This is a genomic window from Stenotrophomonas sp. TEPEL, assembly GCF_004348785.1.
GTDB lineage: Bacteria > Pseudomonadota > Gammaproteobacteria > Xanthomonadales > Xanthomonadaceae > Stenotrophomonas > Stenotrophomonas indicatrix.
Map to the genome: position 1 here is coordinate 3,299,491 of NZ_QQXJ01000001.1, position 53,565 is coordinate 3,353,055.

Consider the following 53,565-nt stretch of genomic DNA (forward strand, 5'->3'; position numbering starts at 1 on the left):
CCGCTGGCCGGCAACCTCTGCCGATTTGGGTCCACCGGATGCCGGCCAGCGGCCGGCACTACCAGAGAGCCCGCCGGGCATGGCCCGGCGCTACCTCAATGCTCGTGCGCTGCCGGGGCGGCGGCGCCACCTTCCAACTGGTCGAGGAAGTCCACCGCGCGGCGCAGGTGCGGGATCACGATCGAGCCGCCGACCACCAGGCCCACCGAGAAGGTCTCGAAGAACTCTTCACGGGTGACGCCGGCGTCCTTGCACTGGGCCACGTGGTAGCTGATGCAGTCGTCGCAGCGCAGCACCATCGAGGCCACCAGGCCCAGCAGCTCCTTGGTCTTCACGTCCAGCGCGCCGGCCTGGTAGGTCTGCGTATCCAGCGCGAAGAAGCGGCGCACCACCTGGTTCGGCTCGCCCAGGATGCGCTCGTTCATGCGCTTGCGGAAGTCGGTGAACTCGGCGATCCGGTCCTTGCTGCCGTCGTCGGCCGCGCTCATGCCTGGCCCTGCCCGGCCAGCAGCGGCTCGAGCTTGCCTTCACGATGCAGGGTCATCATGTCGTCGTAGCCGCCCACATGGACGTCGCCCACGAAGATCTGCGGAACGCTGGTACGGCGGGTCCTGGCCATCATCTTCTCGCGCTCGACCGGGTCCAGGTCGATGCGGACCTCGGTCCATTGCTGGCCCTTGCTCTTGAGGAAGTTCTTGGCGGCCACGCAGTAGGGGCAGACGGCGGTGGAATAGATGGTGATGGCGGGGGTAGCGCCGGCGGACTGGGCTGTCACGGGAAACTCCACGATGGATCGACGGTCCATATATGGTACCGGTGCGCTGGAATTTCCACGCCACGCCCGCAACACTGTGGATTGATTAACGAATGGTTGCCCCCTGCCCTGCCACGCTGGGCCGACCCTGCCCGAGGACCGACCGCTTGCGACCCCTGCTGCTCACCGCTGCCCTGACCCTGGCCCTGGCCGCCCCGCTGGCGCAGGCCCAGGAGAAGCTGCCGGACATCGGCTCCTCGGCGGGCGAACTGCTGACCCCGGCCCGGCAGGCCGAGTACGGCGCGATGATGCTGCGCGAGCTGCGCAACTACGGCTACCTGCTGGACGATCCCCTGGTCAACGACTGGCTGCAGACCATGGGCACGCGCCTGGGCTCCAACAGCGACCAGCCACGCCAGTCCTACACGTTCTTCGTGATGAAGGATCGCCAGATCAATGCCTTCGCCACCCTCGGCGGCTACATCGGCGTCAATGCCGGCCTGGTATTGACGGCCGAGCGCGAGGACGAGGTGGCGGCGGTGCTGTCCCACGAAATCGCCCACGTCACCCAGCAGCACGTGCTGCGCGGGGTCGAGCGCGCCCAGCGCGACCAGATCCCGATCCTGCTGGGCATGCTGGCGGCGGTGGTTGCCGCCCAGGCCAGCAACAGTTCGTCCTCGGGCAACGCGACCATGGCCGCGATCAGCTCGGGCATGGGCCTGATGCAGCAACGGCAGATCGACTACACCCGCTCCAACGAATCGGAGGCCGACCGGCTGGGCATCCGCACGCTGTCGCGCAGCGGCTACGACGTGGATGCGATGGCCGGCTTCTTCGAGCGCATGTCCTCGGCGATGCGCGGCAACGATGGCGGCTACAGCGTTCCCGACTTCCTGCGCACCCACCCGGTCAACACCACCCGCATCAGCGAGGCCAAGGCCCGCGCCGAACAGATGAAGAAGGACACGGTGCTGCTGACCACGCGCACGCCCAGCGGCGAGCGCAAGGAACGGGTGGATCCGGCCGACCCGACCCTGGGCGATCCGCTGCTGCGCGGCATCAACCCGCTGCTGCCCGGCAGCGTGCTGCGGGTTCCGATCGGCCAGCTCAGCCGCGGCGCCAGTGGCGATTTCAACTGGGCCCGTGAGCGCCTGCGCGTGCTCAGCGCCGACAGTCCGGCCGACCTGCAACGCGAGTACACCGATCTTGCGCGCAGGCAGAAGGACGGCCTGGATGATGCCCAGCGCTATGGCCAGGCGCTGGCCACGATGCGCGGTGGCCGCAGCGGCGCCAGCCAGGCCCGGCAGACCCTCACCGACCTGCTGAAGACCCACCCGGACAGCCTGTGGGTCGCCCTGGCCCTGGCCGAAGCGGAATCGCGCACCGGCCAATCCGCCCAGGCCAATGCGCGCTTCGAGCAGCTGCTGCACGAACACCCCAACAGCCGGCCGGTGGCCCTGACCTACGCCGAGATCCTGAACGAGCAGGGAGGCCAGGCCGCGGGCCAGCGCGCGCAGGCGATGCTGCGTCCGCTGCTGTCGCAAAGCGGTAACGATCCGGTCTTCCAGCAGCGCTACGCCCGCGCCAGTGAACTGGCCGGCGACAGCGTCCGCGCCAGCGAGGCCTATGCCGAGGCGGCGTTCCTGGGCGGACGCCCGGAACAGGCCCTGATGCAGCTGCAGGCACTCAAGCGCAACCCTGCCTTGGACTACGTCGGCCGGGCCCGGGTGGATGCGAGGATCGAGTCGATCACGCCCACCGTGCTCGAGCTGCGCCGGCAGGGCGTGCAGGACCCGGATCTGGACCGCCGCTGAGTGCGGCATGACCGGCAGATGGCAGCAATGCCAGATGCCGGCCAGGCAGTCACAAACATGTCATCAAACCGTAGTCTACTGGCACCACTCCAGTAACTGAGCCCTACGGTGCCCTCGTGCAGAAACGCATCCTGATCGTCGATGACGAGCCCGCGATCCGCGAAATGGTCGCCTTCGCCCTTCGCAAGGGCGATTACGAACCTGTCCACGCCGGTGACGCCCGCGAGGCCCAGACCGCCATCGCCGACCGCGTCCCCGACCTGATCCTGCTCGACTGGATGCTGCCCGGCACCAGCGGCCTGGACCTGGCCCGGCGCTGGCGCAAGGAAACCCTCACCCGCGAAGTGCCGATCATCATGCTGACCGCGCGCGGCGAAGAGAACGACCGCGTCGGCGGCCTCGAAGCCGGTGTCGACGACTACGTGGTCAAGCCGTTCTCGGCGCGCGAACTGTTGGCGCGTATCCGCGCGGTCATGCGCCGCGCCCGCGACGATGACGAGGACGGCAGCGTGGCGGTGGGTGCGATCCGCATCGACGGTGCCGCCCATCGCGTGTTCGCCAACGACCAGCCGGTGCCGATCGGCCCGACCGAGTACCGCCTGCTGCACTTCTTCATGACCCACCCAGAGCGCGTGTATACCCGCGCGCAGCTGCTGGACCACGTGTGGGGCGGCAGCGTGTATGTGGAAGAACGCACCATCGACGTGCATATCCGCCGCCTGCGCAAGACGCTGGAACCGTTCAACGCCGAGAACATGGTGCAGACCGTGCGCGGCGCCGGTTACCGCTTCTCCACCGCAACCTGAGACTCGTCTTGCCGGCACCGTGCACCCCGCGGTGCCGGCGCCGGCAACTCTGCTATAACTTCCGGTTCACCTGCGTGAACCGCCGCAACCCACGACGAGACCGCAATGCCCCGCCACATCCGCTCTGCCTGGTTGAAGACACTGGCCACCGTGGCCACCGTGTTGCTGTCGGCCGGTCTGGTCGGTTGGTTCACTGGCCACCTGTGGCTGTGCATCGCGCTGGCGGCACTGGCGACGCTGGTCTGGCACTACTGGCGGCTGCGCCGCGTGCTGCGCCGGCTGACCGCGCGCCAGCGCTGGGACACCGCCGCCGAAGGCACCGGCGTCTGGAACGAGCTGGACCGCCTGCTGTACCGCAACCAGGTTGAAATGCGCGTGCGCAAGCGGCGCCTGCTGGACATGCTGCGCAGCTATCGCGCCGCCGCCGCCGCGCTGCCCGATGCAGTGGTGGTGCTGGACCGCAACAGCCAGCGCGTGCAGTGGTTCAACGAAGCGGCCACGGCGCTGCTAGGCCTGCACCATCCGGGCGATCTGGGTGAGGCCCTGGTCGAACGCCTGCAGCCGATGCCGCTGGCGCACTGGCTGGCCGGTGGCCGCAACGCCGAACCGATCCTGGACGTGCCCTCGCCGGTCGATCCTGCGATCCGCCTGAACCTCCGCCTGATTCCCTATTCGTCCGACTACTGGCTGTTGATCGCCCGTGACGTCAGCAAGCTGCTGCGCCTGGAACAGGTACGCCGCGACTTCGTGGCCAACGTTTCACATGAGCTGCGCACACCGCTCACCGTGGTCCACGGCTACCTGGACATGATGGACCCGGAGGATTTCCCGGGGACCGGACCGATGCTGGAAGAAATGCGCAAGCAGAGCCAGCGCATGGCCCAGCTGGTGGAGGACCTGCTGACCCTGTCGCGGCTGGAATCGCAGGAGCACAGCGAGGCCGAGACGGTGGCCATGCAGCCCATGCTGGCCACCCTGCGCCGCGAAGCCGAAGCGCACAGTCAGGGCCGCCACCAGATCAGCGTCGACGACCTGGCCGGCGTGGACCTGCAGGGCTCGACCAAGGAACTGCACAGCGCGTTCTCCAACCTGGTCACCAACGCGGTGCGCTATACCCCGGCCGGTGGCCGCATCGCGGTGGAGTTCCGCCGCGAGGGCGACGGCGTGGTGCTGGCGGTACGCGACACCGGCTACGGCATTCCGGCCACCCACCTGCCGCGCCTGACCGAACGCTTCTACCGTGTCTCCAGCAGCCGCTCGCGCGAAAGCGGCGGCACCGGCCTGGGCCTGTCGATCGTCAAGCACATCCTCGGTCTGCACCATGCACGCCTGGAAATCGACAGCGAGGTCGGCAAGGGCTCGGTGTTCGCCTGCCATTTCGATGCCGACCACGTGCGACCGCGTGAGTCCGCCCCCCTGACCTCCTTCGAAGAATGACGCCATGAGCAGCCTCGGATCCCTCCCCCTCCCCGTGAGCACGGACAGCGATCCGTTGCGCGACCCGGCGCTGTACATCAACCGCGAACTGTCGCAGCTGGATTTCAACTTCCGCGTGCTGGCGCAGGCGATGGATCCGCAGGTGCCGCTGCTGGAGCGCCTGCGCTTCATGTGCATCTCCTGCACCAACCTGGATGAATTCTTCGAGATCCGCGCCGCCGCGGTCCGCCATGCACAGGAGTTCGGCCTGCCGCCGGCGCCGGACGGCATGAGTCCGCAGGCCATTCTCAATGCCATCCACGAACGCGCCGCCGAGCTGGTGGACCAGCAGTACCGTTGCTGGAACCAGACGCTGCGCCCGGCGCTGATGGAGGCCGGCATCGGCGTGCTGGGCCGCAACTCCTGGACCCACCGCCAGAAGCGCTGGCTGCGTGCCTACTTCCGCAACGAGATCATGCCGGTGCTGTCGCCGCTGGGCCTGGATCCGGTGCATCCGTTCCCGAAGATCCTCAACAAGTCGCTGAACATCGTGGTGGTGCTGAAGGGCACCGATGCGTTCGGCCGCAGCGGCCACCTGGCCATCGTGCGCGCACCGCGTTCGCTGCCGCGGATCATCCAGCTGCCGGAAAAACTCGGCGGTCCGCAGAATTTCGTGTTCCTGTCCTCGGTGCTGTCCACCTTCGTGGACGAGCTGTTCCCGGGGCTGGAAGTGCTGGGCGCCTATCAGTTCCGTGTCACCCGCAACTCCGAGCTGGTGGTGGATGAAGAGGAAGTGGAAAACCTGGCGCTGGCCCTGCGCGATGAGCTGGTGGACCGCGGCTACCGGCCTGCCGTGCGGCTGGAGATCGCCCACGACATGCCGCGCGACATCGTACGCACCCTGCTGCAGAACTTCGGCCTGACCGAGAACGCGGTGTACCGCATCGACGGACCGGTCAACCTCAACCGCATCATCCAGCTGTACGACCTGATCGCGCAGCCGGACCTGAAATATCCGCCGATGACCCCGCGCACCCTGCGCGACAGCGACGGCATCTTCGAGACCGTGGCCCGCCAGGACCTGCTGCTGCACCACCCCTTCGACGCGTTCGCGGCGGTGCTGGACCTGATCCGCCAAGCCGCGCTTGATCCGAACGTGCTGGCGATCAAGCAGACCCTGTATCGCACCGGCAAGGATTCATTGATCGTCGATGCACTGATCCAGGCGGCGCGCGCCGGCAAGGACGTGACCGTGGTGGTCGAGCTGCGCGCGCGCTTTGATGAAGAAGCCAACCTGGGCCTGGCCGATCGGCTGCAGGAAGCCGGCGTGCAGGTGGTGTACGGCGTGGTCGGCTACAAGACCCACGCCAAGATGCTGCTGATCGTGCGCCGCGAAGGCCGCAAGCTGCGCCGCTACGTGCACCTGGGCACCGGCAACTACCACAGCGGTACCGCGCGCGCGTACACCGACCTGAGCCTGATCACCGCCGATGCGGACATCGGCAACGACGTGCACCTGCTGTTCCAGCAGCTGTCCGGGCTGGCGTCGAAGATGAAGCTCAAGCGCCTGCTGCAGTCGCCCTTCACCCTGCACACCGGGATCCTGGCGAAGATCGAGCGCGAGACGCGCATCGCCGCGGCCGGGCGACCGGCGCGGATCATCGCCAAGATGAACGCCCTCAACGAAGCGCAGGTGATCCGCGCGCTGTACGCCGCCTCGCAGGCGGGTGTGCAGATCGACCTGATCATCCGTGGCGCCTGCACCCTGCGCCCGGGCGTACCGGGCGTGTCGGACAACATCCGCGTGCGCTCGATCGTCGGCCGTTTCCTGGAACACAGCCGGGTCTACTGGTTCGGCAACGACGGCGCACCGGAGCTGTACTGCGCCAGCGCCGACTGGCTGGAACGCAACCTGCTGCGCCGGGTGGAAACCTGCTTCCCCATCCTCGACCCGGCGCTGGCCAAGCGGGTGTACCGCGAAGTGCTGCAGAACTACCTGGACGACAACCTCAACGCCTGGGAGCTGGATGCCGAAGGCATCTACCACAAGCGCGCACCGGCCCATGACGAAGCCCCCCATTCGGCGCAGATGGCGTTGATGCAGGGCCTCTGACCCGGTAGGTGGCCAGGTAGGTGCCAACCTTGGTTGGCACGTTTGGATCCATCCACGCCTGGCGTGGGTCCACCGTGTCGACCAAGGTCGACACCTACCAACAGCAGGCAAGGTCGACACCCACCAGAAGCAGGCCATGCCATTCCGACAGATCGCGNAAANCTGTCGAAGGCGGGGTGGGTCCGGTTGCGGGGGTGTCCGCGGCATGGATGCCGCGGCCAAGCCTACAGGGACGTATTCACGGCGTCCCCCGCAACCGGACCCACCCCGCCTTCGACAGATTTTCGCGATCTGTCGGAATGGCATGGCCTGCTTCTGGTGGGTGTCGACCTTGCCTGCTGTTGGTAGGTGTCGACCTCGCGGCATGGATGCCGCGGCCAAGCCTACAGGGACGTATTCACGGCGTCCCCCGCAACCGGACCCACCCCGCCATCCCACAGGAAGTCAGCTGTTGCTGTTGCTGTTGCTGTTGCTGTTGCCGTTGAGGTTGCCGGCCAGCGGCCGGCACTACCGCTTCAGCGGGTGCAGGGCGCAGCCCTGCCGCACTCCCCCACAAAATGTGAAGGCCACGCGGTGACGAGCACACCGCCCCTTCGGCTAACATTCGCCCATGCCGCATACCACCACGACTCCGCCCGCATTGCAGGATGGCGACCTGCTGGCCGCCATCGACCTTGGCTCCAATAGTTTCCACATGGTCATCGCGCGTTACACGCTTGGCCAGCTGCGGGTGATCGACCGCCTGCGCGAAACCGTGCGCATGGCCGACGGCCTGGACGGCAAGGGCGGACTCTCCGCCGCAGCGCGACAGCGCGCGCTGGAGTGCCTGGCCCGGTTCGGCCAGCGCATCCGCAACGTCCCGCCGCATCGCGTGCGTGCACTGGCCACCAACACCGTGCGCCAGCTGCGTTCGCCGCAGGCGTTCCTGATGCCGGCCGAAACCGCGCTCGGGCACGCCATCGAAGTGGTCAGTGGCCGCGAGGAAGCGCGCCTGATCTACTTGGGCGTGGCCCATGCGCAACCGCCCAAGCCCGACCAGCATCGCCTGGTGATCGACATCGGCGGCGGCTCTACCGAGTTCATCATCGGCAAGGGCATGCAGACCCTGGAGCGCGAAAGCCTGCAGGCCGGTTGCATCGCCAGCACCAGGCGCTTTTTCCCGGGCGGCAAACTCAGCAAGAAGCGCTGGAAGGACGCACTAGCCGAGATTGGCCGGGAGTTCCAGCCCTTCGCCAGCAAGTACCGCGCGCTCGGCTGGCAGGAGGCACTGGGGTCGTCGGGTACCCACAAGGCCATCAGCGAGATCTGCGCGACGATGAAGCTGAGCAAGGGTGCGATCACCGCCGAGGCGTTGCCGCAGCTGCGCGATGAGCTGCTGAAGGCCAAGAAGATCGACGACATCGTGCTGCCTGGCCTGTCCAGCGATCGCCGGCCGATCATCGCCGGCGGCATCCTGGTGCTGGAAGCCGCCTTCCAGGCGCTGGGCCTGCAGAAGCTGCTGGTCAGCAAGGCCGCGATGCGAGAGGGCATCCTCTATGACATCCTCGGCCGTGCCGGCGACAACGACCCGCGCGATGAATCGGTGGCCGCCCTCACCCATCGCTATGGCATCGACACGGTGCAGGCCGGCCGCGTGCAGGACACCGCACTGTCCTTGCTGGAGCAGGTGCAGGAGCGCTGGAAGCTGGATGCCGATGACGCACGCATGCTTGGCTGGGCCGCACGCCTGCATGAGCTGGGGCTGATGATCGCCCACAGCGGTTACCACGTGCATGGCAGCTACGTGCTGGAAAACTCGGATATCGCCGGCTTCTCGCGGCAGGAACAGCAGATGCTGGCGACGCTGGTGCGCAATCACCGCCGCGGCATCAGCAAGACCGCCTTCGATGCCATTCCCGAACGCCTGCTGCTGACCGCACGGCGCCTGGCTGCCCTGCTGCGCCTGGCGGTCCTGCTCAACCGCGCGCATGAGGATGCACCGCTGCCGGTGCTGGAACTGACTGCCGACGACAGCCGCCTGTCACTGATCGTGCCGCAGGACTTCATCGATGCGCGCCCGCTGCTGCGCGCCGACCTGATCGGCGAGACCGAGGGCATCGCCGGACTGGGCATCCAGTTCCGCCCGTTCGTGGTCTGAGCAGGGCGCCGGGACGCCGTCTGATCGCCAGCCGGCGCCCGATTACATTTCGTTACAGTTCGCGCAATCGACCGCCAATTCCTGCTGCAACGCAGCAGCTGGCGGTGGCCGTGCCTGCGGCGCCTTCACGTAAATGCCTGCTTTTGTTCATATTTTGTGAACTACGTAACGTGGTAGCGACACAAACCGACATACGTTCTTTACACAGCATTAACCAACGAGACTACTATCGGGTCATCGGCTCGGTCCTGGACCTGTCGATTCCTTCGACGCCCACTTTGGCGTCCTTTGCACGACCCGAGAGAGAGAGCTCGTCATGACTTCACGCACCACCGCACTGGGGCAGGCCATCCGCTACGCCCTGGCAACCACTGCCACCCTGGCCGCCCTGCCGGCTTTCGCACAGAGCGGCAGCACTGCCTCGCCGACCAACCTGGACCGCATCGAGATCACCGGTTCGCGTATCCGCCAGGTGGACGTCGAAACCGCCCAGCCGGTGCTGGCGCTGAGCCGGATGGACATCGAGCGCCAGGGCTTCAGCTCGGTCTCGGACATCCTGCAGAACGTCACCGCGATGGGCACCCCGACCATCAGCCGCGCCAACGTGCTGACCGCCGGCGAAAATGCCGGTGGCACCTATGTGGACATGCGCGGCCTGGGCACCCAGCGCACGCTGGTACTGATCAACGGCAAGCGCCTGGGCATCAGCACCTCCGGCTACCAGGACCTGTCGGTCCTGCCGGTGTCGGCGATCGAGCGCGTGGAGATCCTGAAGGACGGCGCCTCGGCCATCTATGGTTCCGACGCCATGGCCGGCGTGGTCAACATCATCACCCGCAGCAATGTCAGCGGCGTGACCGCCAATGTCTACCACGGCCAGTTCAGCGAGGGTGACGGCGCCCGCGACCGCGTCGACGTGGTTGCCGGCTGGTCCAATGACCGCTTCTCGGCCACCCTGGCATTGGAGCACTCCGAGGAAAAGGCCGTCTGGGCACGTGACCGCGGCTTCAGCCGTTACAGCAACACCGACCGTCATCCGACCGAAGGTTGGACCACGACCAGCCAGTGGGGCCAGTTCACCGGCCTGCGTGGTCCCGGCTGTACGGCCGCGGCCGGTTGCGGCTACTCGCTCAACCGTGGCGCCGACCCGACCAAGCCGGGCAACTACCACCTGACCGATCCGGCCGCGTTCACCGGCGACACCAGCAACACCAACGAGCAGATGCACCTGAGCTATCCGATCAAGCGCGACTCGGTGTTCTTCTCCGGCGAGGCCAACATCACCGACAACGTCCGCTTCAAGACCGAACTCGGCTACAACAAGCGCTCCTCGACCCGCGTCACCGCTGGCTACCCGCTGGCGTCCAACACGCTGGGCGCGACGGGTGCCGCAGGCAACATGTCCATCGACAGCTACTTCAACCCGTTCGGCAACAAGAACGGCTATGCGACGCCGACGTCGGTGGCCTGGAACCGCCGTACCTGGGAGCTGCCGCGCGAGAGCACCAGCGAGCTGAAGACCTACCGCGCCGTCGCCGCCTTCGAGGGCACCTTCGACCTGGGCGAGCGCTACTTCGACTGGGAAGTGGGCTACCAGTACAGCAAGAACGAGCTTACCCAGCACACGACCGGCAACCTGCACAAGCAGCGCGTCATCGATGCAGTGGGCCCGTCGTACTTCAACAACGCCACCGGCAAGGTCGAGTGCGGCAGCGCTGCTGCACCCAAGGCCAACTGCATGGTGTGGAACCCGCTGGTTCCCTACGGCGTGCAGAGCCCGTACGGCCTGGACGGCAACCAGGCGCTGCAGGACTGGCTGTTCCCCGCCGAGAACGCGACGGGTGAAACCACGACCAAGAACTGGTTCGCCAACCTGAGTGGCAGCCTGCTCACCCTGCCGGCAGGCGACCTGGGCTTCGCATTCGGCCTGGAAAACCGCGAAGAGAACGGCAAGTTCATCCCCGATGCACTGGCCCAGACCGGCGCGACCACCAACCTGGCCGCTGGCCCGACCGGCGGCTCGTACAAGGTGAAGGAAGCCTACCTGGAGTTGAACGTGCCGGTGCTGGCCGACCTGCCGGGCGCACGTGAGCTGAGCTTCAACGCAGCTACCCGCTACTCCGACTACAACACCTTCGGCGATACCCTCAACAGCAAGTTCGGCTTCAAGTGGAAGCCGATCGACCAGCTGCTGGTACGTGGCACCTGGGCCGAGGGCTTCCGCTCGCCGACCATCAACGATCTGTACGGCGGCGGCTCGCAGACCTTCCCGACCTTCAGCGATCCCTGCGACAGCGTGTACGGTTCGGCCCGATCCAACAGCGCCGTGCGTGCACGCTGCGCCCAGGACATCGCCAACATCGATACGTACCGCCAGCTGGACAGCACCAACAGGCCGACCAGCGGTTCGAGCGCGGCCAGCCCGGTGGCGTTCACCTCCGGCTCCAACCCGGACCTGCTGCCGGAAACCTCGACCAGCCGCACGCTGGGCGTGGTGTGGAGCCCCACCTTCATCAGCAACTTCAACGTGTCGCTGGACTGGTGGAAGATCCGCATCGACAACACCATCGTGTCCGACAGCTCGAACCAGATCCTGATCGACTGCTACGAGCAGAACATCGAGTCGCGTTGCGCGCGCTTCTCGCGTGATCCGGTCACCGGCATCGTCACCGGCCTGAAGTTCGGCAACCGCAATGCGGGCTTCGCCGAGACCGAAGGCTACGACATGGACGTCAGCTACCGTCTGGATACCGACTACGGCAAGCTGAGCACCTCGTGGTCGACCACCTACGTCAGCTCGAACATCTACCGTTCGTCCAATGACGTTGCCACCGTGCCGACCACCACCAACGGCATCGCGGTCAATACCGGCATCGGCTTCCGCGTCCGTTCCAACGCCACCATCGGTTGGGACTTCGAGAACTTCGGTGTGAGCTGGACCGCCCGCTACTACTCCGGTGTCAAGGAGCAGTGCCTGAGCCTGCCGAACCATCCGGACGAGTGCTCCGATCCGGGCGTGTACGCGCCTTGGTACAAGGGCGCCCGCAACTACAACGAACGTGGTTCGGTGACCTTCAACGACGTGCAGGTGCGCTACAAGCTGCCGTGGAACGCCACCGTCTCGGTGGGTGCCAACAACGTGTTCAACCGTCTCGGCCCGGTGATGTACACCAAGCCGAACTCGGTGTACTCCTACTCGGGCAGCTTCGACATCGGCCGCTTCGTGTACATGCAGTACAAGCAGAGCTTCTGATCCACGCGCTGTCGCACCACCACCACGGCCCTTCGGGGCCGTGGTTTTTTTGTGCCGCTGAACTGCGCAGGCACCGCCTTGCCCGGTCGTCATCGCGTTGTCGCAAAGCGGTCATGTCGGCTACATCGCCAGGCCCGAGCATGCGTAAAACCGGAGGCCCGCCATGCGCTATGCCATCGTCACCGAAACCTACCCGCCGGAGATCAACGGCGTCGCACTGACCGTGCAGGGCCTGGAGCAGGGATTGCGCGCCGCCGGCCACGAGGTCGACCTGATCCGTCCGCGACAGGTCAGCGAAGCACCGGATGCGGCGCCGGGCACCCTGCTGGTACCGGGCGCGGCCTTGCCGCGCTACCCCGGCCTGCGCTTCGGCCTGCCGGCACCAATCCGGCTGGGCCGACACTGGCGACAGCAGCGCCCAGATGCGGCCTACGTGGCGACCGAAGGTCCGCTGGGCTGGTCGGCACTGCGCACCGCGCGCCGCCTCGGCATTCCGGTCGCCACCGGATTCCACACCCGCTTCGACGAGTACCTGCCCGACTATGGCGTGGCGTGGCTGCAGTCGGCGGCAATGCGCTGGATGCGCCGTTTCCACAACCAGGCCGACGCGACCCTGGTGCCCACCCGCGAACTGCAGGAATTCCTGAGCGACCAGGGCTTCGAGCGCGTGCGCCTGCTCGCCCGTGCGGTCGACAGCCAGCAGTTCGACCCGGCGCGCCGCGACCCGGCACTGCGCGAGGAATGGGGTATCGACGGCACGGGCCTGGCGGCGATCTACGTTGGCCGCATCGCCGCAGAAAAGAACCTCGGCCTGGCGGTGAAGGCCTTCCGCAAGCTGCAGCAGGTGCGCCCGAAAGCGCGTTTCGTCTGGGTCGGCGATGGCCCGGCGCGCGAGAGACTGGCGCATGAGAATCCCGATTTCATCTTCTGCGGCATCCAGCGCGGCGATGACCTGGCCCGACACTTCGCCAGTGGCGATCTGTTCCTGTTCCCCAGCCGTAGCGAGACCTTCGGCAACGTGACCCTGGAAAGCATGGCGAGCGGCCTGGCCACGGTTGCTTTCGACTACGGCGCGGCCCGCGAGTACCTGCGCAACGGCGAGAACGGTGCCGCAGTGGAGGACGACGAGCAGTTCGTGCAGGCAGCGGTGCAACTGGCTGCCGATGATGCCCAGCGCCGCGCGTTGGGTGGCAATGCGGCACGGGCGATGAAGCGGCTGCACCCACAGCAGGTGGTGGCGGAGTTCGAAAGCCTGCTGGCGGAACTGGCCAGCGCGCGGAGGAGCGGGCATGCGCACCACGCCGCTTGAGCTGCTGGCCGGTCGCGAAGCCCGGTTGTGCCGCCGCGCCAACCACTACTGCCGACGTCGCCGCGTGCGGCGCGTCTTTTCGATCATCAGCCGGCTCGGCGATGGCGTGTTCTGGTACGTGCTGATGGGCGCGCTGGTGCTCATCGATGGCTTCGACGGCCTGCGCGCGTCAGTGCACATGGCCGCCACCGGCTTGGCCGCGCTGCTGCTGTACAAGGGCCTGAAACGCTGGACCCGGCGGCCACGGCCGTACGCGGCCGACCTGCGTATCCGTGCCTGGGTGGCGCCGCTGGATGAGTTCAGTTTCCCGTCCGGCCATACCCTGCACGCAGTGTCGTTCACCATCGTCGCACTGGCCTACTACCCTTGGCTGGCGCCGCTGCTGGTGCCCTTCACCTTCGGCGTGGGCCTGTCGCGCGTGGTGCTGGGCCTGCACTACCCAAGCGACGTTCTGGCTGCCACCGGCATCGCTGCACTGCTGGCCTCGGCCAGCCTGGCCTGGCTGCCGTTGCCGGTGTGATGCCCTAGAATGTCCGCATGACCACGCTGTTCATCTCCGATCTGCATCTGGACCCCAGCCGTCCGGCCATCACCGACCTGTTCCTGCGCTTCCTGCGCGAGGAAGCGCCTGGCGCCGATGCGCTGTACATCCTCGGCGATCTGTTCGAAGCCTGGATCGGCGATGACACCCCCTCGGCCGCAGCCGACGCGGTGGCCGATGCGCTGAAGGTACTGTCCGACAGCGGCGTGCCGGTCTTCTTCATCCGTGGCAACCGTGATTTCCTGCTGGGCGAAGACTATGCCCGCCGCGCCGGCCTGCGCATCCTGCCGGACCCGTGCATGATCGATCTGTACGGCCGCCCGGTGCTGCTGCAGCACGGTGACCTGCTGTGCACCGATGACATCCCCTACCAGCAGTTCCGTGCCCAGACCCGCGACCCGGTCTTCCAGGCGCAGTTCCTGTCGCAGCCGCTGGAAGCGCGTATCGCCTTCGCGCAGAAGGCGCGTGATGCCAGCCAGGCGCGCCAGTCGGAAATGAAGCAGGGCGACCGTGCGCAGTTCGAAACGGTCACCGACGTAGCCCCGGCCGAAGTGGAAGCCACTTACGTGCGCCACGGCGTGGACACGATGATCCATGGCCACACCCATCGCCCGGCGATCCACACCCTGCAGGCCGGTGGACGCAGCTGCACCCGCATCGTGCTGGGCGACTGGTACGAACAGGGTTCGGTGCTGCGCGTGGATGCCAACGGCTGGAGCCTGGATACGCTCAGCCGCGCATGATGGATCGCAGGATGCCAACCAAGGTTGGCATCTAGCAGAGCAGGTGCACGTGCCCCGGTAGACGCCGACCCTGGTCGGCACTTGGACTCAGCGGAAGGCCGCGATGGTGGCCTTGGTATTGACCAGCACGCGCTGGTTGTCGGCACTGCTGGCGATGCCCATCGGCACGCCGTTGTAGCTGATGTTCGGATTGGACCAGTAGTTCAGCCGCGGGCAGCCGGCCGAGCAGTCATAGGCCATGATCGTGCGCCAGCGCGATCCGCTGGCCGGCTCATAACGATAGCCATGGCCATAGGCATACGGCGACGTGCTCGGATCACTGGCGATGTCGTGCCGTGCGCTCTGCAGGTGGCCGATTTCATGGGCGAACGAGTAGTAGCCGGTGGCGCAATCCCAGTACACCGCGGCAAACGCGGTCGATGCGGTGGAACCGATACCCGAGGCCAGCCCGCAATAGCTGGTGTTGTTGATCAGCAGTACGCCGACGTCGGCGGCGGTGGTGTTGCGGCTGGTGTGGATGCTGTCCATGTAGCCGTCGCTGGTGCCACGGAAGCGCGACAGGTCGGTGGTGAAATTCCCGGACTCGGTGTAGTTGGTGGTTTCATAACCGGCCAGCTGCAGGGTGAGGCCTACGTTGCTGTTGGTGTAACCCTGGTTGGATTCGGCAACCGCCAACTGCACCAGCGACTGCATGTTGCCACCGTAGGCGGTCACTGCAGCATTGGTTGCCACCACCAGCACGCGGATGGTCGCCGGGCTGCCTGAGGAGGCCTGCGCAGTGCCGAGGCGATCATTGGCAGGCATGGCGATCTTCGGCAACTGGTTGTAGTCGGCCGGATGATCGGCCGGCATCCGCGATTCATCCACCTCGACCAGCACGTGGCGATTGCCCAGCGGACGCAGACGATAGAGTTTGCCGTCCTTGCGGATCGAGCCGGTGAGGGTATTGCCCGAGCGCACCAGGATCAGCGAATTGCCCGGATCGTCCTGGCCATTGGACGTGGCCGCCTGCAGGCGATCGGACGGCGCGCGCAACTGGCCGTACCAGATGCTGCCACCATCGGGCAGCGCCTCGACCTTGCTGCGAACGGCCTGCACCTTCTGCCCGAGCAGCTCGAATTCCAGCTGCGGCTGCGCGGTGGCGGCAGCATCGACACGCACTTCCTGTACGGCGGCGGTGGACGGGGTGGCCAGCAACCGCCCCAGTGCCGGCTCGCTGGTGGCCGATGCACGGCTGAGCACGGTGACCGGCTCGAACAGCGGCGCCGCATGGGCGGCCGCCGCTACCGACAATCCCAACAACAGACCACCTGTCGCTTTACCTATCGATCTGGACATCATCTTGTCGCTCCTTGAGGTGAAGTGGACAGCGTTGATGCAGCACGACCCGGGTACCGGGTCCGGCCATCAGGCCTGCGCAGGGCGTGTGAATTCAATAGACGAGAGGAATGGAAATCGCGATCTGTGATCGACCGCATCTGCGTTCAGTCAGGTCAAAAGCGTCAGTACACTTCGCCAACACACGGCTTTCGCGCTACCGTGACGTGGCCACGACAGGGGATGCACATGGCGCCAGCGCAGCACAGCGGTGACACGACGGCTGATCCGGGCCTGCTGCGGATCGGCCTGTTCTTCGATGGCACCCGCAACAACGCCCACAACCTGGCGCAGGGCCACCGGCAGGCGCCGCGAGCGCGCCCCGCCCTGCTCCGCGCCGATGATGATTCGACTTACCAGAGCCGGTTGACCAGCAGCTACGACAACGGCGCCACCAACATCGCGCGCCTGCATCAGTTGTATCCGGACAGCCGGCGCACGCCCGGCAGTACACCTTCGCTGGCGATCTATGTGGAAGGCGTCGGCACCCGCGATGATGCCGAAGACGACCTGATCGGCCTGGCCTTCGGTATCGGCGCCAGTGGCGTGCAGGCGAAGGTGCAGCGTGCGTTGCAGGTGCTGCTGCCGGCGGCACTGTCGGCGCTTGCGACGCAGTGGCGCGCATCCCTACACAGCGTGCAGCTGGATCTGTTCGGCTACTCGCGCGGCGCGGCGTCCGCGCGCGATGTAGCCAACCATCTGCGCGGATGGGACAGCGCGCGCTGGCGGCAGCTGCTGCAGCAGGCGGGCCTTTCATGCAGCGCCGATTTCACCCTGCCGCGGCCGGTACTGCGCTTCATCGGCCTGTTCGACACGGTAGTTGCCGTCAACGGCGGCCGCGCCGATGAACACCCCCGCATCGCCCTGCCCGCAGGCATCGCCGAGGCCGTGCTGCAGCTCAGTGCGCGCGACGAGCATCGCCAGCACTATGCGCTGACCACGGTGGCACCCACCCATCGCGAAATCGCACTGCCCGGCGTGCACGCCAACATCGGTGGTGGCTACGACCAGGTGGAAGAAGGGCCCAAGCTGCTCAGCCGGCCGCGGCGGCAGCAACTGCGCCGGCCTGGCGTGGAGGACTACCAGACACCGCCCCTGGCACTGCTGCAGGCGACCACCGCGTACGCTGAAGCACAGGCCGACGCCGAACGCTGGCGGCAGCAGCTGGGGTTGAACCCGAAGGAAGTTTGGGTCGATGTCTGGCACCAGTGGCAGCAGCAGCGACGCGCGGGCAGCCGCAGCGTGCTGATGTCGCCGGTGCTGTACGTCACCGCTGCGGTGGTGCTGCACCGGCGCATCGATTGGCGCTACCAGCTGGTTGCGCTGCAGGTGATGCAGCAGCACGCCATCGCTGCCGGCGTGACCTGGACTACCGACGCGGCCAAGGTGGCGGGTTGGGAACTGCCCAGCGCGCTGCAGCCGATCGCGCGCCGCCTGATTGCCGGCCAGCCGTTGACCCCGACGCAGGAAGCGTTGCTGCGCCGCCGCTACCTGATGCAGTCCGCACACTGGAATTTCGATGCGCTGGGCGACACTGCCCTGACCTACACCGCCGACGCCGGTGTCAGCGAGCTGCCGTATCGCCCTGGGCCGGGGCTGTTCTACATCAACCGGCCCACGGTGGATGGCAGACGCGTGGTGTTGCCGAACGGGTGAACGGCATCCACGCATGGCGTGGATCTACTGTAAAGCCGGTGCTCCGGTGGATGGCCTCCACCCGCCAGCCCAGTAGATCCACGCCATGCGTGGATGAGGATCAACCGACGCCGGTCAACCCGCCTGTTCGACCAGGTTGGCGAGCTCATCCGCATCGAACCCGGCCAGCAGGCGTGCCTCGATGTTGAACGGCCCGTGCAGGTAGCCACCGGCATACTCGACCAGCAGTTCCTTGAAACGCGCTCGTGGCTCGACGCCGGCGCGCTCGCAGTACCAGCGGAACCAGCGCGATCCGGCGGCAACGTGTGCAACCTCCTCGCGCAGGATCACCTCCAGCACGTCGGCGGTTTCGCCATCGCCGACGTTGCGCAGCTTGTCGATCATGCCCGGGGTCACGTCCAGCCCGCGCGCTTCCAGCACGCGCGGCACCAGCGCCATCCGCGCCAGGCCGTCGTGCGCGGTCTTCTCGCACATTTCCCACAGGCCGTTGTGCGCAGGGAAATCGGCGTACTCATGGCCATGTGCCAGCAGGCGCTCGCGCAGCAGCATGAAGTGGCGCGATTCGTCGTCGGCGCAGCTCACCCAGTCGGCATGGAACGCAGCTGGCAGACCGCGGAAGCGGTACACCGCATCCCAGGCCAGGTCGATCGCATTGAGCTCGATATGGGCGATGGCATGGATGAACGCCGCACGCCCTTCCACCCCGCCCAGGCCGCGCCGGGGCACTTCACGCGGATGCACCATCAGCAACTGCGGCGGCCGGCCCGGCATGCGGATCGGATCGGCCGGCGGTGCATCGGCCGCTACGTTCAAGCGGCCGGCGCGGAACGCGGCAGCGTAGGCCTGGGTCAGCGCGACCTTGCGCAGCGGATCGGCTTCGGCCAGGCACTGTTGCGCAGCGCGCAGCAGATTGCCGCCGACGTCAGGCACGTCGATCACCGCCTGGACCTCAGGCGCGGCGCTTGTGCTTGGCGTCGTCCGAACGCAGCTGCTGGATGCGTTCGAAGTAGCCCGGCTCGATGCCCGTCGGGTAATGGCCGTTGAAGCACGAGGAATCGAAGTTGCGCAGCGCCGGATTGCCTTCGCTCACCGCCGCTTCCATGTCTTCGATGTCCTGGTAGATCAGCCAGTCGCAGCCCAGGTGCGCTTCGATTTCCTCGATGCTGCGGTTGTGCGCGACCAGCTCTTCAGCGGCCGGCATGTCGATGCCGTAGATGTTCGGGTAACGCACCGGCGGCGCGGCGCTGGCCAGGTAGACCTTGCGTGCGCCGGCGTCGCGCGCCATCTGCACGATCTGCTGGCTGGTGGTGCCGCGCACGATCGAGTCGTCCACCAGCAGCACCACGCGGTTGCGGAATTCCAGGTGGATCGGGTTGAGCTTGCGGCGCACCGACTTCACGCGTTCGCCCTGGCCCGGCATGATGAACGTGCGGCCGATGTAACGGTTCTTGATGAAGCCTTCGCGGTACTTCACCCCGAGCACGTTGGAGATCTCCAGCGCGGCATCGCGCGAGGTGTCCGGGATCGGGATGATGGTGTCGATGTCGTGGTCCGGGCGCAGGCGCAGGATCTTCTCGCCCAGCTTGATGCCCATGCGCATGCGCGCCTTGTGCACCGACACGTTGTCGATCATCGAATCGGGGCGTGCGAAATACACGTACTCGAAGATGCACGGGGTGTGTTCGGCCGGCTCGGCGCAGATTTCCGAGAACAGCTCGCCGCGCGCGGTGATCACCAGCGCTTCGCCCGGCTGCACGTCACGCACGCGCTGGAAGCCCAGCACGTCCAGCGCGNCCGACTCCGAGGCAACAATGTATTCGTCACCCTCGGCATGGCTGCGCTTGCCCAGCACCAGCGGGCGGATGCCATGCGGATCGCGGAACGCGACCAGGCCCAGGCCCAGCACCACGCTGACCACCGCATAGCCGCCCTTGCAGCGGCGGTGCACGCCGGCAACCGCGCGGATGGCGGCTTCCGGGCTGAGCTGGCGCTGCTGTTCCAGTTCGTAGGCAAACACGTTCAACAGCACTTCGCTGTCCGAATCGGTATTGACGTTGCGGCGGTCCTGCTCGAACACCTGCTGGCGCAGGTCCTCGGTGTTGATCAGGTTGCCGTTGTGGGCCAGCGCGATGCCGTACGGCGAATTGACGTAGAACGGCTGTGCCTCGTCCATGCCTTCCGAACCGGCGGTCGGATAGCGCACATGGGCGATGCCGACGCTGCCTTCCAGCGTGGACATGGTGCGTGCATCGAACACATCGCGGACCAGGCCGGTGGCCTTCTGCACCCGCAGGCGGCTGCCGTTGACGGTGGCGATGCCCGCCGCGTCCTGGCCGCGATGCTGGAGGACGGTCAAGCCGTCATACAACTGCCCGGCGACGTTCTGGTTGCCGACGATTCCGACGATGCCACACATGATGCGAGGTCTCCGCTGGGCTGTGCCCAGTTACAAGGAAGGTGGCCGTGCCTGGCCAGAGTTGTCGCCGCGTCTGCGGTCGACATTGGCCGGGTCGTCCGGCTCGATGCTGCCCGGTAGTGTTGGGGCGTCCGGGCGCACTTCGGCCGGATCGTATGCCTCGCCCTGTTCCGCCTTCGCAGGCCGCAGCCATCCGCTGCCCGCCACAATCTGACCGAGTACGCCATTATCGCCTGTCGCCCCTGGCTTGCCCACTCCGGCGCCGGCGCTCTTGCCCAGCTCCATCAACGCAGATGGGGACAGCGCGTCCATCGGCAAGGCCTTGGGCAGCAGGTCGGTGCCCGGCACCTGCCACTGCGGCAGCTTGCTGTTCATCCAGGCCACGGCCGGGTTCAGCACCGGGCGCAGCGCCGAGCCGCGCCAGGAGGGTTCGGCGGTAAGCGGGGTGAAGCCGGCCAGCAACAGCAGCACGGCCGCGATCAGCCCGCCACGCACGGCACCGAGGACCCCGCCCAGCAGGCGGTCCAGGCTGCCCAGCATGTTGCGGTGGACGATGGCCTTGATGACCATGCCGATCACGGCGACCACGACCATCACGCCGATGCCGACGCTGAGGTAGCCGCCGATGAAATGCTCGCCGCCGGGCGCAGCCGGTGCGGCCCACCAGCGTGCGGCGTCATTGCCGAAGGCGAAGGCCGCCCAGGCGGCCACCAGCCACGATACGGTGCCGATGACGATGCCCACGAAGCCGCGCAGCAACCCAAGCAGGGTGGAGGCGGCGATCACGATCAGCAGCACCACGTCGATCATGGCGCCCCGCTCCTTCGGCGGCGCTGGCAACGGGGCTGCGTACAGGTCATGGGTGCGGTCGTACCATGCCGGCCACGCCGACCTTGGCGGCGACCTGCGCCTTCAACTGTTCAGCATCGGCGCGGTTGGCGACCGGCCCGACACGGACGCGGTGCAGGCTGCCCTTTTCGGTACGCACCTGCTCGACGAAGGCGCTGAAGCCTGCCGCGCGCACCTTGTCGCGCAGGGCGTTGGCATCGTTGGCCTGGCCGAAGGCGCCGAGCTGTACGGCAAAACCCACTCCGCTGGCGGCCGGTGCGGCCGGCGTGCTCGGCGGCGTGGCCGGTTTGCTGGCGGTCGCTTCGGGCTTGGGCTCGGGCTTCGGTTCCGGCTTGGCCACAGGCTTGACCGGCTCCGGCTTGGCAGCCGGCGGCGCTGCTGCGGTCGGCGTACTCGGCGGCAAGCTTTCACTGCGCACCGGGTTGCCGGTCGCCGACGGCGTGGCCGCCGCGACGGGAGTACTGGCGCTCGGCGCGGGCATCGGCGTGCTTGCCACCGGTGCGCTGGTCGAGGGTTTCGCATCGAGCGTGATGACTTCTGCCTTCACGTCGGCACGCACCTTCACCGCCTGCAGCCGGGCCGCTTCGGCCTGGGCACGGTCGGCATACGGCCCAACGCGAACGCGCCAGGCCGGGCGACCGTTGATCGATGCGGTCTCGATGAAGCCCGGAAGCTGCGAACGCTTGAGGTAGGCGATCACCGCATCGGCGTCGGCCTGGCTGCCGTAGGCGCCGAAGGTCACCGCGTAGTTGCCGGCGGCGACGGCTGGCGAAGTGTCCACGGTCGGCGGTGTCGCCGGGGCGGCGGCCTCCTCGACGGGACGGGCCTGGCCACTCTGCAACCCGGTAGCGCCACCGGCCGGTGCGACCAGCGGCAGTTCACGGGTTTCAAACTGGCCATCGGCCGGCGCATCGGGCGCGGCGATCGGCACAGAAGCGACACCGCTGTCCGGGGCCGGGCCCTTGACGAGCATCGGCAGGAAAATGACGGCCAAGGCCACCAGGACGATGGCACCAATCAGACGCTGTTTCAGGGGCGTATCCACGTAGGGCAGGCGGCAGGCTGGACGTTGCGGTCGATTATACGGGTGCGCGACCGCACGGCGTCGGTAATGGCTGAACGGCGGTCAGGCGTGGGCCTGCAGCCATTGCAGCGCAGCGGCGGCGGTATGGAAGGAACCAAATACCAGCACCCGGTCGCCGCGCTCGGCGCGGGCCAGCACCTGCGCCAGCGCCTGTTCGACCGTGTCGGCCAGCGCCGCAGTGGCTGCCTCGGTATCTGCCAGCCGTGCCTGCAGTTCCGCCGCACTCTGCCCACGCGCGCCATCCAGCCCGGCCAAGGTCCAGTCGCCCACTACCTCCTGCAGCGCCTGCACCACGCCCACGGCGTCCTTGTCCTGCAGCGCGGCGTACACCGCCAGGGTGCGCCCGGGGGATGCCTCGGCCTTCAGCGCGCGCGCCAGCTGGCCGGCTGCCTGCGGGTTGTGGCCGACATCGACGCGAACCTGCACGCCATCGCGCTCGAACGCCTGCAGGCGCCCGGCGATGCGCGCCGCTGCCACGCCTGCGGCCCATGCCGCGCGCGGCACCGGCCGGTCCAGCGCGCGCAGCGCCGCGATCGCCGCACCGGCGTTGGCCAGCTGGATCGGCCCGGCCAGCGTCGGCGTCGGCAGTTCCAGGCGGGTGCCGACATCGCGCCAGCGCCAACGCTGCGCGTCGATCGGTTCGTAGAAATAGTCGCTGCCGCCGCGAATCGCATTGGCACCCACCAGGTAGGCGCGCGCCAGCACGCTCGACGGCGGATCGGTCTCGCCCAGGATCACCGGCTTCCAGCCGCGGATGATGCCGGCCTTCTCGGCACCGATGGCCTCGCGGTCCTCGCCCAGCCATTCGGCGTGATCGATGTCCACGGTGGTGATCACCGCCACGTCGGCGTCGACGATGTTGACCGCATCCAGGCGGCCGCCGAGGCCCACTTCCAGCACGGCCAGATCAAGATCGGCATCGGCGAACAGCTGCAGCGCGGCCAGCGTTCCGTACTCGAAATAGGTCAGCGTCACATCACCGCGCGCTGCCTCGACCGTGTTGAACGCGGCCACCAGTGCGGCGTCATCGACATCCTGGCCAGCGATGCGCACGCGCTCGTTGTAGCGCAGCAGGTGCGGCGAGGTGTACGCGCCGACCTTCCAGCCCGCAGCACGCGCGATGGCCTCGATGAAGGCGACGGTGGAACCCTTGCCGTTGGTACCACCGACCACGATGGTGTGCCTTGCCGGCGTGCCCAGGCCCATCGCGGTGGCCACGGTGCGCACCCGCTCCAGTCCCATGTCGATGCTGGCCGGATGCTGGCGTTCAATGTAGTCCAGCCATTCGGCCAGAGTGGTCGGGGTGTTCTTCACGGCAAGGCTTCCAACAGGTGCAGGTGGTTCAGGGCAGAAGATTCAGAGTGCGCGGTGCTTGGCTTCACCGAAGAACGGCGTGTGGTGGGCGCAGTCGTTCAGGCGCACCACTTCCAGGCCGTCCAGGTCGGCGCCTTCAAGCAGGTTGAGCGTGGTCGGTGCCTGGCGGAAGGTCCACAGCCGCGACAACGGCAGGCCCAGCACCTTGCACAGGATCACCCGGTTGACTGCATCGTGGGCGACCACCAGCAGGGTGTCGTGTTCGCCAAGGCCTTCGGCGGCACGGGCCAGGCCGCGCCAGCTGCGCTCCAGCACCAGGCGCAGCGATTCGCCACCCGGCATCAGCACGGTGTCCGGTTCATTGCGCCACGCCTGCAGGCGCGACGGGTCTTTTTCGTTGATTTCGCTGGCCAGCAGGCCTTCCCACTCACCGTGGGCGATTTCCTGCAGCTCCGGCTCGGTCAGCAGCATGTCGGCGCGTGCAGCACCCAGGGCCAGTTGCGCGGTGCGCTGGGCACGTGACAGCGGCGAGGCCACCGCGCGGGTGATGTCCACCGAAGCCAGGCGGGCGCCCAGCGCTTGGGCCTGGGCCTCACCGATGGGCGAAAGCGGGATGTCGATCTGGCCCTGGTAGCGGCCTTCGGCGTTCCACGGCGTTTCGCCGTGACGGGCAAGCAGGATGCGCATGCGAACAAGGGGTCCTTGGGGGGAGGAGTTCCGGCGTATTGTTCACATCCTGTGAAGTACGCGGAACAGGGATGATACCTGTTCGGCGGACCCGGCCGGACGGGGCATGAAAAAACCCCGCGACAGACGTCGCGGGGTTTCAGGAACTCCGGCTATCTGGTCGAGGTTGCCGGCCAGCGGCCGGCACTACCGCAACCGGTTTATTTCGCCAGGTTCAGTTCCTTCAGCAGCTGCGGCGCCGGCGCCACTTCCTGCATGATCCACTGCATGTAGCGGCTGTCGACGGCGATCATGCGGGTCATCACCGGGTCGAACACCCAGTTGGAACTGACCGATTCCCAGTTGCCGTCGAAGGCCAGGCCGACCAGCTTGCCGTTGGCATCGAGCACCGGCGAACCGGAGTTGCCGCCGGTGATGTCCAGGTTGGACAGGAAGTTCACCGGTACCGAACCGATCCGCTTGTCTTCCAGACCGCCGTAACGCTTGGCCTTGACCGCATCGAGCAGTGCCTTCGGCGAATCGAACGGATCCTCGCCGGTTTCCTTCGCCGCCACACCTTCCAGGGTGGTGAACGGGGTGTACTTCACGCCGTCCTTGCCATAGCCCATCACGTTGCCGAAGGTGATGCGCAGCGACAGGTTGGCATCGGGATAGACGAACTCGCCCTGGCTCTTCTTGTAGTCGGCCACGGCCTGCAGGTAGAGCGGACGAGCGGTCAGCGATTCGCCCTCGCGGATCTTCTTCTGCTCTTCCTGCTTCAGCAGTGCCGGCATGACAGCAACGGCGTACTGGATGGCTGGATCACTGCTGGCTTCAAACGCGGCACGGTCGGCCTTGAACCACTTCAGGCGGGTGTCCAGGCTGCCCAGCTCGGTGCCGCCCAGCTTGGCCACCAGCGACCTCACCGCAGCGGCATCGCTGCCAGCCAACCATGTGTTCAGCACTTCGTTGTCGCGCTGCGCGGCCGGCAGGGCCACGTACTGCTCCAGCCAGTAGGCCTGCAGCTGCTGGTCCATCTTCGCCACGTAGCGGCGATCCATCTGCTTCAGGCTGCCCTCGATGGTGGTCAGGTCGCGGTCCTGGTAACCCGCTTCGCGCTCGGCGTCGGGCTTGCTGCGCTCGATCGACAGGCGGTACAGGGTGATGGCCGCGCCCACCGCGGAGGTGTTGTTGAACTGGCCGACGAACAGGTCGCGCTCGCGCGTCGACTTGCTGGTATCCAGGTGCTGCAGCAGCTGCGCGTGTGCAGCCAGTGCCGGCTTGCCGGCAGCGCCCTGCTTCTTCAGCCAGGCCAGCACCGCCGCTTCTTCGGCCTGCTTCTGGCCGGCGGCATCGATGCGCTTGAAGCCTTCCAGCTGGCCCAGGTAGTTCTTGGCCACGTTGTTCATGCTGGCCGCGGTGGCGGCGTACTTCACCTTGACGTCGGCGTCGGCCTTGCCGGCGTCGGCGATCATCTTCAGCACCGCGTTGTAGTGGCGGGCGATGGTCGGGTAGGTGAAGCTGGCGGTCTCGTTGAACTCGCCGGCCAGCGCGTAGCGGTTGGTGCGGCCCGGGTAGCCGGCCACCATCACGAAGTCGTCGGCGCCCAGCGGCGTATCGGCGAACTTCAGGAAGTGCTTGGGCTGGTACGGCACATTGTCGGCCGAGAACGCGGCCGGCTTGCCATCCTTGCCGACGTAGGCACGGTAGAACGAGAAATCACCGGTGTGGCGCGGCCACATCCAGTTGTCGACGTCACCGCCGAACTTGCCGACGCTGCCCGGAGGCGCATAGACCAGGCGCACGTCCTTGATTTCCAGGTTGCGGAACAGGCGGTAGGTGTTGCCGCCGGAGAACGAGTACAGGCGGCAGCGGAAGCCGGCATCGGCTTCACACGCGGCGACCTGGGCCTTGTCGAAAGCGTCCAGCGCACGGCTGCGGGCCAGCGGGTCCTTGCCGGCGCCGGCGATGGCCGCCTTGGCCTGGGCAGTGACGTCGGTGATCTGGTCGAGCACGAACACGCGGGCATTCGGGCCAGCACTCAGTTCATCGCTGAGCTTGGGCGCGTTGAAGCCGTCCTTGATCAGGTTCTTCTGTGCGGTCGAGTTCAGCTGGATCGCACCATAGGCACAGTGGTGGTTGGTGACCACCAGGCCCTGCGGGGAGACAAAGCTGGCGGTGCAGCCGCCCAGCGCGACCACCGCCCCCATCGGGTCACCGGTCAGGTTGGCCAGCTGTTCCGGGGACAGCTTGAGGCCGGCCTTCTGCAGCGGGCCGGCGATTTCCGGCAGCTGCTGCGGCACCCACATGCCTTCAGCGGCATGGGCGACCTGGACCAGCCCAAGGCTGGCGACGACGGAGAATGCAAGCAGGTTCGAGCGCATGGAGCAGCCCTTGGTAGTGGAACCCTCGATTGTAGCCCGCCGCCCTGCCCCGGCCCGAACCCCGGAAGTAATGCAATCAGGTGCTTCCACCGTTCAGCGTCTCCATTGCGATCGGACCGAGGCGGGAGGCCAGGCCTCCCGCCTCCCCTCCCTCTCCAGGCCTCGGAAGGTAGCGCCGGGCCATGCCCGGCGAGCATAGCGCCCACGTTCGAAACGCCCGCCTGCGCACAGCTTTCGTTCCCCCACTGCACCCGCAGCGCAACATGGGAAATCCGCGTGGCGCCCTATAATCCGCGCTTTCCCCCTGATGAGTTCCACCCCGATGGCGCAGCAAACGATGAAGGCCCTGGTCAAGCGCGAAGCGGCCAAGGGCATCTGGATGGAAGAGGTTCCGGTGCCGACCCCGGGCCCCAACCAGGTCCTGATCAAGCTGGAAAAGACCGCGATCTGCGGCACCGACCTGCACATCTACCTGTGGGACGAGTGGAGCCAGCGTACGATCAAGCCGGGCCTGACCATCGGCCATGAATTCGTCGGCCGCATCGCGCAGATCGGCCCGGGCGTGACCGGCTACGAGATCGGCCAGCGCGTGTCGGCCGAAGGCCACATCGTCTGCGGCCACTGCCGCAACTGCCGCGGCGGTCGTCCGCACCTGTGCCCGAACACCGTCGGCATCGGCGTCAACGTCAACGGTGCGTTCGCCGAATACATGGTGATGCCGGCCAGCAACCTGTGGCCGATTCCCGACCAGATCCCGTCCGAGCTGGCCGCCTTCTTCGACCCGTACGGCAATGCCGCGCATTGCGCGCTGGAATTCAACGTCATCGGCGAAGACGTGCTGATCACCGGCGCCGGCCCGATCGGCATCATCGCGGCGGGCATCTGCAAGCACATCGGTGCACGCAACGTGGTGGTGACCGACGTCAACGACTTCCGCCTGAAGCTGGCCGCCGACATGGGCGCCACCCGCGTGGTCAACGTCGCCAACACCTCGCTGAAGGACGTGATGAAGGAACTGCACATGGAGGGCTTCGACGTGGGCCTGGAAATGAGCGGCAACCCGCGCGCGTTCAACGACATGCTCGACTGCATGTACCACGGCGGCAAGATCGCCATGCTCGGCATCATGCCCAAGGGCGCCGGCTGCGACTGGGACAAGATCATCTTCAAGGGCCTGACCGTGCAGGGCATCTACGGCCGCAAGATGTACGAGACCTGGTACAAGATGACCCAGCTGGTGCTGTCCGGCTTCCCGCTCGGCAAGGTGATGACCCACCAGCTGCCGATCGACGACTTCCAGAAGGGCTTCGACCTGATGGAAGAAGGCAAGGCCGGCAAGGTGGTTCTCAGCTGGAATTGATTCATCGTGGCTTCGCCACGTTGAATCCGCGCAGGTTTCCTTATCCCCGCGCCTTCGGCGCGCCCCCTTGAACAACAAGGGGGCTCTTCCCCAGATGGGGTCAAGAACACCGAGGAACGGAAAAAGGCGCCCGATGGGCGCCTTTTTCGTAAAGCGTGCCAGGCAAGCCTGGCACCTACCGTAACGCCTGCGGCGTTACTTGCCTACGGCGACGCTCAGCATCACCCGGCTGTGGGCCAGCTTGCCGGAGTTGTCGCGGCCGTTGCCATCGGTGCCGTAGTAGCCCAGGCCGACATTGAACAGGCCGAACTGGCGGGCGACGCCGACGTTCCAGTCGGTGTAGTCCTTGGCGATACCGTCCTCGAAGGTGCTGCGGCCGACGTTGGCATTGAGCGTGAAGTCCTTCGGCAGGCCCCAGCTGCCACCCAGGCCGAAGTACCAGCCGTCGGTGCTGCTGTTCCACACATCGTTGCTGTAGGCCACCGTCAGCTTGTAGGTGTCGTCCAGCGTGGTGGTGGTGATCAGCTCGTTGTAGTTCTGGTGGCTGGCCTTGAGGTAGGTGTAACGGTTCAACAGCACGTCGAAGTTGACGCGCTCGGTCACGTCCACGCCGTAGCCGATCAGGTAGTCGACCTCGGTCTTCGGATCGCCCGGACCGAAGTCCACGCCCGAGCCCCAGACGCCGGCATACAGGCCCACCGGGCTGGTGTAGGTGAAGCCGGCCTGCAGGGTCGGATCCTCATCGGTCTGCGACACACCACGGAACAGGTAGTCCGAGACGGCGGTGACGTTCCAGCTGTACGGAGATTCGTTGTCCTGGGCGCTGGCGGCGAATGGCGCGAGAGTCAGGGCGGCGGCAATGGCGAGGCAGGCACGGGCGTGCTTCATGAGCGTCTCCGGTGGGGGGCGGTGGCGTGGAAGGCGGGATCTGCAGCGGGCGCAGCGACCGGAGCAGACAGCCCCGGTTCACGAATTTTTAACCCGTTTGCTATTGCGATGCAACATGTGCCGGCCATGGCGGCGCCCGGTCCGGCCCGGTTCGCAGCCTCCGATGCCCGGTAGAATCAGCGGTTTCCCGTGCTGAGCCGTGCCCACGCCATGACCGACTCCTCCGCCCTGACCCGCCACTATGCTGAGGAACTGGACGCCATCCGCGCCCAGGGCCTGTTCAAGTCCGAGCGGATCATCACCAGCCCGCAGTCCGCCGAGATCACCCTGGAAGACGGCCGCAAGGTGCTGAACTTCTGCGCCAACAACTACCTCGGCCTGGCCGACCATCCGGATCTGATCCAGGCCGCGAAGGACGCGCTGGACAGCCATGGTTTCGGCATGGCCTCGGTACGCTTCATCTGCGGCACCCAGGACCTGCACAAGCAGCTGGAGAAGCAGATCGCCGACTTCTTCGGCAAGCAGGACACCATCCTGTACGCGGCCTGCTTCGACGCCAACGGCGGCCTGTTCGAACCGCTGCTGGGCGAGAACGACGCGATCATTTCCGACGCACTGAACCATGCCTCGATCATCGACGGCGTGCGCCTGTGCAAGGCCAAGCGCTTCCGCTACGCCAACTGCGACATGGCCGACCTGGAAGCGCAGCTGCAGGCGGCCGATGCGGCCGGCTGCAAGACCAAGCTGATCACCACCGACGGCGTGTTCTCGATGGACGGCTTCATCGCGCCGCTGGACGAGATCACCGCGCTGGCGAAGAAGTACAACGCGCTGGTGCACATCGACGAATGCCATGCCACCGGCTTCCTCGGCGCGACGGGCCGCGGCTCGGCCGAGGTCAAGGGCGTGCTGGAGAAGATCGACATCATCACCGGCACCTTGGGCAAGGCCATGGGCGGCGCACTGGGTGGCTTCACCTGCGCCAGCGCCGAAGTGATCGAGCTGCTGCGCCAGCGCTCGCGCCCGTACCTGTTCTCCAATTCGCTGCCGCCGCACGTGGTCGCCGCCGGCATCAAGGCGTTCGAGATGCTGGCCGCGGCCGATGACCTGCGCAGCACCCTGGCTGCCAACACCAGCTACTTCCGCGAGAAGATGACCGCTGCCGGCTTTGACGTGAAGCCCGGCGTGCATCCGATCAGCCCGGTGATGCTGTACGACGCACCGCTGGCGCAGAAATTCGCCGAGCGGCTGCTGGAAGAAGGAATCTATGCGATCGGTTTCTTCTTCCCGGTGGTGCCCAAGGGCCAGGCCCGCATCCGCACCCAGATCAGCGCCGCGCACAGCCGCGAGCACTTGGACCGCGCGATTGATGCATTCACCCGCATCGGTGTCGAGCTGGGCGTGATCAAGGGCTGAGCGCAGCCGGGGTCCGATCCCTGCAGGGTAGCGCCGGGCCATGCCCGGCGGTTTCCCGATCTACGCGCTCGCCGGGCATGGCCCGGCGCTACCGAAATGACGCGCTCTGCGCGTCATTTCTTTTTCTTTTTGTCCTTGGGCTCGTCCTTGCTGGCGACCACCACCGGCTTGGCGGCAGCATCCTGCCCATTGCCCTTGGCCACGCGGATGCCATTGGCCTTCATCCAGGCATCGAACTGATCGGCGGTCATCTTCTGGTCGCCGTTGCTCATCATGAAGCGATAGCTGCCGCGGCCATCCAGCTCCGGGGTCTTCACTTCAACCACCGGGGTTTCGGCCGGGCGATCGGCCTTGGCCGTCTTCTTGTGGCCGCCGCAGGCCGTCAACAGCACGATCGGCAACAACAGGCTGGCGCAGCGCAGGGTTTGCTTGAGGGTCGGGTGATACATGGCAGGCTCCGTTCTGGACGTTCGACACCCAGGCGCCCCCTACGCCTGGAACGGTGGCCGGCAAGCGCCGGCCGTGGGCATCACTCAGCCCGGTGCAGCGGCCCCCAGCCGCTGCTGGTCGCTGACCTCCAGCGCCCGCCACTGGCCCTTGCCGAGATCGCCGAGCGTGAGCTCGCCGATCGCAACGCGGACCAGGCGCAGCACCTGCAGGTCGAAGGCCGCCAGCAGGCGACGGATATGGCGGTTGCGGCCCTCGTCAAGGACCACCTCCAGCCAGGCGGTCTTGTCGCCGCTGCGCAGCACGCGCACGGCCAGGGCAAGCAGGAACTCGCCCTCGTCTTCGACACCGGCGCGCAGCGCGGCCAGAGTGTCCTCGTCGGGCAGGCGATCGACCTGCACGTGGTAGGTCTTGTGCGGACCGGTCTGCGGATCAGTCAGGCGTGCAGCCCACTGCGGATCATTGCTGAACAGCAACAGGCCTTCACTGGCCTTGTCCAGGCGACCGACCGGCGCGATCCACGGCAGGCCGGCGCCATCGAAGCAGCGGTATACGGTGTCGCGGCCACGCTCGTCCTGCACGGTGGTGACCACCCCGCGCGGCTTGTTGAGCATCAGGTACAGACGTTGCGGCGCGCCCATCGGCTGGCCGTCGACCTCGATCGGCGGCGCCGGGCTGGCAATCGGGAACTCCGGATCACGGACGATGCGCCCGGCGACACGAACGCGGCCATCGGCGATCCAGCGCGCGGCCTCGCTGCGCGAACACACGCCGGCCTTGGACAGCACGCGCGCCAGGCCATGGCGCACGCCAGCGGAAACCGCAGGGGGATTCGCACGCCCACGCGCAGCGTGGGAGCGGGCAGCGGGGGCAGCAGGTGGGCGGCGCGTACGCAAGCCTCTGCTCCCCGCCGCGCTTACTTCTTGTCGACCGGCTTGGTCTCAGCCGGCACTTCGGCTGCGGCCGGGGTGGCTGCCGGAACCGGACGTGCCTTGACCACGCGTACGCCGCGCGCCTTCATCCAGGCGTCGAACTCTTCGGCGGTCATGCGCTTGCCGTTCTGGCTCATGTCGAAGCGCCACGGCGTGTTGTCGAACTCGGTCTGCGGCTTGTACGCGGCCGGATCATTGGGCTTCACCGCCGGCGCGCTCGGAATCGCCTTGGCGATGTTCTGGCAGCCGTCGATGCGCAAACGCTGCAGCACCTGGTCCAGCGACTGCGACGGATCGTAGCTGCTGCCCAGCACGCCGCTGGCCATGCCCAGCTGGCTGCTGCGGATGTACAGCTCGTCGGCCACCGGGGCGACGGCCGTGGCCGGCAACGGCAGCGGTGAGGCGCTGGTGGTGACCGAGCAATCAACCGCAGCGTGAGCAGCAGGAACCAGGGCCAGCGCCAGAACGGCAGCCGATGCAGAGCGCAGCATGAGGGCATCCACGAAAGGAAGTGACGCGGCGAGTTTAGCAATGCCGTGCCATCTTTCAAGCGCCACTTTCAATGAATACGCCAACTCATTGGTTTAATAAGCAAATTGCCGACGAACGGTCACCAGTCCAGCGCTGATTCGTCATTGCCGAACGCACAAACAACAAGACCCGGCCGAAGCCGGGTCCTGCTGTGTCTTACTGGCAGAGCGTCAGAACTTAGTTCTGGACGTTCAGCTCGGTACGACGGTTCTTGGCGCGACCTTCCGGATTGTCCGAACCATCCGGGTTGGTGTTCGGCGCAATCGGACGGCTCTCGCCGTAGCCGATCGGGCCGGCCAGACGGCCAGCGTCGACGCCGTTCTTGGTCAGGTAGTTGTACACCGCGGTAGCACGGCGCTCCGACAGCTTCTGGTTGTAAGCGTCGGTACCCTTCGAGTCGGTGTGACCGGCAACTTCAACGCGCAGATCCGGGTAACGCTTCAGGATCTCGGTGGCTTCGCTCAGGATGGCCACAGCGTCCGGACGCAGGTTCGACTTGTCGAAGTCGAAGTTCACGCCCTTCAGGTCGATCGAGACCGGCACCGGGCAACCGTCCGGACCGATGGTCTGACCCGGCTGCGAGTTCGGGCACTTGTCGTCGCAGTTGTTGACGCCGTCACCGTCGTCATCCAGGTCGGCGCAGCTCGGGGCAACCGGAGCCGGAGCCGGAGCAGCAGCCACCGGGGCCGGGCCCAGCGGGATCACGACGCCGACCGAAGCCAGCACGTCGCCGAACCAGCTTTCGTCGCGCGCGGCGATGCTCTGGTCGTCAAAGTCAGCGCGGTAGGCCACTTCGGCGCGGACAGCAACGCGCTTGTCGAAGGTGGTCTGCAGGCCGACGCCGAGCTTGGCAGCCAGGTTGCCGTCCTTGCGCTCACGCGGACCGTTGGTGTCCAGAGCCGGGTACTCTTCTTCCGACTTCTGGTAGCCCAGGCCGCCCACGATGTAGGGGTTCCAGCCGCGGCCTTCCTTGATGAAGTGGCGACGCAGATCGAACGACACGCCGTACTGCGACCAGTTCTGATCCTGGTTGGCGTCGAAGTTCGGGTTCTGGTAGTTCAGCTCACCATCCAGCGACCAGTTCGGGCTGATGAACTTGCCCAGACCCAGGGTCACGAACGGAGCGTCGTTGGTCAGGCGGTCGTTGTCCTGGAAGTTGAAGCCGGCCGAACCGGTCAGGTACCAGCGGTCATCGAACTCCTGCGCCGACGCAGCCTGGGCGAAAGCCAGACCGCCCAGCAGCGCGGCAGTAAGGATCTTCTTGTTCATTGAGTACAGCTCCTATTTCGGGGGTATGAAACCGGTAGAGGCATGGGCCAGCACTACTGCGTCGATGTTCAGACAGCCGATTCAGCACGCCACCGCCGCGAACATTATGCTCAGGCGGGTGAAGGTCATGTTAACAGTCCCGTAACATGTGAAGCGCCGCGCACGACCGGCCACCGGTCCGACGTTGAAACCCTATACAGGATGATGAAAATCCGCAAGACCCGCGCACCACAAGGGTTTGGAAGGGTTTAACGGCCAGATGCGTCAGAGTTGGGGCGGGTTATCCCAAAGCGGTTCAGCGCGCGCCCATCGAGGTGAGGAACCTTATGATGCAGACAGGAACCGAGCTGGAGCTGCAATGAAAGCCGTCGCCCTGTGCCGTGACTCCGCCCCTGCCCTGCGCGATCTGGTGTTGCCACCGCCGCAGCCGCCGCGTGGTCGTGACCTGCTGATCCGTGTCGAAGCGCTTTCCGTCAATCCCGTCGACGGCAAGCTGCGTGCAGCCACGTCGGCCGCGTCGCTGGATACCCCGCGCATTCTCGGCTGGGACGCGGCAGGGGTGATCGAAGCGATGGGCGAGGAGGCCAGCCTGTTCGCCTCCGGTGACGAGGTCTACTACGCAGGAGATGTCACCCGCCCTGGCTGCAATGCGCAGTATCAGCTGGTGGATGAGCGGCTGGTGGCACGCAAACCGACCACCCTCGATTTCGCCGAAGCAGCCGCGCTGCCGCTGACCACCCTTACTGCCTGGGAACTGCTGTTCCAGCGCATGCCCCTGCAGCTGGATGATCGCCGCCACGCCGGCCAGCGCCTGCTGGTGATCGGTGGTGCCGGCGGCGTCGGCTCGATGGCGATCCAGCTGGCCCACCATGCGGGGTTTGAGGTCATTGCCACCGCCTCGCGTGAAACCTCGATCGACTGGTGCCGGCGGATGGGCGCCCAGCATGTCATCGACCATCGCCAGCCCCTGTTGCCGCAGCTGCAGGCGCTTGGCGTCGACGAAGTGCAGGTGGCACTCAACCTGGCCGACACCGATCACTACTGGGACGAACTGGGCCAGCTGCTGGCGCCACAGGGACATGTAGGCCTGATCGTGGAACCCCGCGGCCCGCTGCGCATCGGCGATCCCTACAAGGCCAAGTGCATCGGCATCCATTGGGAATTCATGTTCGCCCGCGCGCGCTTTGCCACCGCCGACCGCATTGAGCAGCACCGCATCCTCAACCGCGCCGCCAGCATGATCGACGCGGGCCAGTTGCGCGGCACGCTGAGCGAAGTGCTGGGCCCGATCAATGCGGCCAACCTGGATGCCGCGCATCAGCGTCTGGCCGGCGGCCGCACGATCGGCAAGCTGGCGCTGGCCGGCTGGGACGACTGATTCACCACCCACAGCCTGTCGCAGTGGATTGGCCGACATCTGTATCTATTGAACGGCCTGTTTCGGGGATAGGGTGGGAACAGATCCTCCTCCCTCCGAGCCTGTCATGCCCACCGCCCTGCCCCTGCGCCTGCTGCAACTGATCGTCGGCCTGTTCCTTTACGGCTTCGGCGCCTCACTGATGATCCGCGCGGCCATCGGTGTCGCGCCGTGGGACGTGCTGTCGCAGGGCATCGCCGCGCAGACGCCGTTGTCGTTCGGCCTGGCCACCAACGTGATCGGCGCGCTGGTACTGCTGCTGTGGTGGCCGCTGCGGCAGAAGCCCGGCGTCGGCACTGTGCTCAATGTGATGCTGATCGGCCCCTCGGCCCAGTTCGGGTTGTGGCTGCTGCCGCCGGCGGTCGGCCTCGGCTGGCAGGTGGCGATGTTCTGCGCCGGCATGCTGCTGGTGGCGCTGGCCACCGGTCTGTACATCGGCGCCAAGCTCGGCCCTGGCCCGCGCGATGGCCTGATGACCGGACTGCACGCGCGCACCGGCTGGCCGATCTGGAAGGTGCGCAGCCTGATTGAAGGCAGCGTGCTGCTGCTGGGTTGGTGGCTGGGCGGCAATGTCGGCGTCGGCACGCTCGCCTTCGCGTTGCTGATCGGACCGTTGTGCGGGGTCACGCTTGGCTGGTTCGGGATCGGCCGCGCACCGGTAGTGCCGGCCGCTGGCCGGCAACCGCAATCGCCCTGAGCTGACCGGTAGGCCGGGCATGGCACGGCGCTACCGAGCGAGGCAGCCCTTGCCCCGGGCGCCGTTTCGCGGCACCCTTCGCGCTTCCGTACGCAAGCGTATCGACATGTCGCCAGCCAACGAAAGCGCCTATCCCCACCTGTTCGCCCCGCTGGACCTGGGCTTCACCCAGCTGCGCAACCGCGTGCTGATGGGCTCGATGCACACCGGCCTGGAGGACCGCGCACGCGACTTCCCGCGCCTGGCCGCCTACTTCGCAGAGCGCGCTGAAGGCGGCGTTGGCCTGATCGTCACCGGCGGCTTCGCGCCCAACGTGGTCGGCTGGCTCAAGCCGTTCGGCGGCAAACTGTCCTGGCCTTGGGAAGTGCGCCCGCATCGGCAGTTGACCGCCGCCGCGCACCAGCACGGCGCGAAGATCTGCCTGCAGCTGCTGCATGCCGGGCGCTACGCCTATCACCCGCTGTCGGTAGCGCCGTCGAAGCTGAAGGCGCCGATCAATCCGTTCACCCCGCGCGCCTTGTCGGCCAGCGGCGTCGAGCGGCACATCGCCGACTATGCACGCAGCGCGAAGCTGGCCCGCGACGCCGGCTACGACGGCGTGGAAGTGATGGGCTCGGAGGGTTACCTCATCAACGAGTTCATCGCCCCGCGCACCAACAAGCGCGATGACCGCTGGGGCGGTGATGCCGCACAGCGCATGCGCTTCGCGGTGGAGATCGTGCGCCGCATCCGCGAAGCCTGCGGCCCGGATTTCATCATCATCTACCGCCTGTCGCTGGTCGACCTGGTCGAAGACGGCAGCAACTGGGAAGAGATCGTGCAGCAGGCCCAAGCCATCGAGGCCGCCGGTGCGACGATCCTCAATTCCGGTATCGGCTGGCACGAAGCGCGCATTCCGACCATTGCCACGTCGGTACCGCGTGGCGCATTCGCCGCGGTCACCGCCAAGCTCAAGCCGCACGTGTCGTTGCCGCTGGTGGCGACCAACCGCATCAACATGCCCGAGGTCGCCGAACGCATCCTCGCCGATGGCGGGGCCGACATGGTGTCGCTGGCACGCCCGCTGCTGGCCGACCCGCAGTGGCCGAACAAGGCCCGCGCCGGCCGCGCCGAAGCCATCAACACCTGCATCGCCTGCAACCAGGCCTGCCTGGACCACGTGTTCGAGAACAAGCTGGCCAGTTGCCTGGTCAACCCGCGTGCCGCCCACGAGACCGAGCTGGTCTACACCCCGACCTCCGCACCGAAGCGGGTGGCCGTGGTCGGCGCCGGCCCGGCCGGACTGGCCTGCGCCACGGTTGCTGCCGAACGCGGCCACCAGGTCACCCTGTTCGAGGCCAGCGAAGAGATCGGCGGCCAGTTCAACGTGGCCAAGCGTATTCCCGGCAAGGAAGAGTTCCACGAGACCCTGCGCTACTTCCGCCACAAGCTGGGCGAGACCGGCGTGCAGCTGCGCCTTGGCACCCGTGCCGACGCGGCCAGCCTGGCCGGCTTCGACGAGGTCGTACTGGCCACCGGCATCGTGCCGCGCAAGGTCGACTTCCCCGGTGCCGACCACGCCAAGGTGGTCAACTACCTGGACGTGCTGCTGGGCCGGGTCGAGGTCGGTGGCAGCGCCGCCATCATCGGCGCCGGTGGCATCGGCTTCGATGTCGGCGAGTTCCTTGCCCATGACGGCCCCTCGCCATCGCTGGACCCGCAACGCTGGATGGCCGAATGGGGCGTGGATGCCACCTTCGAGGCCCGCGGTGCACTGGCCCGCCCGGCCGTGGAGGCGTCGCCGCGCAGGTTGTGGCTGCTGCAGCGCAGTGCCGGCAAGCCCGGGGCACGCCTGGGCAAGACCACCGGCTGGATCCACCGCGCCACGCTGAAGGCCAAGGGCGTGCGCATGCTCGGCGGTGTCGAGTACCTGGGCGTGGACGACGCAGGCCTGCGCATCCGCGTGGACGGCAGCGAACAGCTGCTGCCGGTCGACCACGTGGTGATCTGTGCCGGCCAGGAACCGCAGCGCGCGCTGCAGGCCGAACTGCAGGCTGCGGGCATCGCCGCACACTTGATCGGTGGTGCAGATGTGGCCGCCGAACTCGATGCAAAACGTGCGATCGATCAGGGCAGCCGGCTCGCCGCCGCGCTCTGATGAACACCTGAATGGGGGCCGGAATGTGATTTCCGTCACCGGCCCCCAAGCTGAATGTCAAGCCGGACGATTCAGGATGCGTTCGGCAATCCCCCCCTACCTTGCGCCGACTTTCTGCTCACCAGCCAGTTTCCGGTGAGCCGGTGCGGACCCCGCCGATCGATCCACGATCGTGTTCTTGGGGCCGCCCACGGGGCAGCCCCGATGGCCGCCTCCCCATGACGCCAAGTCGTACCCCGCCTCCAGCAGCCTGCGCTGCCGGAACCGCCAGGTGCGTCCCACACGGAGCAAGGAGTTATATGAAACTGGCCTGGATTCTCTGGCTGTCGCAGTTGCTGCCGCAGCCGGCCGCTGATTCATTGTGTTTGAGCACCACCGTTTACCTGGAAGCCCGCGACCAGACCCTGCGTGGCCAGCAGGCCGTGGCCGAGGTCGCCCTGCGTCGCCTCGACAGTGGCCTGTGGGGCGACTCGATGTGCCAGGTGGTGACCGCGCGCAAGCAGTTCGCCCCCACCATCGTCTCCCCCGGCACCCAGCTGGGCAACGATGCGGCGTGGAGTGAGGCGATGGACGTGGCCTTCGACGCCGAGCGCAACTGGGCACTGCCGGCCGGCGAGCGCCGCGAGATCGTGCCTGGCGCCAGCCACTTCGCTGCGCTGGCCATTGCCAGCCCGAACTGGCGCAACGCCTACCAGGTGGCCACCATCGGCGATCACACCTTCTACAAAGTGCAGAACCTCAAGCCCCGGCAGTCGTAACGATCCGTTGCCGGTGGCAGCGTTGCCGCGTGCCGCTGGGCTCTGGGATAGTGGTGGTTTCCCGCCACACCCCGCCTGGAGTTCCCATGAAGCTGTACAGCAAGCCCGGTGCCTGTTCCACCGCCGACCACATCGCCCTGCAGTGGACCGGCCAGCCGTTCGAGGTCGAACTGCTGAACAAGGACACCCTGAAGAGTCCGGAATTCCTCAAGATCAATCCGGCCGGTGCGGTACCGGCGATCGTCGATGGCGACTTCGTGCTGGTGCAGAACGCGGCGATCATGGGCTACATCGCCGACAGCTACCCGCAGGCCGGTCTCGGCGGCGATGGCAGCCCGCGCCAGCGCGCTGAAGCCACCCGCTGGCTGGCCTTCGTCAACTCCGACGTGCACCCGGCGTTCTCGCCGCTGTTCGCGCCGGGCAAGTTCATCGCCGATGAAGGCCAGTACGACGCGATCCGCGCCGCTGCGCACAAGCGCCTGCGCGCTCTGTTCGAGACCGCCGACAGGCAGCTGGCCGACAAGCCGTGGCTGGCCGGCTTCCGCAGCTTCGCCGATCCCTACTTCTACATCACCCTGCGCTGGGCGGCCGGCACCAAGGTCGACCTGTCGGGCCTGGACAACCTGGCCGCCTACAAGGCGCGCATGGACGCCGATCCGGGCGTGCAGGCGGTGCTGAAGGCCGAAGGCCTGGCCTGATGGAACCGGGGTCGGATCCGTCTGCGCAGCAGGCGGCTCCGACCCCATTGGTGCCATCGGCGTGGTCAGCCGATTTCGCGGATCACTTCGCCCTTCGCATCGCGCAGGAACGTCGGCAGCACTTCAACCTGCAACGTACTCGACACCGGGTAGGTCCCGCGTTGCGGCCGCACGTCATGCCAGGCCTGCAACGCCGCCTCATCCAGTATCCAGCGCACATTGTCGTCCTCGACCGCGGCCGTGCCATCAGTGGTCGGCATGAACTCCCATTGCCGTTCGCGGCTGACCAGCGTCAGTGCCTTGCCGTAGCGCAGGCGCAGTAGCAGCAGCTCACCCACACTGCCGACCTGCCCGGCCCCCAGCACCAGCGTGGTGATGCCCGCCGTCTGCCGCCAGTCCAGCGTCTCGATGAACAACATGCCGGTACTGGATCCCTCACGCTCGCTACCGGCCTGTACCCGCGCGGCCAGCGCCGGATCGTCCAGCAGATTGCCGCGATGCAGATCGGTGATCCACAGCGGCATCGCTTCCTCAAGCACCTGCAGGACACCGCGCGTGGACCAGCGCTTGATCGCGTCCATTTCCTCGTCGGTCAGCCCCACCACCTGCAGGAACTGCAAATGTCCATTGGCGGTGTCGCGCGGTGGCAACTGCGGATCGGCAACGAATGCCAGATGGCAGAGACGGGTGTCGGTCTCCAATGCGATCGGGCCATTGGCGTTGAGGTGGTGGCCATCCTCGAACACATTGCCGCTGCTGAACACATAGCGCGCCAGATTCTGCAGCAGGTTCATCGGCCACGCAGGCGGCGTGCTGCCTGCATCCTCACCCTTGTCCGCAGCCAGGCGGAACGTCAGCTCGAAACCATAGCCACTGGTGGCCGCATCACTGCTCTCTTTTGCATACAGTTCTGACAGGCCGTAGGTGACGTAGTGCCAATGCGGAACCGGTGATTCGGCCCAGTACACGCTGATGCCGTCGAGCGGATCCTGGCCACCCAGCGTGTACGGCAGCGCGGTACCGAAGTGACGCGGTTCCTGGCCGGCGTACAGCGGTGCCAGCGCGGCATTGATCGCATCCCAACCGGGGGTATCGGTGTCGTCCTGCATGCGGGGCTCCTGGGCGGAAAAAGAGCGGACCACTTTACCCCGCGCGTCAGCCGGGCACGACCTCGGCAGTGACCGGTGCCAGCGAGATCTGGATCTCCTGCCACCAGCGCTGGGCCAGCGCCGGGCTGCGTGCCTTGCCGATCGCGGCGATCATTTCCGGGCACAGTTTTTCCAGGGCGACCGCGTCGGTACAGCGCTCGATCTTCAACTGCATGAAGTAGCCTTTCAGGCCCAGATGGCGGCGCACGGCATCGCTCATCGCGTCGTACAACTGCTGGTACAGCGCCGGATCCTGCTCACGGCCGCTGCACAGCCCGCGCTGCGGTACAGGTTCGGCCCTGCCGCCGACCACTTCGATCAGGCCCAGTGCGGCCAGCTGCTGCAGCGCATCCGGCGGCGCGCGCAGTCCTTCGAACAAGCCGCGCAGTTCGCTTTCATCGCGCTGGCCGTCAACCATCAACAGGATCGAACGCAGCGCCGCCGGCAGGCGCCGGGCACGATCTTCGATTTCCTGGCGGCCAGCGGCCGTCTTGGCATGCAGCAGTGCCATAGCTCCCCCTTCCCACGATGCGATACGCATGCGCGCCCTTGCGGGCACGCCCCCCTGTTCGCCATCCCCGGGTGGCACGCGCGTTCCCCGGCGCGTGCCGCGTGTTGCAGGTCGATGACAGGCGGAGCTTAGCGCATGTCCCGGCAGGCTTGGGTAGCGCCGGGCCATGCCTGGCGGCTTTTCGGCGCGTTGCGCTCGCCGGGCATGGCCCGGCGCTACCACCCCGATCAGCGTCCCAGCGCGCGGCGGATCTCTTCCAGCGCGCCCGGGTCGTCCAGCGTCGACAGGTCGCCGGGGTCGCGCTGCTCAGCCAATGCCTGCAGCGAGCGACGCAGCAGCTTGCCCGAACGGGTCTTGGGCAGCGCGTTGACCACATGGATGTGCGCCGGTCGCGCCACCGCACCCAGCGAGGCGGTCACCGTGGCCATCATCCCGGCCACCACTGCCGCCGGATCTTCGCCATCGAGCCCCTGCTTGAGGGTGACGAACACCAGCGGCACCTGCCCCTTCAATTCGTCCTTCACCCCGATCACCGCGGCCTCGGCCACGCGCGGGTGACTGGAGATGGCCTCTTCGATCTCACGCGTGCCCAAGCGGTGGCCAGCCACGTTGATCACATCGTCGGTGCGGCCGAGGATGAAGGTATAGCCATCGTCATCGCGGATGGCCCAGTCCAGCGAGCTGTACAGCAGTTCCTTGAAGTGGCTGAAGTAGCTCTGCAGGAAGCGGCTGTCGTCATTCCAGACCGTGCTCATGCAGCCCGGCGGCAACGGCGGCGTCATCACCAGCACGCCCTTCTGCCCGGCAGCAACCTCTTCACCGGTGTTCTCGTCGATCACCTTCATCCGGTAGCCGAGATTGGGGAACCCAGGCGAGCCGAACCGCACCGGCTTCATGTCCAGCCCAGGCAGCAGGGTCAATGCCGGCCAACCGGTTTCGGTCTGCCAGTAGTTGTCGATGATCGGCTTGCCCAGCGCGTCGCTGATCCAGTGCGCGGTCGGCTCGTCCAGCGGCTCGCCGGCCAGGAACAGATACTTCAGCGCATCCAGGTCGTGGCGGTGGATGAAATCGGCATCGTGCTTCTTCAGCACGCGGATCGCCGTCGGCGAAGAGAACATCGTGCGCACGTTGTACTGCTCGCACAGCGCCCACCAGATGCCCGGATCGGGGTTGGTCGGCAGCCCTTCGTACAGCAGCGAGGTGCAGCCGCCGATCAACGGGCCATACACGTTGTAGGAATGGCCCACGGCCCAGCCGACATCGGAGGTGGAGAACATCACCTGTCCCGGCTTGCAGTCGAACACGGTCTGCATCGACTGCGCCATCGCCACCGCATAGCCACCGACATCGCGCTGCACGCCCTTCGGCTTGCCGGTGGTGCCGGAGGTGTACAGCAGGTAGCTGGGCTCGCTCGATTCCAGCCATTGCACCGGCACATCGGTCTGCCCGATCTGCGCACGCAGAGTGGCGTACTCGACGTCGCGCCCTTCGATGCGTGGCTCGGCCGGGTCCAGCCCGCGCGAAACGATCAGCACGTGCGGCGGCGGACTGCTGGCTTCGGCGCAGGCGGCATCGACCATCGCCTTGTACGGAATGAGCTTGCCGCCACGCATGCCGGCATCGGCAGCGATCAGCAGCTTCGGCTTGGCATCGTCGATGCGCAGCGCGAGGTTGTGTGCGGCGAAGCCACCGAACACCACCGAGTGCACCGCACCGATACGTGCACAGGCAAGCATGGCGAACACGGCCTCGGCCATGTTCGGCATGTAGATCACCACGCGGTCGCCGTGGCCGACGCCAAGGTGCTTCAGCACGGCGGCGAAGTCGTTCACTTCGCGATACAGCTGGCGATAGGTGATTTCGCGGGTGCTGTTGGTTTCGGTGGAGATGGCGACCAGTGCGAGCTGGTCCGCGCGGTCGGCCAGATGCCGGTCGACGGCGTTGTAGCAGAGGTTGGTTTCACCACCCACGAACCAGCGCCGGAACGGCGGGTTGCTGTAGTCGAGCACCTGCTGTGGTGGCGTGTGCCAATGGATGCGCTTGGCTTCCTCGCCCCAGAATGCCTCCGGCTCGTCGATCGAGCGGCGGTAGGTTTCCTCGTAGTTCATGACGCAGCCCTCCCAGACAAAGTCATGGCTTCGAGCATAGTCCGGCGCTGGCGCGTGGGCCGCCCTACCTTGGTAGGGGGTGTGTTGCCGGCAGGGCTGCGCCCTGCACCCGCCGAAGCAACGGCAACGGCAATGGCAACTGCAACAGCCGAAGCAACAGCAAGAGCGTGCATTCCTTGGGATGGCGGGGTGGGTCCGGTTGCGGGGGACGCCGTGAATACGTCCATGTAGGCTCGGTCGCGCCTTGCTCGTGTGCGCTGTCCTGCGCACACGGCAAGACCAGGGTTGGGCGTCCTGCCCAACCCGCCCGAGGCATGCCTCGGGCCCATGGCGCTCACGCCCCCGCNACCGGACCCACCCCGCCTCCGACAGTTGGCCGGGGGCCAGTAGATCCACGCCATGCGTGGATCAAGCTCGGGATGACAACGAAAATGAAATTCCGTTCATCTTTCCTACTTTGCCGATTCCGGTTGTTGGCCCGGATTTGGCATGATGGAGCATTGCTCCGACTTGAAGGCATGAGGCCATGAAACGTTCCCGCACCACCGCGCTGCTGCTGATGAGCGCTGCGCCGCTGCTGTTCACTGCCTGCCAGAAGGAAGAGCAGGTGCAGGTGCAGGAAGGCCTGTATACCTCGGTGGAGGCCTGCACCACGGCTACCGCTGATCCTTCGGCGTGCCGCAATGCGTTTGCCGAGGCGCAGAAGAAGTCTGCCGACGCAGCGCCGAAGTACGCGACCAAGGAAGCCTGCGAACAGGATTACAAGCCTGAGCAGTGCGTGCAGCAGCACACCTCGGCCGGCACCTCGTTCATCGGTCCGATGATGATGGGCTTCTTCATGTCGCAGATGCTGAGCAACCGCGGTGGCCTGGCCCCGCAGGCGCCGGCTTCGGCGCCGGCCTACCAGGACAAGAGCGCCGGTTGGGCGCGTCCTGCGCCGGGCGGCAGCGGCGGCCTGAACACCGCCAGCGGCATCGGCGCAGGCAAGGCCGGGCTGGCCCCGGTCAGCAGCGAACCGAACCGTGCGGTGACCGCCAGCCGCAGCGGTTTTGGCAGCACCAGTGCGCGCCGCAGCGGCAGCAGCGTCGGCGGCTGATCGACCCATGCAACGTATCCGTATTGCCGAGCGCGCCCAGTGGCGGGCGCGCGCGGAAGAGGCCGGTTTCCGCTTCCACACCATCGACGGCCAGCCGTACTGGGATGAAAGCGCGTATTACGCCTTCACCCTGCGCCAGATCGAGCAGGACATCGAAGACCCCAGCGCCGAACTGCACCAGATGGCGATGGACCTGGTCGGCGATGTCATCGCCAGCGAGCGCCTGATGGACCAGCTGGCGATCCCCGCGCAGTACCGCGACTGGATCGCCGACAGCTGGCGCCAGCGCCAGCCGCACCTGTACGGGCGCCTGGACCTGGCCTACGACGGCACCGGCCCGGCCAAGCTGTACGAACTGAACTACGACACGCCGACCTCGCTGTTCGAAGCCAGCTTCTTCCAGTGGCAGTGGCTGGAGGACCAGCGCAACGCCGGCCGCCTGCCGCAGCATGCCGACCAGTTCAACGCGATCCATGAAGCCCTGGTCGAACGCTTCGGCGAACTGGCCACGCAGCTGCCGCCGCCGCTGTATTTCAGTGCGGTGGGCAGCTCGGACGAAGACCGCGGTACGGTCGATTATCTGCGCGACTGCGCGTCGCAGACGGGCCTGCACGGGCAGGCGATCGCCATCGAGGACATCGGCCTGTCCGAGGACGGGCGCTTCACCGCGCTGGACGATACGGTCATCGGCACGCTGTTCAAGCTGTACCCGCTGGAAGACCTGATGGCCGAGGAATTCGGTCGCGCGCTGCCGGGCTCGGGCTTGCAGCTGCTGGAGCCGGCGTGGAAGGCGGTGCTGAGCAACAAGGGCATCCTGCCGCTGCTGTGGCAGCGCAACGTCGGCCATCCGAACCTGCTGGAAGCACACTTCGATGACGGCAGCGCGCTGGCCCCGGGCTGGGTGCGCAAGCCGCTGTTCTCGCGCGAAGGTGCCAACATCGAGATGCACCTGGCCGACGGCAGCACGCAGCGCAGCGACGGTCCGTACGACGGTCCGGCGATCCTCCAGCGTGCGCATCCGCTCACCCGCTTCGAAGGCGGTTATCCGCTGATCGGCAGCTGGGTGATCGGCGACCACGCCTGCGGCATCGGCATCCGCGAGGACGACAGCGCGATCACCCGCGACAGTGCGCGCTTCGTGCCGCACGCGATCATCGACGAAGCGCCGACGCGGATCTACGTCTGATGGCGGTGCGGCGCAACCGCGATCTGCGACCTGCGCCGCTGCCTGGGCGTCACTTGGATGACGGCCATGGCCTGTGGCGCTATGCCGACCGTATCGCGGTGCGCTGCCACCGCTGTGACACCCCGGGTTGGGTGGTTGGCACATCGCAATCGCGACGCTTCCGCTGCCTGGGCTGCAGCGAAGCCTTGGACGGCGGGTGCGGCTGCAGTTGTTGTGGTGCGGGAGACTGGGTGGGGCCGGTGCGCTACAGCGGCTACCGCCCCTGCGGCTACTGCGGGCATAAATGGGTCAGTGCCGAGGTGCGCCAAGCGCGCGCTGCGTCTGCAGTGCGGACGCTGGTCGCGGACTGCAGCCAGTGTGGGCGCAGCAGCGAGGTGGATGTCACCTTGTCGCGGCTGCGAAACAATGAGCCGATCGACCCGCACTTCGGCCTGCCGTTGCGCCTGGTTGAGAAGACCGCCGCCGGACTGCTCTGGGCCTATAACGAAGACCACCTGCAGGCCTTGCACGATTACGCGGTCGCGCCGCTGCGTGAACGTGCCGGAGTGACCAATGCGTCGATGTTCTCGCGCCTGCCGCAGTGGATGAAGCTGGCGCGCAACCGGAAGCTGCTGCAGCGTTCGGTGGAGCGGTTGCAGCGCCGGTTGTTGCAGGGGTAGTGCCGGCCGCTGGCCGGCAATCGCTGTTGGCAGAGGCCAACCTTGGTCGGCGCCGTTGATGGTGTGCCAACCAAGGTTGGCACCTACCAAGGCGATGTGTCGGTAGCGCCGGGCCATGCCCGGCGAGCGCAGCGGTCCGACAGGTCAGAGCAGCCCTTCGCGCTTCACCGCCAGATAGCGCTCCACCAGCGCGGCGGGCAGGGCATCGGCCGTGACGTCCAGCACCATCACCCGTTCGGCACGCAGCGCGTCATGCGCCTGCGCGCGCTGTTGCAGGTACAGCGCGGCGGCACCGGCCTGCGCGGCATCTTCCACCGTGTGCACCTCACCTTCCAGCGCAGCATCCAGCTCGCGCTCGCGCAGGCTGGCTACGCACACCAGATGACGGCGCTGCAGCAGGCGCACCGCCGCAAGCAGGTCTTCGATGTCCTCGTCGCGCACGTTGCTGACCAGCATCACCAGCGCGCGCCGGGGCTGGCGCAGTGAGACTTCGGTGGCGGCAGCCAGGTAATCGGTGGCCACGGCCTGCGGCTGCAGGTCGTAGCTGGCGCGCAACAGATGCTGCACCGTGTCCATGCCGCGCTGCGGCGCCACCCAGCGACGCTCGCCGCCTACCGCGAACAGGCCGGCAGCATCGCCCTGGCGCAATGCCAGGTAGGCCACCACCAGCGAGGCGTTCAAGGCATGGTCGAAATGCGAGAGCCCACCTTCGCTGGCCAGCATGCGCCGGCCGCTGTCGAGCATCAGCAGCAGCTGCTGGTTCTTCTCGTCCTGGTACTCGCGCGAGATCAGCTTGCGCGCGCGGGCCGTGGCCTTCCAGTCGAGCTGGCGCAGGCTGTCGCCGATGCGGTACTCGCGCATCTGGTGGAAGTCGGTGCCTTCGCCACGGCGGCGCTTCACATGTGCACCGACCAGTCGCGAGGCCTGGTCGGCACTGAACAGCGCAAATCGGGTGAGTGGCACGAAGTTGGGATAGACCCGCACCTCCAGCGCCGGTGGCAGCGTGCGTTGCTGCCACCACAACCGCCATGGCGAGCGGATGCGCAGCTGCACGCCTTCGAAGGCAAAGCGACCGCGCTGCTGCGGCTGCACGTGGTAATGCAGCGAACTGGCATGGCCCACCCGCAACTGCACGCGTTGCGGCAGTGATTCCAGTGGCCAACCGCCTGGCACCAGATCGAATACCTGTACCTGCATGGCCTGCCCGGACTGCAGGCGCAGGCCGATCTCGCGGCGCACGCCCAGTGCCAGGGCTTCGGGCACGTCGCGCTCGACGCTGGGCGATGGTCGTCGCCGCTGCCGCCACAGATCAACCAGTGCCAGCACCGCAACCAGTGCGCCGGCCAGCGCCCAGCTCCAGCGTGGCAGCAGCCCGGCCAGCACCACGCCGCCCAGCGCAGCCCAGGCCAACAGCAACGCCAGCAGCAGCGGCGCAGGCCTCATCGGCGCGGCGCTTCCACCTTGGCCAGCAGCGCACCCAGCACGTCGTCGGCACCCTGGCCTTCGATCTGCAGCTCCGGTGCCAATGCGATGCGGTGGCGCAGGGCAGGGCGGGCGATGTCGCGCACATCATCGGGGGTGACGAAGTCACGACCGGCCAGCACCGCCTGCGCGCGCGAGGCACGCACCAGGGCAATGCTGCCGCGCGGGCCGGCACCGACGGCGATGCCTGGCCACTGCCGGGTGGCGGCCACGATGCGCACCGCGTAGTCGATCACTTCGTCATCCACGGTGATTGCCGCGGTGGCCTGCTGCAACGCCAGCAGTTCGCCGCCACCGAGCACGCGCGGCACCTGGCTCAGGTCGAAATCGCTGGCGGCACGGCCGCTGGTGATCGCCGCGACCATGCGCTTCTCGTCCTCCAGCTGCGGATAGTCGATCAGCACCTTCAGCAGGAAACGGTCCAGCTGCGCTTCCGGCAGCGGATAGGTGCCTTCCTGTTCCAGCGGGTTCTGCGTGGCCAGCGCCATGAACGGCGGTGCCAGGGTGAAGGCCTTGCCTTCGATGGTGACCTGGCCTTCCTGCATCACTTCCAGCAGCGCGGACTGGGTCTTGGCCGGGGCCCGGTTGATCTCGTCGGCCAGCAGCAGGTTGGTGAACACCGGGCCGCGACGGATCTTGAAGCTCTCGCTCTTCGGGTCGTACACCGCATGGCCGCTGACGTCGCTGGGCATCAGGTCGGGGGTGAACTGCACGCGGCCATAGTCCAGTTCCAGTGCCTGCGCCAGCGCGCGCACCAGCAGGGTCTTGCCGAGGCCGGGCACGCCTTCGATCAGCACGTGGCCACCGGCCAGCAGCGCGACCAGGATCTGGTCGAGCACATCGGCCTGGCCGATGAAGGCGTGGCCGACGGCCTGGCGGATGGCGTCGACGCGTTCGATCAGGCGGGCGGTGGCGGCCGCCGGAAGTTCAGGGGCATCGGTCATAGCAGGGATCTCATCTGGAGCAGCAAGCGGATGCGCTCGCGCAGGGCGGAGGAATCATGCGGCGAAGGCGGAGTGAGGGCACTGGCGACTCGACTGACGGGCCATTGCAACACTGCGGCGATGGCCTGGTCGCGCGCAGCACCGTCGAGTGCCGCAGCGACGGGCGCGCGCAGGCGCAGGCGGTGCAGGAACAGCGCCTGCACGGCCAGGTACAGGCGCGTGCCATGGCCGAAGCGCAGCAGCAGTTCGCCACTGGCGCGGACGTGTTCCAGCAACGAACGGCGTTCGACCACGGGCGCGGGCAGGGCACTGCCGAAGCGTTGCGCGCGTGACCACAGCCAGCCGAGGATCGCCAGCAGCAGCGGCACCCACAGCGGCCAGCCCTGGTAGAAGATGCGCGCGCCCAGCGAGGGCGGGCGGCTGCCGTACACCAGCCACATCGTGCCGCGCCCATAGTTGGGATCGAGCAGGTAGCGTGTCAGGTCGCGGTGGGAGAGGTCATGCAGGCCATCGCGGGCAACGGCATCGGCGTCGACCGTGCGGCGGCGTGTGGATGCGGACGGGCCTTCACCGCGCATGACGTCCATGTCCGCCAGCACGTCGATGCGGCCCTTGCCATGCGGCAGGCGCGCGAACACCAGTCCTTCCTGGCCACCCCAGCGGCGCTCGGCCGTGGCGTTGGCCTGGAAGCCCAGGCTGAAGCGCCGGCCGCCGCAGAACTCGACGTGGCTGGGATCATCCACCACGTGGAAGGGTTGGCAGTCACTGCCATGGAACAGGCTGTCCACGCCGATCCTGTCCAGCAGGGGGCCCTGCGTGCTGCTGGCATCGTCCTCGGCCGGTGGCTGCGTGCGCAGCAGCAGATGGCCACCCGTACCGACCCAGTCCAGCAGCGCCTGCGCCGTGCGCGGCGGCATGTTGGCGGTATCCTGCAGCAGCACCACCGTATCGGTGGCGGCCAGTGGCATCTGTGCCAGGTCCAGCCGCTGCCGGGACTGCACCTCGATGCCGTCGGCGCGCAGCGCCTGGCCCAGCACATACAGCGGGTTGTAGCTGGCTTCGCCCTGCGGCGGCAGCGCGACGGTCTCGGTCACCTTCTCGTGCGTGCGCAGGAACAGGATGGTCAGCGGCACCCCGAACAGGACCAGCGCGCCGAGCAGCAACGACCAGAACAGGCGCGGGCTCATGCCTGCCACCCGTACTGCTGGCGCAGCATGCTGGCCAACGCATCGAAATCGCTGCGGGTGGGCAGGCGTCCACCGTAGGCGGCGTACTGCCACATGCGCACGATGCGTGCGAACAGTTCACGGTCGGTGCTGTCGGACATGCGCCGCGAGGCACGCAGGCACTGTGCTTCGGTGGCACCGGGCGGCAACGCGATGCCAGTGCGCTCCACCAGCGTGCGCACGCTGGCGCGATACAGCAGCGCCAGTGCCTGCCGCGGCCGTCCCTGGTCCCACAGCAACCCGGCCTGGGTCGCCACATCCGGTGGCAGCACCACCGGCATTTCCACCTGCTCTTCGGTGATCTGCGGTGCCTGCTTTTCCTTGCGGCGGCCAGAACCGCGCAACCACGGCAGCCACAGCCGCGCGGTCAACAGCAGCACCAGCAGCAGGACCCCCAACAGCCCCCACAGGCCCCATTCGGCGAGCCGGGCCAGCCACAACTGGCCGCTCCTGCGCGACGTGCGGTCCGCGTTGCTGCCGGTGTCCTTCAGCAGCTCTTTCTTGTCTTTCTGCTTCTCGGCGGCGTCTTCGATCGGCTTCCATCGGCTGACCTGCCGCGTCGGCCGCTGCAACGGATCTTCGTAGGCGCGGTTCACGGCCTGGCGGAAGCCAGCGGTATCCACCGGCGTGTCGCCGAAGATCACTGCCGGTGTATTGGCCGGATCGTTTTCCGCAGTGGCCGCTTCTTCGGCTTCTTCAGCGTCTTCCGTTTCTGCGTCTTCATCGGCGTTGGCCGTGGTGGTCTGCGCGGCGTCCGGCGTGTCGGCGTCCTGTGCGTGCACGGGCGCCAACGGCAGCGCCAGGCACAACAGCAGCAGCAACGAAGAGGCGACCGGCAGCAGGCGTTCGCGCATGCGGCGCAGGGCGATTTCCACGTCCCAGGCTTCCATCTGCGTGCGACGGTTCAAGTACAGGCCGAAGCCGGCGCCCACGTAGAACGGCCCGATCAGCGCCGCCGCCAGCCAGCACAACAGGTTGAGGCCAAGCTTGGCCCACGCAGGCGCCTCCACGCTGACCATCGCCCACGCTGCGCGCCAGGATTCGGGCAGCAGTTCCAGCGGGATGAAGATGAAGATAGTGGCGATCGCGCCCACCACCAGCACCAGCTCGAATGCCAGGCAGATCGCCGTCAGGACCAGCGCCGGGCCCGCGGCGCCGGCAGCGACTGCACGCCGGCGTGGGCCACGCTGGGCGGGCGCATTGCCCTCCAGCAGATTGACCGGCAGGCACAGGCTGCGCAGGCCGCTGAAACGGCGCCAGCCCAGATAGCCCCAGAAGCCGCTGCCGCCCCACTGCCGCTGCGCGCCCAGCGCAGCGCGCGGGCCGACCCGTTCGCCGAAGATGCCGCGCGAGAGCACGTACAGCGGTGCGCGTTCGAACAACGGTTTGCACCACCACATCGCCAGCCACGCCCAGCCGAAGGCATCCAGCCACCAGGCCAGTGCATTGAACAGCACGAACAACGGCGCACTGGCCAGCAGCCAGCTGCCCCACACACCGCGTGCGTGGCGGCGGGCCAGCGCGCTGCCAAGCTCCATCGCTTCCCAGCTGCTGCGCGCGCGCAGCACCACGTCCAGATGGTCAATCCGCATGGCCACCTCCGCGTCCACCGCGCCACAGCCACAGCAGCACGCCGGCCCACAGCACCCCGGCCACGCTGAACTTCACTGCGGCCGGAATATCGGCGATGGAGGACCAGAACGCTTCCACGAACGCGGCCAGCAGCAGCATGAAGGCTACGCCCAGGCACAGCCGCGCGCCGATGCGCCCGCCTTCGACCAGCGCATCCACTCGGCGCCGCCGCCCGGGAGCCAGCAGTTTCATGCCCAGCTGCAGGCCGGCGCCGCCGGCAATCACGATCGCGGTCAGCTCGAACGCACCGTGGCCGGCCACAAAGCGCCAGAACGGGCCGCCATGGCCGATGTGCTGCAGGTGGCCGGCGACCGCGCCGATGGTGATGCCATTGAACAGCAGCACCAGCAGCGTGCCCAACCCCGCCAGCAGGCCGCTGGCGAAGGTGCGCAGGGCGATGCTGATGTTGTTCATGATGTAGTAGCCGAACATCATCCAGTCGGTGCCGCTGTCGCGGCCCAGGCGCTCGGCGGAGGGATCGTACATGCGCTCCATCTCGGCGATCTGGCCGTTGTCCATCAGCAGGTGGATGCTGTCCGGGTACACCTGCACCAGCACGAAGCAGGCCAGCGCCGGCACTGCGAACATCGCCAGCGCTGCCCACATGCTGCGCGCCTGGCTGCGCACCAGCAGCGGGAAATCAGCAACCAGGAATTCCAGCGCGCGCCGCCAGCGGGTCGGCGGCGTGCGGTACAGCACGCCATGGCCGTGCTGCATCAACTGCTGCAGGCGTTGCACCAGCTGCGGGCTGTAGCCGCGTTCACGGGCCAGCGCCAGCTGCTGGCACAGCCGTCGGTAACGCTGCGGGAAGCTGACATCGCCGGCTTCTTCCGCACCCGGCCTGCGCCGACGCCGACGCGAGGCACCGGCGCGATGCTGCAGCCACTGCTCCAGGTCATGCCATTCCTGATGATGGCGGGCGACGAACTGCTCCTGCTTCATCGTCGTCCCAGCAACCAGTTGGCCATTGCATACAGGCGCAGCACGCCGACCTGGCCGGACGCGCTGGTCAACGGCTCGGCGATGCCGGCCAGTTCCTGCTGGCGTGCGGGTGACAGGCGTGGCGCGCGCTCGGCGAAGGCCATCACCGCCGCCTGTTCCTCCGGCCGCAGCGGTTGCGGCGGCGCCAGCGCGCTGTCGATGGTAGCCGGCGGCGGCAGGTAATACAGCGGTGCATGCACCACCATCGTGCCGGCAACCAGATCGCCCAGGCGGCGGCCGTGCGGATCGAACAGGCTGCTGATCAGGCCCAGTGCGTAGCCGAAAGGCAGCATGTCCACGGTGCGCAGCAGGTTGCGGGTGATCGAGGCCATCCAGCCCACCGGCGCGCCATCCTGGGCGAGCACCCGCAGGCCCAGCACGCGCTTGCCGAGGGTACGGCCCCACAGCGCTTCGCAGACGATGGGGTAGGCCCACATCAGCAGGAACATCAGCGCCATGTACAGGCCGCGGCCGAACTCATCGAGCAGGGCCAGCGGAATGGACAGCGCGGTGAGCGCGCCGAAGCGGACGGCCAGGTCGATCAGCCAGGCCAGCGCACGCGGCATCGGGCCGGCCGCAGGCAACTGCAGCGGCACGCCTTCCGGCGTTACCACCTCGCGGTAGGTATCGAGCATCGGCGCGGCCATCAGCGCGATGGCCGCCGAAGTGGGCGCTGGAGTCCTCTCCGGCGTGCAGCCACGGGCATGGGGGTCTCGACGGTTCCTGGTCGGGCCCAGACTTTAGCAGAGCCCGGCCATCGGCGAGGCAGCCTCAGCCCAGGTATTCGTCCTTCAGCCGCACGTAGTGGTCGGCCGAATAGTGCAGCGACTCGATCTCCTTGTCGCTGAGCGTGCGCGCCGGACGGGCAGGGTTGCCCACCCACAGCTCGCCTTCGCCCACCACCTTGCCGGGGCCGACCACTGCACCGGCACCGACGAAGCCATGGCGCTCGACCCGGGCGCCGTCGAGGATGCACGCGCCCATGCCGATCAGGGTGTAATCGCCGATGCTGCAGGCGTGGATGATGCAGCCATGGCCGACGGTGACGCCTTCGCCGATCAGGGTCGGGTAGCCGGCCTTGTTGTACGGGCTGTGGTGGCTGACGTGGATGATCGTGCCGTCCTGCACGTTGGTACGTGCACCGATGCGCACGAAATTGACGTCGCCACGGATGACCGTGCCCGGCCAGATCGATACGTCATCGGCCAGTTCGACATCACCGATGATCGTGCAGGCCGGATCGACATACACGCGCTGGCCGAGCACCGGCATCTTGTCGCGGAAGGGGCGCAGCGGGGTCATCGGCATCTCCGGAAGAGCAGGGCAATCGCGATGATGATACCGCGTGCAGCACGCAGCCCTGCCGGTAGTGCCGGCCGCTGACCGGCACCCGCAGAGGTGCTGCCGAGT

45 protein-coding genes are annotated in these 53,565 nt (G+C 67.1%); 20 read left to right on the top strand and 25 right to left on the bottom strand.

The window, feature by feature from the left end; translation table 11 throughout:
* Nucleotides 1-95: 95 nt before the first annotated feature.
* On the bottom strand, nucleotides 96-488 hold the full coding sequence (locus TEP_RS15150; RefSeq protein WP_005408260.1) for a carboxymuconolactone decarboxylase family protein: 393 nt from the start codon (nucleotides 486-488) through the stop codon (nucleotides 96-98).
* A complete protein-coding gene (gene grxC / locus TEP_RS15155; protein ID WP_132825822.1) occupies nucleotides 485-775 on the bottom strand; it encodes a glutaredoxin 3 in 291 nt (96 codons plus the stop codon). The genes TEP_RS15150 and grxC overlap by 4 nt, the downstream gene beginning before the upstream one ends.
* A gap of 92 nt (nucleotides 776-867) precedes the next feature.
* On the opposite strand from grxC, the gene TEP_RS15160 reads away from it, so the two are divergent.
* The 9 genes from TEP_RS15160 to lpxH all read left to right on the top strand — a co-directional run bounded on the left by TEP_RS15160 (nucleotide 868) and on the right by lpxH (nucleotide 14,886).
* Complete coding sequence (locus TEP_RS15160; protein WP_206140224.1) at nucleotides 868-2,568, top strand: M48 family metalloprotease; 1,701 nt, start codon at nucleotides 868-870, stop codon at nucleotides 2,566-2,568.
* A 116-nt stretch (nucleotides 2,569-2,684) separates the two neighbouring features.
* Nucleotides 2,685-3,374 carry a phosphate regulon transcriptional regulator PhoB gene (gene phoB, locus TEP_RS15165; protein WP_025878121.1) on the top strand — a complete coding sequence of 230 codons (690 nt, stop codon included), beginning with the start codon at nucleotides 2,685-2,687 and terminating at the stop codon, nucleotides 3,372-3,374.
* Between the two features lie 105 nt (nucleotides 3,375-3,479).
* Nucleotides 3,480-4,811: a phosphate regulon sensor histidine kinase PhoR gene (gene phoR / locus TEP_RS15170; RefSeq protein WP_132825824.1), complete on the top strand. Its 1,332-nt coding sequence runs from the start codon at nucleotides 3,480-3,482 to the stop codon at nucleotides 4,809-4,811.
* 4 nt (nucleotides 4,812-4,815) lie between these two features.
* Nucleotides 4,816-6,903, top strand: a complete 2,088-nt coding sequence (ppk1, locus tag TEP_RS15175) for a polyphosphate kinase 1 (RefSeq protein ID WP_132825825.1) — start codon at nucleotides 4,816-4,818, stop codon at nucleotides 6,901-6,903.
* A gap of 610 nt (nucleotides 6,904-7,513) precedes the next feature.
* On the top strand, nucleotides 7,514-9,040 hold the full coding sequence (ppx, locus tag TEP_RS15185) for an exopolyphosphatase (RefSeq protein WP_025878116.1): 1,527 nt from the start codon (nucleotides 7,514-7,516) through the stop codon (nucleotides 9,038-9,040).
* A 316-nt stretch (nucleotides 9,041-9,356) separates the two neighbouring features.
* On the top strand, nucleotides 9,357-12,293 hold the full coding sequence (locus TEP_RS15190) for a TonB-dependent receptor (RefSeq protein WP_132825827.1): 2,937 nt from the start codon (nucleotides 9,357-9,359) through the stop codon (nucleotides 12,291-12,293).
* 163 nt (nucleotides 12,294-12,456) lie between these two features.
* Nucleotides 12,457-13,602 (top strand): glycosyltransferase family 1 protein, encoded by a 1,146-nt coding sequence (locus TEP_RS15195; RefSeq protein ID WP_132825828.1) that lies wholly within the window; start codon nucleotides 12,457-12,459, stop codon nucleotides 13,600-13,602.
* Nucleotides 13,583-14,122 (top strand): phosphatase PAP2 family protein, encoded by a 540-nt coding sequence (locus TEP_RS15200; RefSeq protein ID WP_025878111.1) that lies wholly within the window; start codon nucleotides 13,583-13,585, stop codon nucleotides 14,120-14,122. The genes TEP_RS15195 and TEP_RS15200 overlap by 20 nt, the downstream gene beginning before the upstream one ends.
* Nucleotides 14,123-14,139: 17 nt before the next feature.
* The gene (gene lpxH / locus TEP_RS15205; protein ID WP_132825829.1) at nucleotides 14,140-14,886 is read left to right on the top strand and encodes a UDP-2,3-diacylglucosamine diphosphatase; all 747 of its coding nucleotides are present in this window, start codon (nucleotides 14,140-14,142) and stop codon (nucleotides 14,884-14,886) included.
* A gap of 87 nt (nucleotides 14,887-14,973) precedes the next feature.
* On the opposite strand, the gene TEP_RS15210 is transcribed toward lpxH, so the two are convergent.
* Entirely contained in the window at nucleotides 14,974-16,227 is a 1,254-nt protein-coding gene (locus tag TEP_RS15210) for a zinc-dependent metalloprotease (RefSeq protein WP_132825830.1), read from the bottom strand.
* A gap of 225 nt (nucleotides 16,228-16,452) precedes the next feature.
* Here TEP_RS15210 and TEP_RS15215 point away from each other — a divergent pair, with 225 nt between their 5' ends.
* Nucleotides 16,453-17,919: a DUF2235 domain-containing protein gene (locus tag TEP_RS15215; RefSeq protein ID WP_132825831.1), complete on the top strand. Its 1,467-nt coding sequence runs from the start codon at nucleotides 16,453-16,455 to the stop codon at nucleotides 17,917-17,919.
* Nucleotides 17,920-18,033: 114 nt separating this feature from the next.
* Here the strand turns inward: TEP_RS15215 and TEP_RS15220 are convergent, their stop codons facing one another.
* The 7 genes from TEP_RS15220 to TEP_RS15250 all read right to left on the bottom strand — a co-directional run bounded on the left by TEP_RS15220 (nucleotide 18,034) and on the right by TEP_RS15250 (nucleotide 26,632).
* Nucleotides 18,034-18,858 carry a ferritin-like domain-containing protein gene (locus tag TEP_RS15220; protein ID WP_132825832.1) on the bottom strand — a complete coding sequence of 275 codons (825 nt, stop codon included), beginning with the start codon at nucleotides 18,856-18,858 and terminating at the stop codon, nucleotides 18,034-18,036.
* 10 nt (nucleotides 18,859-18,868) lie between these two features.
* Nucleotides 18,869-20,335: an amidophosphoribosyltransferase gene (purF, locus tag TEP_RS15225; protein WP_132825833.1), complete on the bottom strand. Its 1,467-nt coding sequence runs from the start codon at nucleotides 20,333-20,335 to the stop codon at nucleotides 18,869-18,871.
* Between the two features lie 30 nt (nucleotides 20,336-20,365).
* Entirely contained in the window at nucleotides 20,366-21,145 is a 780-nt protein-coding gene (locus TEP_RS15230) for a CvpA family protein (protein ID WP_132825834.1), read from the bottom strand.
* 46 nt (nucleotides 21,146-21,191) lie between these two features.
* Nucleotides 21,192-22,229, bottom strand: coding sequence for an SPOR domain-containing protein (locus tag TEP_RS15235; protein ID WP_132825835.1), 1,038 nt, complete (start codon nucleotides 22,227-22,229; stop codon nucleotides 21,192-21,194).
* Between the two features lie 81 nt (nucleotides 22,230-22,310).
* The gene (gene folC / locus TEP_RS15240) at nucleotides 22,311-23,582 is read right to left on the bottom strand and encodes a bifunctional tetrahydrofolate synthase/dihydrofolate synthase (protein WP_132825836.1); all 1,272 of its coding nucleotides are present in this window, start codon (nucleotides 23,580-23,582) and stop codon (nucleotides 22,311-22,313) included.
* A gap of 42 nt (nucleotides 23,583-23,624) precedes the next feature.
* On the bottom strand, nucleotides 23,625-24,269 hold the full coding sequence (locus TEP_RS15245) for a histidine phosphatase family protein (protein WP_132825837.1): 645 nt from the start codon (nucleotides 24,267-24,269) through the stop codon (nucleotides 23,625-23,627).
* A 200-nt stretch (nucleotides 24,270-24,469) separates the two neighbouring features.
* Nucleotides 24,470-26,632 (bottom strand): S46 family peptidase, encoded by a 2,163-nt coding sequence (locus TEP_RS15250; RefSeq protein WP_132825838.1) that lies wholly within the window; start codon nucleotides 26,630-26,632, stop codon nucleotides 24,470-24,472.
* Nucleotides 26,633-26,969: 337 nt separating this feature from the next.
* On the opposite strand from TEP_RS15250, the gene tdh reads away from it, so the two are divergent.
* Nucleotides 26,970-27,992, top strand: a complete 1,023-nt coding sequence (gene tdh / locus TEP_RS15255) for an L-threonine 3-dehydrogenase (protein WP_117309640.1) — start codon at nucleotides 26,970-26,972, stop codon at nucleotides 27,990-27,992.
* A gap of 195 nt (nucleotides 27,993-28,187) precedes the next feature.
* Here the strand turns inward: tdh and TEP_RS15260 are convergent, their stop codons facing one another.
* On the bottom strand, nucleotides 28,188-28,880 hold the full coding sequence (locus tag TEP_RS15260) for a TorF family putative porin (protein WP_032977413.1): 693 nt from the start codon (nucleotides 28,878-28,880) through the stop codon (nucleotides 28,188-28,190).
* Between the two features lie 210 nt (nucleotides 28,881-29,090).
* Here TEP_RS15260 and kbl point away from each other — a divergent pair, with 210 nt between their 5' ends.
* On the top strand, nucleotides 29,091-30,296 hold the full coding sequence (gene kbl / locus TEP_RS15265) for a glycine C-acetyltransferase (RefSeq protein ID WP_132825839.1): 1,206 nt from the start codon (nucleotides 29,091-29,093) through the stop codon (nucleotides 30,294-30,296).
* Between the two features lie 113 nt (nucleotides 30,297-30,409).
* On the opposite strand, the gene TEP_RS15270 is transcribed toward kbl, so the two are convergent.
* From TEP_RS15270 to TEP_RS15285, 4 genes are all read right to left on the bottom strand, one after another.
* Nucleotides 30,410-30,745: a hypothetical protein gene (locus TEP_RS15270; protein ID WP_132825840.1), complete on the bottom strand. Its 336-nt coding sequence runs from the start codon at nucleotides 30,743-30,745 to the stop codon at nucleotides 30,410-30,412.
* 84 nt (nucleotides 30,746-30,829) lie between these two features.
* Nucleotides 30,830-31,639 (bottom strand): pseudouridine synthase, encoded by an 810-nt coding sequence (locus tag TEP_RS15275; RefSeq protein WP_025878094.1) that lies wholly within the window; start codon nucleotides 31,637-31,639, stop codon nucleotides 30,830-30,832.
* Between the two features lie 20 nt (nucleotides 31,640-31,659).
* Nucleotides 31,660-32,166 (bottom strand): hypothetical protein, encoded by a 507-nt coding sequence (locus tag TEP_RS15280; RefSeq protein ID WP_132825841.1) that lies wholly within the window; start codon nucleotides 32,164-32,166, stop codon nucleotides 31,660-31,662.
* A gap of 217 nt (nucleotides 32,167-32,383) precedes the next feature.
* Nucleotides 32,384-33,475, bottom strand: a complete 1,092-nt coding sequence (locus tag TEP_RS15285) for an OmpA family protein (RefSeq protein ID WP_025878092.1) — start codon at nucleotides 33,473-33,475, stop codon at nucleotides 32,384-32,386.
* Between the two features lie 358 nt (nucleotides 33,476-33,833).
* On the opposite strand from TEP_RS15285, the gene TEP_RS15290 reads away from it, so the two are divergent.
* From TEP_RS15290 to TEP_RS15310, 5 genes are all read left to right on the top strand, one after another.
* A complete protein-coding gene (locus tag TEP_RS15290) occupies nucleotides 33,834-34,853 on the top strand; it encodes a zinc-binding alcohol dehydrogenase family protein (protein ID WP_132825842.1) in 1,020 nt (339 codons plus the stop codon).
* 106 nt (nucleotides 34,854-34,959) lie between these two features.
* A complete protein-coding gene (locus TEP_RS15295) occupies nucleotides 34,960-35,589 on the top strand; it encodes a hypothetical protein (RefSeq protein ID WP_132825843.1) in 630 nt (209 codons plus the stop codon).
* A gap of 106 nt (nucleotides 35,590-35,695) precedes the next feature.
* Nucleotides 35,696-37,726, top strand: coding sequence for an NADPH-dependent 2,4-dienoyl-CoA reductase (locus TEP_RS15300; protein WP_132825844.1), 2,031 nt, complete (start codon nucleotides 35,696-35,698; stop codon nucleotides 37,724-37,726).
* A gap of 299 nt (nucleotides 37,727-38,025) precedes the next feature.
* Nucleotides 38,026-38,484 carry a cell wall hydrolase gene (locus TEP_RS15305; protein WP_025878087.1) on the top strand — a complete coding sequence of 153 codons (459 nt, stop codon included), beginning with the start codon at nucleotides 38,026-38,028 and terminating at the stop codon, nucleotides 38,482-38,484.
* An 86-nt stretch (nucleotides 38,485-38,570) separates the two neighbouring features.
* Complete coding sequence (locus tag TEP_RS15310) at nucleotides 38,571-39,182, top strand: glutathione S-transferase N-terminal domain-containing protein (RefSeq protein ID WP_132825845.1); 612 nt, start codon at nucleotides 38,571-38,573, stop codon at nucleotides 39,180-39,182.
* 65 nt (nucleotides 39,183-39,247) lie between these two features.
* Here TEP_RS15310 and TEP_RS15315 read toward each other — a convergent pair whose 3' ends face one another.
* The 3 genes from TEP_RS15315 to prpE all read right to left on the bottom strand — a co-directional run bounded on the left by TEP_RS15315 (nucleotide 39,248) and on the right by prpE (nucleotide 42,949).
* The gene (locus TEP_RS15315) at nucleotides 39,248-40,291 is read right to left on the bottom strand and encodes a suppressor of fused domain protein (RefSeq protein ID WP_132825846.1); all 1,044 of its coding nucleotides are present in this window, start codon (nucleotides 40,289-40,291) and stop codon (nucleotides 39,248-39,250) included.
* Nucleotides 40,292-40,337: 46 nt separating this feature from the next.
* Nucleotides 40,338-40,841 carry a hypothetical protein gene (locus TEP_RS15320; protein WP_132825847.1) on the bottom strand — a complete coding sequence of 168 codons (504 nt, stop codon included), beginning with the start codon at nucleotides 40,839-40,841 and terminating at the stop codon, nucleotides 40,338-40,340.
* Nucleotides 40,842-41,068: 227 nt separating this feature from the next.
* A complete protein-coding gene (prpE, locus tag TEP_RS15325; protein ID WP_132825848.1) occupies nucleotides 41,069-42,949 on the bottom strand; it encodes a propionate--CoA ligase in 1,881 nt (626 codons plus the stop codon).
* Between the two features lie 526 nt (nucleotides 42,950-43,475).
* Between prpE and TEP_RS15330 the strand changes: the two genes are divergently transcribed.
* The 3 genes from TEP_RS15330 (at nucleotide 43,476) to TEP_RS20050 (ending at nucleotide 45,890) form a co-directional block, all read left to right on the top strand.
* Nucleotides 43,476-44,045 carry a DUF1190 domain-containing protein gene (locus TEP_RS15330; protein ID WP_032976852.1) on the top strand — a complete coding sequence of 190 codons (570 nt, stop codon included), beginning with the start codon at nucleotides 43,476-43,478 and terminating at the stop codon, nucleotides 44,043-44,045.
* Between the two features lie 7 nt (nucleotides 44,046-44,052).
* Complete coding sequence (locus TEP_RS15335) at nucleotides 44,053-45,231, top strand: glutathionylspermidine synthase family protein (protein ID WP_132825849.1); 1,179 nt, start codon at nucleotides 44,053-44,055, stop codon at nucleotides 45,229-45,231.
* Nucleotides 45,232-45,617: 386 nt separating this feature from the next.
* Nucleotides 45,618-45,890 (top strand): hypothetical protein, encoded by a 273-nt coding sequence (locus TEP_RS20050; protein WP_343133980.1) that lies wholly within the window; start codon nucleotides 45,618-45,620, stop codon nucleotides 45,888-45,890.
* 144 nt (nucleotides 45,891-46,034) lie between these two features.
* Here the strand turns inward: TEP_RS20050 and TEP_RS15345 are convergent, their stop codons facing one another.
* From TEP_RS15345 to TEP_RS15375, 7 genes are all read right to left on the bottom strand, one after another.
* Nucleotides 46,035-47,333, bottom strand: coding sequence for a DUF58 domain-containing protein (locus TEP_RS15345; RefSeq protein ID WP_132825851.1), 1,299 nt, complete (start codon nucleotides 47,331-47,333; stop codon nucleotides 46,035-46,037).
* On the bottom strand, nucleotides 47,330-48,316 hold the full coding sequence (locus tag TEP_RS15350; protein WP_132825852.1) for a MoxR family ATPase: 987 nt from the start codon (nucleotides 48,314-48,316) through the stop codon (nucleotides 47,330-47,332). The genes TEP_RS15345 and TEP_RS15350 overlap by 4 nt, the downstream gene beginning before the upstream one ends.
* The gene (locus tag TEP_RS15355) at nucleotides 48,313-49,503 is read right to left on the bottom strand and encodes a DUF4350 domain-containing protein (RefSeq protein WP_132825853.1); all 1,191 of its coding nucleotides are present in this window, start codon (nucleotides 49,501-49,503) and stop codon (nucleotides 48,313-48,315) included. Before TEP_RS15355 ends, TEP_RS15350 begins: the two co-directional genes overlap by 4 nt.
* Nucleotides 49,500-51,134, bottom strand: a complete 1,635-nt coding sequence (locus TEP_RS15360; RefSeq protein ID WP_132825854.1) for a DUF4129 domain-containing protein — start codon at nucleotides 51,132-51,134, stop codon at nucleotides 49,500-49,502. The genes TEP_RS15355 and TEP_RS15360 overlap by 4 nt, the downstream gene beginning before the upstream one ends.
* Nucleotides 51,124-52,116, bottom strand: a complete 993-nt coding sequence (locus TEP_RS15365) for a stage II sporulation protein M (RefSeq protein WP_132825855.1) — start codon at nucleotides 52,114-52,116, stop codon at nucleotides 51,124-51,126. Before TEP_RS15365 ends, TEP_RS15360 begins: the two co-directional genes overlap by 11 nt.
* Entirely contained in the window at nucleotides 52,113-52,802 is a 690-nt protein-coding gene (locus TEP_RS15370) for an RDD family protein (RefSeq protein WP_132825856.1), read from the bottom strand. The genes TEP_RS15365 and TEP_RS15370 overlap by 4 nt, the downstream gene beginning before the upstream one ends.
* Nucleotides 52,803-52,926: 124 nt before the next feature.
* Nucleotides 52,927-53,457, bottom strand: a complete 531-nt coding sequence (locus tag TEP_RS15375) for a gamma carbonic anhydrase family protein (protein WP_132825857.1) — start codon at nucleotides 53,455-53,457, stop codon at nucleotides 52,927-52,929.
* Nucleotides 53,458-53,565: the final 108 nt, after the last annotated feature.

Coding starts and splice junctions, on each gene's coding strand:
- TEP_RS15150 (WP_005408260.1), bottom strand. CDS start 488: ATGAGCGCGGCCGACGACGGCAGCAAGGACCGGATCGCCGAGTTCACC.
- TEP_RS15160 (WP_206140224.1), top strand. CDS start 868: ATGGTTGCCCCCTGCCCTGCCACGCTGGGCCGACCCTGCCCGAGGACC.
- phoR (WP_132825824.1), top strand. CDS start 3,480: ATGCCCCGCCACATCCGCTCTGCCTGGTTGAAGACACTGGCCACCGTG.
- ppk1 (WP_132825825.1), top strand. CDS start 4,816: ATGAGCAGCCTCGGATCCCTCCCCCTCCCCGTGAGCACGGACAGCGAT.
- ppx (WP_025878116.1), top strand. CDS start 7,514: ATGCCGCATACCACCACGACTCCGCCCGCATTGCAGGATGGCGACCTG.
- TEP_RS15190 (WP_132825827.1), top strand. CDS start 9,357: ATGACTTCACGCACCACCGCACTGGGGCAGGCCATCCGCTACGCCCTG.
- TEP_RS15195 (WP_132825828.1), top strand. CDS start 12,457: ATGCGCTATGCCATCGTCACCGAAACCTACCCGCCGGAGATCAACGGC.
- TEP_RS15200 (WP_025878111.1), top strand. CDS start 13,583: ATGCGCACCACGCCGCTTGAGCTGCTGGCCGGTCGCGAAGCCCGGTTG.
- lpxH (WP_132825829.1), top strand. CDS start 14,140: ATGACCACGCTGTTCATCTCCGATCTGCATCTGGACCCCAGCCGTCCG.
- TEP_RS15210 (WP_132825830.1), bottom strand. CDS start 16,227: ATGATGTCCAGATCGATAGGTAAAGCGACAGGTGGTCTGTTGTTGGGA.
- TEP_RS15215 (WP_132825831.1), top strand. CDS start 16,453: ATGGCGCCAGCGCAGCACAGCGGTGACACGACGGCTGATCCGGGCCTG.
- TEP_RS15230 (WP_132825834.1), bottom strand. CDS start 21,145: ATGATCGACGTGGTGCTGCTGATCGTGATCGCCGCCTCCACCCTGCTT.
- TEP_RS15245 (WP_132825837.1), bottom strand. CDS start 24,269: ATGCGCATCCTGCTTGCCCGTCACGGCGAAACGCCGTGGAACGCCGAA.
- TEP_RS15250 (WP_132825838.1), bottom strand. CDS start 26,632: ATGCGCTCGAACCTGCTTGCATTCTCCGTCGTCGCCAGCCTTGGGCTG.
- tdh (WP_117309640.1), top strand. CDS start 26,970: ATGAAGGCCCTGGTCAAGCGCGAAGCGGCCAAGGGCATCTGGATGGAA.
- TEP_RS15260 (WP_032977413.1), bottom strand. CDS start 28,880: ATGAAGCACGCCCGTGCCTGCCTCGCCATTGCCGCCGCCCTGACTCTC.
- kbl (WP_132825839.1), top strand. CDS start 29,091: ATGACCGACTCCTCCGCCCTGACCCGCCACTATGCTGAGGAACTGGAC.
- TEP_RS15270 (WP_132825840.1), bottom strand. CDS start 30,745: ATGTATCACCCGACCCTCAAGCAAACCCTGCGCTGCGCCAGCCTGTTG.
- TEP_RS15280 (WP_132825841.1), bottom strand. CDS start 32,166: ATGCTGCGCTCTGCATCGGCTGCCGTTCTGGCGCTGGCCCTGGTTCCT.
- TEP_RS15285 (WP_025878092.1), bottom strand. CDS start 33,475: ATGAACAAGAAGATCCTTACTGCCGCGCTGCTGGGCGGTCTGGCTTTC.
- TEP_RS15290 (WP_132825842.1), top strand. CDS start 33,834: ATGAAAGCCGTCGCCCTGTGCCGTGACTCCGCCCCTGCCCTGCGCGAT.
- TEP_RS15295 (WP_132825843.1), top strand. CDS start 34,960: ATGCCCACCGCCCTGCCCCTGCGCCTGCTGCAACTGATCGTCGGCCTG.
- TEP_RS15300 (WP_132825844.1), top strand. CDS start 35,696: ATGTCGCCAGCCAACGAAAGCGCCTATCCCCACCTGTTCGCCCCGCTG.
- TEP_RS15305 (WP_025878087.1), top strand. CDS start 38,026: ATGAAACTGGCCTGGATTCTCTGGCTGTCGCAGTTGCTGCCGCAGCCG.
- TEP_RS15310 (WP_132825845.1), top strand. CDS start 38,571: ATGAAGCTGTACAGCAAGCCCGGTGCCTGTTCCACCGCCGACCACATC.
- TEP_RS15315 (WP_132825846.1), bottom strand. CDS start 40,291: ATGCAGGACGACACCGATACCCCCGGTTGGGATGCGATCAATGCCGCG.
- TEP_RS15320 (WP_132825847.1), bottom strand. CDS start 40,841: ATGGCACTGCTGCATGCCAAGACGGCCGCTGGCCGCCAGGAAATCGAA.
- prpE (WP_132825848.1), bottom strand. CDS start 42,949: ATGAACTACGAGGAAACCTACCGCCGCTCGATCGACGAGCCGGAGGCA.
- TEP_RS15330 (WP_032976852.1), top strand. CDS start 43,476: ATGAAACGTTCCCGCACCACCGCGCTGCTGCTGATGAGCGCTGCGCCG.
- TEP_RS15335 (WP_132825849.1), top strand. CDS start 44,053: ATGCAACGTATCCGTATTGCCGAGCGCGCCCAGTGGCGGGCGCGCGCG.
- TEP_RS15345 (WP_132825851.1), bottom strand. CDS start 47,333: ATGAGGCCTGCGCCGCTGCTGCTGGCGTTGCTGTTGGCCTGGGCTGCG.
- TEP_RS15350 (WP_132825852.1), bottom strand. CDS start 48,316: ATGACCGATGCCCCTGAACTTCCGGCGGCCGCCACCGCCCGCCTGATC.
- TEP_RS15355 (WP_132825853.1), bottom strand. CDS start 49,503: ATGAGCCCGCGCCTGTTCTGGTCGTTGCTGCTCGGCGCGCTGGTCCTG.
- TEP_RS15360 (WP_132825854.1), bottom strand. CDS start 51,134: ATGCGGATTGACCATCTGGACGTGGTGCTGCGCGCGCGCAGCAGCTGG.
- TEP_RS15365 (WP_132825855.1), bottom strand. CDS start 52,116: ATGAAGCAGGAGCAGTTCGTCGCCCGCCATCATCAGGAATGGCATGAC.
- TEP_RS15370 (WP_132825856.1), bottom strand. CDS start 52,802: ATGGCCGCGCCGATGCTCGATACCTACCGCGAGGTGGTAACGCCGGAA.
- TEP_RS15375 (WP_132825857.1), bottom strand. CDS start 53,457: ATGACCCCGCTGCGCCCCTTCCGCGACAAGATGCCGGTGCTCGGCCAG.